Genomic DNA, 57,671 nt, shown 5'->3' with positions numbered 1-57,671 from the left:
CAACTAGAATGTTGCAATTTTGTGGCTTAAAAAGTAATTATGGATTTCAAGAAATATAAAATACTCTTGTATTTATTCGTTATTTCGGCCTTTTGTTTTGTTATTCACTTTGGAATTTTATTTTCTTTAGCTATTCCAACAGCCAATTTTCATCATTCTCTAATAAAAATATACGTATTGTATTATGTTATTTCAGTTGTTTTTTATACCGCTTTATTGTTTTTAGCCGACTTTAATTTTAGTTATGTGGGCGTTACATTTTTATCCGCAATTACATTAGAATTTTTTATAAGTTACCTCTTGCTAAGGCCAATTTTAGAAAATAAAGCAGCAATTGCAAGTACAGAAAAAGTAAGTTTTATCGTTGTCTTTTTTCTTTTTTTGATTTTTCAAACAATTCTAACTGCAAGATTATTAAATGAAAAGCATTAAAATCATCTTTCTTTAAATCGATACGGCAAAATAATTTTTTATATCCTTTTCCATATTAATAAAAAATGTACCTTTGCACCAAAATTTTAAGGACAGCAAAATCAATTATTTTAATAAGGTATGGTAATTTCAAAGAAACCTATCGGATTACTTGCAGTAATGCTTTTAGGGATGTTTACTTCTGTTACGATGGCGAATACAGTGACAGATACAACGCACACTACAAATGAAACCACTACTCCCGTAGAACATGTTGTGCAGGAAACTGAGGAAACTCATGCTGTAGCACACGTAGAAGAAGGGCATGAGGCATTATCTCCTAAAGAGAAAATCACCGAACATATTCAGCATCACTTATTAGACTCTTACGATTTTACTTTATTTTCTGATGAAGAAACGGGTCATAGTGTTGGTTTTTCATTGCCTGTCATTTTAATTGATAATGGCTTAAAAGTTTTTTCAGCATCAAAGTTTGAGCACGGAAAAGCTGTAGCTAATGTTGATGGTAACTATTATAAAGTATATCATAATAAAATTTATAAAACGGATGCTGCAGGAACTTTAGAAATGCATGAGGGTCATCCTATAAACGAAAAACCTTTGGATTTTTCGATTACTAAAAACGTGTTTTCATTATTGTTGACTGCGTTAATCTTAATTTTATTGTTTTCTTCTTTGGCTAAAACCTATAAAAAAGGTCCGAATGCTTTGCCAACAGGTTTTTCAAGAGTGTTAGAACCTTTGGTTATTTTTGTTCGTGACGAAATTGCCCGCCCAAATATTGGTGAGAAAAAATATAAAAAGTTTATGCCTTATTTATTAACCGTTTTCTTTTTAATCTGGTTGCTCAATTTAATTGGATTAACTCCATTAGGAATTAACGTTACTGGAAATATTGCGGTTACTTTTTGTTTGGCAATCTGTACCTTGATTATTACTAATTTTAGTGCAAATAAAGATTATTGGGGTCATATATTTTGGATGCCAGGTGTTCCGGTTCCAATGAAATTGGTTTTAGCTCCAATTGAAATTTTAGGAATTTTCACAAAACCATTCTCTTTAATGATTCGTTTGTTTGCAAACATCACCGCAGGTCACTCTGTTGTAATGGGATTAATTGCTATTATCTTCTTGTTCAAACAAACCTTGACAACAGGTGGAAGTATCGGAGTGTCAATGTTGTTGACTACCTTTATTTCGGTTATCGAATTGTTAGTTGCCTTCTTACAAGCATTTATTTTTACAATGTTATCGTCATTGTTTATAGGTATGGCAGTACAAGATCATCATCATGATGAGGATCATACCAAAGACGGGTTAGGAGAGCATGACAATGCTATAGTTTAAAAAAAATTTTGTTTAATTATATAAATCAATTATTATGACAATTCCAAATTTAGTGGGAGCTGGTTTAATCGTGATCGGTGCTGGTTTAGGTTTAGGTAAAATCGGTGGTTCTGCAATGGACGCTATTGCTCGTCAACCAGAAGCTGCAGGAAAAATCCAAACAGCAATGATTATTATCGGAGCTCTTTTGGAAGGTTTAGCATTCGGTGCATTAATCTTAGGAGCTTAATAAGCTTTATACAATCTGCAACGGTTGGTTGCAGATTGTATTTTATTTAAACAAATTTTTATAAAAATATAAATTTCATATAATGGAAAAGTTACTTGATCAATTTTCATACGGACTGTTTTTTTGGCAGTTAATCATTTTAGTAGTTTTAATTGTTTTGCTTGCTAAATTTGCGTGGAAACCAATTTTAAGTGCTTTAGAGGCTAGAGAAGATGGTATTAGAGATGCTATTGCTTCGGCAGAAAATGCTCGTAAAGAAATGCAAGCTTTACAGGCTGATAATCAAAGAATTTTGCAAGAAGCCAGATCAGAGCGTGATGCCATGTTAAAAGAAGCTCGTGAAATGAAAGAAAAAATGATTGCTGATGCAAAAAATGAAGCGCAAGCAGAAGGATTAAAAATGATTAATCAAGCAAAAGCAGCAATTGAAAACGAGAAAAATGTAGCTATGGCTGAGTTAAAATCTCATGTATCAAGCTTATCATTATCTATTGCTGAGAAATTATTGAAAGAAGAATTGGCTAACAAAGATTCTCAAACTAAATTAGTTGAGAAAATGTTAGGAGAAGTTAAGTTAAACTAATCAAGTTATGGCAGGAACAAGAACAGCATTACGTTATGCCAAAGCAATTTTAGATTTGGCTAATTCAAAAGGAGAAGCTGAAGTGGTAAACAACGATATGAAATTAATCGCATCCACTATTAAATCTAATTCAGAACTTAACGCGTTTATATTAAGTCCAACAGTTACTGTTGATGTAAAAGAAAATGTATTATTGGAAGTTTTTGCTCAAGTTTCTAATGTAAGCAAAGGCTTGTTTAAGCTATTAAGTGAGAATAAACGTTTTGAAATAGTTTTAAATATTGCTGAAGAATATTCAAAATTATTTGATGAAAACAATGGAGTTGAAACAGCTGTGGTTACGACTGCATTTCCTATGGATGCAGCTTTAGAAACTAAAGTTTTGGCAAAAGTGGCTACTTTATCAGATAAAAAAGTAAGCATTGTAAATAAAATAGATCCGTCTATTATAGGTGGCTTTATTTTAAGAATTGGCGACAAGCAATATAATGCTTCTGTTAGCAATGGATTACAAGTATTAAAGAGAGAATTGAGTAATTAATTAGTTTTATCACACAGTAAGTGTCTAAATTATAAAGTAAGATGGCGGAAATTAAACCTGCTGAAATTTCAGCAATATTAAGAAAGCAAGTAGAAGGTTTTGAATCTGGTGCTACACTAGAGGAAGTAGGAACTGTACTTCAAGTTGGAGACGGTATTGCTCGTATTTACGGGCTGTCGAATGTTCAATATGGTGAGTTAGTTGAATTTGAAAATGGACTTGAAGCAATTGTACTTAACCTTGAAGAAGATAATGTTGGGGTGGTACTTTTAGGACCTTCAACAGGTATCAAAGAAGGATCAACTGCAAAAAGAACGCAACGTATCGCTTCTCTTAAAGTAGGAGAACAAATGGTAGGACGTGTAGTAAACACACTTGGTTTTCCAATTGATGGAAAAGGACCAATTGGTGGTGACTTATACGAAATGCCATTAGAAAGAAAAGCTCCTGGAGTTATCTTCCGTCAACCGGTAACAGAACCATTGCAAACGGGTATTAAAGCTGTAGATGCTATGATTCCTGTAGGTCGTGGTCAACGTGAGTTGGTTATTGGTGACCGTCAAACAGGTAAATCTTCTGTTTGTATTGATACCATCTTAAATCAGAAAGAATTTTACGATGCTGGAAAACCAGTATTTTGTATCTATGTTGCTATCGGACAAAAAGCGTCAACAGTAGCAGGTATTGCTAAAATGTTAGAAGAAAAAGGGGCGATGGCCTATACTGTGATTGTAGCAGCTAATGCTTCTGATCCAGCTCCAATGCAAGTATATGCTCCTATGGCAGGTGCTGCAATTGGAGAATACTTCAGAGATTCAGGTCGTCCAGCTTTAATTGTATATGATGATTTATCTAAACAAGCTGTTGCTTACCGTGAGGTTTCTCTTTTGTTAAGAAGACCACCAGGACGTGAAGCATATCCTGGAGACGTTTTCTACTTACACTCTCGTTTATTAGAGCGTGCTTGTAAAGTAATTGCCGATGATGGTATTGCTAAAAACATGAACGATTTGCCAGATTCTATTAAACCTATCGTAAAAGGTGGTGGTTCTTTAACTGCTTTACCAATTATCGAAACTCAGGCTGGAGACGTTTCTGCCTATATCCCAACAAACGTAATTTCGATTACAGATGGTCAGATTTTCCTTGATGGAGATTTGTTTAACTCGGGGGTTCGTCCTGCAATCAACGTAGGTATTTCTGTATCTCGTGTTGGAGGTAATGCTCAAATTAAATCAATGAAAAAAGTGTCTGGAACTTTAAAATTGGATCAAGCGCAATTCCGTGAATTGGAAGCGTTTGCTAAATTCGGTTCTGATTTAGATGCTGTTACTTTAAACGTTATTGAAAAAGGAAAAAGAAACGTTGAAATCTTAAAACAAGGTTTAAATGATCCTTATCCTGTAGAAAACCAAGTAGCGATTATCTACGCAGGTTCTAAAAACTTGTTGAAAAATGTTCCTGTTAACAAAGTAAAAGAATTTGAAGCCGATTTCATTTCTTACTTAAATAACAAACATAAAGATACTTTGAACGCTTTAAAAGCTGGAAAATTAGATGATACCATCACTGATGTTCTTGAAAAAGCGGCAAAAGAAGTATCTGCAAAATATAACTAAAATCAGTCAAAGGTCTTAAAGCGAAAAGTCTAAAGTCAGCAGTTTGACTAGAGACTTTTGGCTTGATGACATTATGACTTTAGACTATTATAAAAATGGCAAATTTAAAGGAAATCCGTAATCGAATTACTTCCGTTTCATCTACGATGCAAATTACATCGGCGATGAAAATGGTTTCTGCTGCAAAGCTTAAAAAAGCGCAAGATGCAATTACTGCAATGCGTCCTTATGCTGAAAAGTTAACCGAATTGTTGCAAAGCCTTTCTGCTACTTTAGATGGATCAGTTGGAAGTGAGTATACTACACAACGTGAGGTTAAAAAAGTCTTAGTGGTTGCCATTACTTCTAACAGAGGGTTATGTGGTGCATTTAATTCTAATGTTATTAAAGAGGTTAAAAACCGTGTTGATTTTTACGCAGGAAAACAGGTAGATGTTTTTGCTATTGGTAAAAAAGGAAACGATGTTTTGTGTAAAACAAGTACGATTTATGCTAATTACAGTAGTGTTTTTGATGATTTAACTTTTGATAATGTTGCTGCAATAGCTGAAACATTAACGGATTTATTTTTATCGGGCACTTACGATAAAATAGAATTGATTTACAATCAATTTAAAAATGCGGCTACTCAAGTAGTTCAAACAGAGCAGTTTTTACCATTAGCTCCTATTAAAACAGAAGATCCTGTAGCGGCTGCAGATTATATTTTTGAACCTTCAAAAGAGGAAATTGTTTTGACTTTGATTCCTAAATCATTAAAAACACAATTATACAAAGGTATTCGCGATTCATTTGCTTCTGAGCATGGCGCGCGTATGACAGCGATGCACAAAGCAACTGATAATGCGACTGCATTGCGTAATCAATTAAAATTGACTTATAATAAAGCGCGTCAAGCTGCAATTACAAGTGAAATTTTAGAAATTGTTGGTGGAGCTGAAGCTTTAAACGGATAATTTACTACCCAGATAAAAAAAGAAAAGAGCCAAATTTTGGCTCTTTTTTTGTGCTTTGTTTTTAAGGGAACAAACTAGCTTTAAAATCCCTGTTGCTTTGTTTTTAAGGGAACAAATAGCTTTATAGTCCCTATGCTCTGTTTTTTAATGGGCTCTTAGCTTTACCCAAAGGCTTTGTTTTTTTACGGGAACAACTAGCTTTATAATCCCAATGCTCTGTTTTTTTAATGGGATTTTCTTAGCTTTACCCATTGCTTTGTTTTTAAGGGAACAATTAGCTTCATAATCCCTGTGCTCTTTTTTGTAAGGGTGTCGGTAGCTTTATCACCCTATGCTTGTTTTTTTTTGGGAACAACTAGCTTTATAACCCAATATTTCCCTTTTTGTTTAAACAAATTTCTATTATTTTGAACAGTTTCACAATACCCAGATTTAGTGATTTTTGATTTTATTAAGTTTTTTTTATGTTAACTTTATGTTTTTCAAAATCTTACATTATAGGCTTTGTTTTAAATTAAGGTAAACCCACAGTTAATCGTCTGTTTTTATGTGTTAAAAAGACACTTAATCGCATAACATGCGTTTTTATAATTCGAATTTAATTCCTTGGGCTAAAGGAAGTGTAGTAGCATAATTAATCGTATTGGTTTGTCTTCGCATATAAATTTTCCAAGCATCCGATCCTGATTCCCTTCCTCCACCTGTTTCTTTTTCTCCACCAAATGCGCCTCCAATTTCGGCACCTGAAGTGCCAATATTTACATTTGCAATTCCACAGTCGGATCCATTAGTAGATAAAAACAATTCGGCTTCTCTTAAATTCGAAGTCATAATGGAAGATGACAATCCTTGTGGCACATTATTTTGAATGGCAATTGCATTGGTAACATCGCCAGAATATTTAATTAAATATAAAATAGGAGCAAAGGTTTCTTGCTGTACGGTTTCAAAAGTATTTTCCGCTATTACAATCGCCGGCTTTACATAACAATTACTTTCGTAACCTGATCCGGTTAAAATGCCTCCTTCTACCACTATACGACCTCCTTCAAGAACTATTTTTGAAAGAGCCTTTGCGTAGTTAGCCACCGCATCTTGATCAATTAAAGGGCCTACATGATTGTTTTCATCCAGCGGATTGCCAATTCGAAGTTGTTGATAGGCTTTTTGTAAGGCATCTTTAACTTGATCGAAAATCGATTCATGAATAATTAAACGACGCGTAGAGGTGCAACGTTGACCTGCCGTACCAACAGCTCCAAATACGGCTCCCATAATGGTCATTTTTAAGTCGGCATTTGGGGTAACAATAATGGCGTTATTTCCTCCAAGTTCTAATAATGATTTTCCTAATCGTGCGGCTACTTTTTGAGCTATTATTTTTCCCATTTTGGTAGAACCTGTAGCCGAAATTAAGGGTATAGCGGTATCGTTTGTTAAGTATTCTCCCAATTGGTAATCGCCATTAATTAAAGAAGAAATGCCTTCCGGAAGGTTATTTTCTTTAATAACTTCAGCCATGATATTTTGACAAGCAATAGCGCATAAGGGTGTTTTTTCAGAAGGTTTCCAAACGCAAACATTACCACAAATCCAAGCTAAAGCGGCATTCCAAGACCAAACGGCCACAGGAAAATTAAAGGCCGAAATAATGCCGATAATTCCCAATGGATGGTATTGCTCGTACATGCGATGGTTTGGTCGTTCGGAATGCATGGTTAATCCGTGTAATTGTCTTGAAAGTCCCACGGCAAAATCGCAAATATCAATCATTTCTTGCACCTCTCCGTAGCCTTCTTGTAACGATTTGCCCATTTCATAGGAAACTAACTTGCCTAAAGCTTCTTTTTTGTTCCTTAATTTATCTGCAAATTGGCGTACGATTTCACCTCGTTTAGGAGCGGGAATTTGTTTAAACTCGTTAAAAGCTTTTTTAGCTGTTTCGATTACTTTTTGATAATCTGCTTCGGTAGAAGCTACTACAGAAGCAATAAGTTGACCATCAACCGGTGAGAAACTTTGAATAATTTCGCCCGAAGAAAAGCTTTGAATTCCGGTCGAACTTCCTTCGTTCATGGCTTGAATATGGAGTTCTTCTAAAATTTCTTTTATTTTGAATTTTTCGGCTATTGTTGTCATGGTAACGTTATTTAGATGAATTGTTGTATTTTCGAATGATAAAGATACAATTCTTAACGGAGTTAATTTTAACTACCATTTCTGGCTGTATTCAACTGTTTAAACCATTTTTTAAATGAAAAGGAGTTCTATTTTTGCATTTTTGTTATTGGTAAGTTCAGGGTTTATTTTGGCTCAAAAAGACCAGCCGGCTTTTCAACTGATTCCGTTAGGGGTTATGGGTGGTATTGATGAAGCTAATCTTTCTTCGTATTTGTTAGCACCTATAAACAATGCTGATTTTATTTGTTTGGATGCTGGTACGGTGTATGCCGGAATTGAAAAAGCGGTAGCACATCAATCATTTGACGAAGTACCACTTACGGTTTTACAAAATAGAATAAAAGGGTATTTGATTTCGCATGCCCATCTGGATCATGTTTCGGGACTGATAATTGGTTCGCCCGCTGATGTTTCAAAAACGATTTATGCTTCGGGTTCCACGATGAAGATGATGCAAGATCATTATTTTAATGGAGAAACTTGGGCTAATTTTGGAGACGAAGGCCCGGGCTTTCAAATAAAAAAATATCATTTTCAAACTTTAGCTTTTCAAACAGAAGTACATTTGAAAGATACTCAAATGGAAGTAACGGCTTTTCCGTTGAGTCATGTTAATCCTTTTGAAAGTACGGCTTTTTTAATTCGTACCAACCAAGATTATGTGTTGTATTTAGGCGATACAGGGCCAGATAAAATTGAAAAAAGCAGTGCATTAAGTCAATTATGGAAAACTATCGCTCCTTTAGTTATAAGTCAAAAATTGCGGGCTATTTGTATTGAAACTTCTTTTCCGAACGAGCAACCCGATTCGTTTTTATTCGGCCATTTAACACCAAAATGGTTGATGGAAGAATTAAGTGCTTTAAAAAATGTAACTAATTTAGCAGCTTTACAAAAAGTAAAAATAGTGATTACGCACGTAAAACCACCAGTAGAAAAAATAGCGTTGTTAAAAAAGGAATTGATCGAATCCAATACGATGGGATTGCAGCTTGTTTTTCCCGAACAAGGGAAACGAATTGAATTGTAGGTGGAAATGAAAAACTATTTATAGCCTTTTTTTGATAGTATTTTATTGTAATCAAAAAATAAACAAAGATTTCTTTCGCACTTGTTACTATGACATTTTGGATATTTTTCAAAAAAAATCTTTGGTAGTCAAAGAGGTGCAAGGTTAGATACTGGATTAGGATGGCATATTATTCTAACCAAAATTTTGGTGTTAAATAAAAAACGTTTTGGGGCTTTGCGTTCGGGCGGGCTTTCAAAGCCGAAACGTTCAGCTAATATACAAATTTTAATAGAAGTACAAAATTTGAATTTTGTACTTCAGCCCGCCTGACGCAAAACCCTTGTTAGCAGAAGGTTTTTTATTCAATTCCCATCTTGTTTTGTGTACAATCGAAGTACAATGTATTATTCAAAAATATTTTGTTGCCCAACATTCCTGTCATCCCTGAAAATTTCATCATTGCATATTGTACTTGTGAAAATCCTTCAACATAAGTTACCTTGTTTAAAGTTATTTCTTGATTTTGAAATTGAATTTTTTGGTTACAATTTGTTGTATATGTGGTTAAAACTTTATCCCAAGATTGCGATTTTTCAATATCTATTTTTGAATTTGGTAGTTTTAAGTCTGTCCAAACTTCTTTGTTGGTCAACAATTCATAAGCACTTGTACCTGAATCAAATAAAAAACTTTCTTCTTTGTCTTTTAATAAACCTTTAAAGATGATTTTTCTTTTTTTGAATTTGAAATCAAATAGTTTTGTTTGAAATTGAGAAGGTGTTTTTGCTAAATTTAAAGCAATATAATTTTCTTTAAAATTGATAATGGTTTTTCTGTTTTCCAAAATGTCTGCACCAATTGTTCCAATTATTTTTAACGAAAGGTCATCCTTGTTATTTCCTTGATTGTAAATTTTGAATTTATCGGAAATGACTTTTGTTTTTCCGATATAGAAAGAAGTTTTTGCAATTTTTTCATTTACGGATATTTGAGAGATATTTTTAATTGATTCTGAATAAAAAACTGTGTAAGGCGAACCTGTATCAAATTGCAAATAATAGTTTGTTGAGTCTCCCTCAAAATATATGGGAAGTAACAGAACATTTTTCTCTTTACCCAACCATGTTAATGGAATAAATCCGCTTTCATTTTCTATAGCCAAATAATTTTCATCGGGCGTAAATTTTCGGTCAAAATAAATGTAGCCACCAAGTGCCGTCAAAACCAAAACGACCAAAAAGGTCAATACAATTTTCTTTAAAATTTTCATTTGATTATTTTTTTTGCAAATGTCAATTTTAGAAAACTTTTTCTGAACAAAAGTAATACGCCAATTTTACGTCAATTTGCTGACAAGTATTATAAATAGTTGATTTTTAAATTTTTATGTAAATCATTTTTATTGTTTAAACTAATGCCATTGAAAATGACTATCAATAATTTTAGGCAAAAAATGAGTAATAATGGTACTAAAAAAAGAGGAAAATGTAGCGATAATAATTTTTGAATGAATGGACTTGCGATTTGAGAAACAGCCAGTGCAACAGTTAAAATAATTTGAACACTTACAATGCTTTTTCCTAATTCTTTGTTTTTAGAATCTTTTGTTTTATATGTTAATATCAATGGAAAAAGAACTCCACCAAAAGGTATTAAAAGTCCAATTAAACTAGATAAATTAATTAATTTTGCTCTATCAAGTTTTACAATTTCTTTAGAAGGAATTAGCTTTTCGGGTTCCGTTTCAAAGATATTCGCTAAAGTTTTCAAAGTAAATCCTTTTGGAATTTTACCCGCCTCAATTCTTTGAATTGTCCTTAATGAAAGTCCACTTTTTTCGGCAAGTTCGCTTTGTGTTAAGTTTTTTTCTTCTCTTAATTGTTGTACTATTGATTTCATTGTCGTTATGTTTGCGGTCTGATAAACTTTCTGCTAACGTATCTATAAAATATAAAACATCATTGCGAGTTAGTACATTTTCGTCGTGTAAGTCTTATAGAATTATACCTAATTCGCCGTTGTAATAATCATTATTTCGATTGTTTTCAAATCCGTTTAAAGTTAAAAAACTTTTCACTTTAGATAAGTCTGTATTAGAGGTAATTAAAACATAGTTTTGTTTAACTATTGCATATAAAATTCCTTCGTTTTTTGTAAAACCAACTAAATCATAAGCGGTATCAGAGAAGAAAAAATTATGGAGTAATAAATTGTAAAAGTAGTCTTTCCAAGAGCTGTAATAAATGGCATCATTAAGTTTTATAACGTGCTCACTGTCTTTTAAGTAAACTTTTTGTTCAGCACCTTCACTCACATACTGAGAAAAGTCGACATTATTTACCCACAGTTTGTTTTCAGAAATAAATTTTTCTAATCTCTCTTTTTCTTGTTCTTTGAAATACTTTTCGTTTTCAATTGTTGCGCTTGTTTTTTCGCCATTTTTAAGGTAACCGGCGATTGTTTGGATAATTGTTCCAAACCTAATTTCGTTCTTTCCTGAAAGGATATCGCGTAGTTCATTTTTTAATGATTTATTCATTGACAAAGATAACAAAGATTTCTTAACTGTACTTTTAACTGTAATTACTCAAAATTGTAATCAAGTTATTTCTTCGCCACAAATCTCGAATCACTTTCCATAACAGTGCCACAATTAGCACAAGTTCGTAATTCCTTAGAATTGTAAAAATGCTCAAAATGTGGTAAAAAATCTTTTTCTATATCATTTAGTTCAAAATACACTTCGTAGAGTTTATGGTTGCAATTGTCGCAATGCCAAAGCAAACCATCAGTATATCCTTTTCCTGCTCTTTTCCTTTCTATTACTAAGCCAATTGAACCTTCGGAACGTACGGGAGAATGAGGTATTTTGGCAGGATGCAAATACATGTCGCCCGCATTGAGTTCCATTTCTTTGCGTTGACCGTCTTCTTGAATGACTACTTTTATAGTACCTTCAAGTTGGTAAAATAATTCTTCGGTTTCGTTGTAATGATAATCTTTTCGGGCATTAGGACCTGCCACAACCATTACAATATAATCTCCCGACTCGGTGTAAAGATTTTTATTCCCTACTGGCGGTTTTAGTAAATGACGGTTTTCGTCGAGCCATTGGGTAAGGTTGAAGGGTTTTGCAATTGCCATTAAAATACGATTTTATGATGAACAGCTAATTTACAAAAAACCTGGACAGATTAACCCAATACTTTTAACACTTCAGCAATGTTTTTTTGACTGTTTCCGATGTAAATTTTGCCATCAATGATAAAAACCGGGCGACTTAAAAAAGTATAATGTTCGAGAATGTATTTTTTATAATCACTTTCGGTCAAGTTTTTGTTTTTCAAATCCATCGATTTGTACAATTGTGCTTTTCGGCTAAATAGTGCTTCGTAGCTGCCTGCCAACTGTTGCATTTGATCTAATTCAGCTTCGGTGATGGGATTTTGTTTGATATCGTGGTACTCCAATTGACTGTCTTCAGGAAGACTTTTGATGATTTTCCGACAGGTATCGCACGAGGCTAAATAGTATATTTTATTCATGGTTTTGTTTTTGTAAAATTTCCATATAAAATTTTAAGAATATCAACATCGAATTTAATCCTCAATAATTTCAATCGTCACCGTCATGATTCCAGCTCCATTTCGTTTGACAATATCCATAAAGGCACGTTTCGAAAGGTCGATATCACGTGTTTTTACAAAAGGACCACGATCAGTAATTTCTACAATCACGGATTTTCCGTTAAGTTCGTTGGTTACTTTTACTTTAGTTCCAAAAGGTAGTTTTTTATGGGCAGCTGTGTATTTGTTGTTATCAAATTTGGTTCCGCTGGCGGTACGTTTTCCGTTAAATCGGTCGGCATAATAGGAGGCATGAGCCGATTTTTGATAGAGTTTTAATTTTAGTGGTTTTTCAAGAATGATGGTCGTGTCTTTATCAAAAATAGCGGTCTTTATTTTAGACATTTTTACGCTATCTTGTTTGATGGGTTGTGCAGTAGGTTTTGCTTGGCAATACAAATAAGTAATGCTAAATACCAATAATAAAAGACTGATGAGCCATTGAAAAAGGTTTTTTTTGTGCTTCATAATTTTTATTTTGTTCAGACTTGGGGAGTATGTTCAAATAATATGCCGAGATAAAAAAAGCCCTGTAAAAAGGGCTTTTAAAATATTAAAACCATAATTTCCATGGTATTCTGCTCAAGATTAAAAGTAAACCTAAACCATAAAAAATTGCAAATGATTTAAATTTTGCCGTGCTATCAGATGTTTTTTTATGTTTTGACCAACCAATAGTAATTAGGGCAATGGCAATAATATTAATTAGTGGATGCTCTAAAGAAGTTAATCGTAAAGCGGCATCGCTCATTTGTCCTAAAGCGGCTTTTCCAAAAGGCGAAACAAAATAAACTACAAAACCAATTACCAATTGAAGGTGTGTAGCAATAAGGGCAAACAAACCAATTTTGCGGTCTTTGTCTGTAAATTGTTTTTTTGAGGATAAACCCATTATAGCATTTATGATGGCTATAATTAACAAAAGGAGCACCAGATAGGCCCAGCCTGAGTGCATTTTTTGAATAAAATGGTACATAAATTAAAGATTGTTTTTAACAAATATAAATAAAAAACGCATAAAAAAAACGGCAAAATGCGATTCGCACTTGCCGTTTTGATATTTATTTAGATTCTAAATATTAGAAGTTGAAACGAACACTAAAGTTCCATGTTCTTCCTAATCCGAAGAAACCTCTGTTCGAAACATTAATACCTTTGTAAGTTTCATCTGTTGGTCCAGCTGCTGTTGAAGAAGTTAATTCAGAAAGATAAACTTCATCAAATACATTGTTAACATTTAAACGGAATGAGATAGAATCGAAACTATTACTTCCGGTTAAAAGTTTATAAGAGATACCCGCATCAACTAAATCGTAGTTAGGTAATTCTAAGTTATTTTTAACAGCACCAACATTAGAGTATAGTTTAGCATAATTTCTCCAATCTGCATCGACAGAAAATCTTGTAAAAATTTCATATTTGAATCCTAAGCCTAAAGTACTTTGAGCTGCGTCACCAACTTTACCACCGTCAACATCAACACTTTTTACTTCTAAAGTGTTAAAACTATCATCTCTGTATGTAGAAACTACTGAGTTTTGATATTCCCAATTTCCGAAAGAAGCAAAACCTGTAAGGTCTAATTTAGGCATTAATTTAGCAACAAAATCCAATTCGATACCGGTATGTAATTGCTCTAAACCTTGATCTGTTTTGTGAATTAAATCACCTACTGCTAAACTAGGATATTTTGTAACATCTGCTGCTGAAGCGGTTGTGGTAGATGTTGTTACTCTATCTTTCCATGATGTTCTGTAAGCATTTACACTAGCAGTAAATATTTTTGAAGAAAAAGTATATCCAGCTTCTAAACCTAATATTTTTTCATTTTCTGTAAAAGGATTAAGTTCATTAGTAAAATTTAAATAAATATTATCATGATATGGTTGACGATCATAATATCCTGCATTTGCATAGACAGTATGTTGGTTTGCTATTTTGTAACTAGTTCCTGCTTTTACATTAAAACCAACATTGTTAACTTTTTCTGATTCTTGTGCTTCAGAAATGTAATTATATGGGTCTGTACGTACGTGAGATTGGTTAGATACAGATCCTTGAAAGAAAGCTGAAAAATCATTTTTAGCATATTCTAATTGACCAAAAAGACCTCCGTAAGAAATGGTTTCACTATAATCGTAATTGATTTTTTGATTGTCCGCAACTTTTTGAAAAGTTGATTTCCATCTTTCTATTGAATATTCTTTATTTACAAAATGTACAGCAGATGTTCCACTTGATTGATGGTTTCCGTTTAGCAAAGCCTTAGTATCAGTCCAACTCGATAAACCTACAAAGTCAGAAACATATCTGTAGTGATCACCTGTGTAAGTTCTTAAATCAATACCAACATTCAGTGATAAATTTTCAGTTAATTGGTTTTTTAAGTTTGATACTAAACCATACCAAGCGTGATTGTTAGCAGATGATCGAATCAAATAAGCTCCGTTAGTACTTCTTCCGTCACTATTTCCAGTTCCGTTACCAATTGTTTGGTTCTTGTTGTACATTCCGTCAAAATTTATTTGACCATCTACTGCGGGTAATTTACTTCCGTAGCTACCTGTTCCTCCACCTCTTCCCCAAGAAGCGTAAGCTACTGTAGAAAGTTGTGTTTTCTCATTAATATCAAAATCCCAGTTTAAGTTCATTACTGGTTTGTGGTAGTAATTGGTTCTTTCAGATTTGTATTCTCCGTTTTGAGTTCCCCAGTTATTATTGTATTTTCTACCATATTTTTGGTAGTCACTAATTGCTTTCGTGAAGTTTTGATCGTGTTCTTGAGGAGCTCCAGTCAATAAAAAGTTAAAACTGTGTCTATCATTTGCTTTATATCCCACAGAAATAAAGTAAGTTTCACCTCTTCCGTAAGTACCATCATTATATCCGTCACCTTGCCAGTGAGAAAGCATAACACTTGTTCCCCAACCGCTTTTGCTCATTCCAGTACTGTAAGCAGCTGTTGTTTTAAAGTAATTGTCATTTGCAACACCTACAGAAGCAAAACCACCTTGTTTTTTGTCTGTCGCTTTTGTGATAAAGTTAACTGTACCACCTACTGACGAGATAGCTAATTTTGAAGATCCTAGACCTCTTTGAATTTGAACAGCATTAGCAATATCAGACATTCCAGACCAGTTTGACCAGTACATTTTACCGTCTTCCATTCCATTGATTGGTTGTCCGTTTAATAAAAAGGCTGTGTTATCTTGAGCAAAACCACGAACACTAATTCTAGAATCACCATATCCTCCTGCTTGACCTGCAACATACACTGATGGCGTATTAACCATAGTTTGTGTAATATCAGAAGTACCTACTTTGGCTTGAATGTCTGCTGCTTTAATTGTTGAAACCGCAATAGGAGTTTTACGATCTTTTGCTAAATCGATGATTCCTTTACCCATTACAACAATTTCATCAAGTTGATTAGAGTCGGAAGTAAGAACAATCGTTCCTAAATCTACACTTGAGCCGTTAGAAAAATTAAATTTTACAGTTGTATTCTCAAATCCTAAAAATGAGATAATCAACTCGCCAGAATTCATTTGCGTACTGAGAGTGAATTTTCCATCAAAATCAGTAGTAGTTGCTTGTGAAGTTCCTTTAATAGCCACATTAGCTCCTGGTAAAGAACTCATACCGTCACTTATGGATCCGGTAATTTTACCTTGGGCAAATCCAGCTGAAATAATCATGAATAATAGTCCTGTGAGTAACCAGTTTTTCATTGTTTTCATTTGAAGTTTTCTTTATTTGTTTTTGGCAAAATTATAACAAAAATATCAGATAGTGTTAGCAAAACGTTAACAAAGAACGCTTTTGCATTATTCATTGCGAATTAAAATGAATTTTTTAGTTAGATATAAATTTAATCTTGCTTTGTTGAATTTTTTGCTGTTTTTTTTGTTAAATCCTTAAAATTCAGACGGGTTTTTAAGTGCTATATTTTGATTAAAAGTATGTGTTTCGATGTTTTTAATGAAAAAAATGCATTGATTTAGAAATAATCAATGCATTTTTTGAATAGAATGGCGTAAAAAAACGTTAGCTGTTTTTTATAAAGTAGTTTAGTAAGAGTTCAGTAGAACTGTCGTGGTTTTTCACTACGCCCGATTCAATTTCTTCTAAAATAGAATTTGCCAATTGTTTTCCAAGTTCTACTCCCCATTGGTCGTAACTAAAAATGTTCCAAATAATACCTTGAACAAAAATTTTGTGTTCGTACATGGCAATTAAAGCACCCAACGTTTTAGGTGATAATTTTTGAATTAAAATGGTATTGGTTGGTTTGTTTCCGGTAAAAACTTTAAAGGGTAACAAAAAGGCCGCTTTTTTGGCTGAAAGCTCTTGTTTTTTAAATTCCGCTAAAACTTGATTTTCAGTTTTTCCATTTAAAAGCGCTTCGGTTTGAGCAAAGAAATTCGACATTAATTTGTCATGATGGTCTTTGTTTCCGTATAAAGAGTGCACAAAACCTATAAAATCGGTCGGAATTAGTTTGGTTCCTTGATGTATCAACTGAAAAAAGGCATGTTGTGAGTTGGTTCCAGGTTCTCCCCAGATAATAGTTCCGGTTTGGTAATCGACTGGTTTGCCATCGCGTCCCACACTTTTACCATTACTTTCCATAGTGGCTTGTTGCAAATAGGGAGCTAATTTTTTAAGATATTGGGTGTATGGAATCAAGGCTTCGCTTTCGGCGCCATAAAAGTTATTATACCAAATACTTAATAAAGCTAAAATAACCGGGATGTTTTGATCAAAAGCAGCTGATTTGAAATGTTCGTCCATTTCCTGTGCTCCCTTTAATAAGTTATTGTAATGTTCAAATCCTACGGCTAAACTGATACTCAATCCTACGGCGCTCCACAACGAAAATCGACCGCCAACCCAATCCCACATCGGAAAAATATTTTCTGGATCTATTCCGTAAGCTGTTACTTTTTCGATATTGGTTGAAACAGCTACAAAGTGTTTGGCAATGTCTTCGGGTTGTGCCGATTTTAAAAACCAATCTTTTATGGTAATCGCATTGGTTAAGGTTTCTTGAGTGGTAAACGTTTTAGAAACAATTACAAAAAGAGTAGTTTCGGGATTTAACTTTTTAATGACTTCGTTTACATGGTCGCCATCTACATTCGAAACAAAGTGTGTGGTTAAATGATTTTTGTAAAATTGCAACGCTTCTACAGCCATATCTGGGCCTAAGTCGGAACCTCCAATTCCGATATTCACCACATCGGTAAAAGGTAGACCCGAATATCCTTTTCGGATTCCGGACACAACTTCATGGGTAAATTGTTTGATTTTGTTTTTAACCGCAATTACTTCGGGCATCACATTTTTGCCATCGGCCATAATTACGGCGTTATCTTCAGCACGTAAAGCAGTGTGTAAAACGGCTCTATTTTCGGTTTTATTGATTAAGGCTCCACCAAAATAAGCAGCAATTGCCGATTTTAAATCGACTTCGTTCGCTAAATCAAGCAACAAATCAAGTGTTTCTTTGGTGATTTTATTTTTAGAAAAATCGACTAAAAAATCATTCCACTGGATGTTGAATTTTTCGGCTCTTGTACTGTCTGCCGCAAATAATTCTTGCAAAGTAGTTTGATGAGTGGCTTCAAAATGAGCTTGTAATTTTTTCCAGGCCTTTAGAGTGGATGGGTTTTCGGTATTTAAATTCATTTGGTTCCGTTTTTTGATGAGTTTTCCTCAAAAATAATTAATTCTAACCAATCGAACTAAAACTTTGCTTTTAAAAGTGCCTTTGTTTTATAAATTTCCGATGCTGTCCAATTCTCTTTTCAAAGGTTCAATTTCTTGTAAAAAACGGCTTTTGTATTTGGCCGAAAGCGATTCGCCTGTTGGTAAATTTAAGCGTAAAGGGTCTACTTGAACGCCATTTTTCCAAAAACGATAACACACATGTGGACCTGTGGCAAGTCCAGTACTTCCTACTAAACCAATTGTTTGGCCTTGGGCAACATGTTGTCCGCGGCGGACAAGAATTTTTGACATGTGTAAATATTGTGTAGCATACGTACCGTTGTGTTTTACTTTAACATAATTTCCGTTTCCAGCAGTATACCCCGTTCTTTCAACCACTCCAGCTGCCGTTGTAGAAATAGGAGTGCCTCTAGGAGCGGCATAATCGGTACCTTTGTGCGCTTTCCATCTTTTTTGAACAGGGTGAAAACGGTTACCCGAAAAGCGAGAGGTAATTCGGCTAAATTTGATAGGTGTTTTTAAGAATAAGTTTTTAAGCGTTTTTCCGTTTTCGTCGTAATAGGTTTTTTTACCAGTTGTTGTATCTTGTACAAAAGGAAAAGCGTATACTATTTTGCCTTTGTATTCAAAAAAAGCCGCTTCCAGTTCCTCGACACCATCGTAAATAGAATCGTTAATAAATCTTTCGTTGAAAATTAAGGCATAGCGGTCGCCTCTTTTCAATTTAAAGAAATCGACAGACCAAGCGAAGACTTTTGTTATCTGATTGGCCAAGGCCACATCTACTCGGTGGTTTCCTAAGGTTTCGGATAAAGAACCTTTTAGCACCCCACCAATTACTTTTCGTTTAAATGTTACAGGTTTGGTTTTTTTATAAGCCACCGGGATACTGTCTCGTAAATCGAGTACATAATACGTCAGCGCATCGGGTTGGTAAACAAATAATTGTAATTGGTTGGTTTTGTCTTTAGAGCGAAACAAAGTATAGGCTTTGTTATAACGCATGGTTCGCACATTAAATGAATCTCTTACGGTATTGACAATATCATACACACGTTTGTTTCCGATATTTTGGCTTTGAATGATGGTTCCGAAGGTATCTCCTTTTTTAATGGTATCGTGAATAACATTATAATCGGCGTAATTAATCCCAAACTCTACTTTTGCAGCTTTTTTGGGTTTTATAATTTTAGTTTCAGGTTTATCGGCCTCTTTTTGACACGATATAATTGAAAATAACACTATTATAATTACTCCTATTTTTCTCAAACCTTATTTTTTTTGTATTAGTATTTATTTTTCGCTACCCCAATTGGCTAATTCTTCGGCGCTCCATAATTCCGGGAAAAAGATTCTACGCTGAAATTTTGGGTGCATGTATTTTTGCCAATCGCTTCCGCCAGTTGCCTCGCCATTTCCTTGTCCGCTTTCTAAAATATATTTGATAGCTGTATTCAAATGTTGCATAACCCACGTAATGTTTACCGTATAATCAAAATGGCGCATTGCAGCAATAAGTTGTGGATTTTTTTGATCTTCGGCAGGCAGTTGTTTGAATTTTTGCCAAATATTTTTGGTTTTATACGTTTCCATTCGGACTAAAAATTCGGCTTTGTATTTTTTTTCGAATTGTTGTAACAAATACGACTTTTCACCGGTTTTGTAATCTTTTCCTGCTGCTTGCCAGTAGAGGTATTCAAATTGTTCGGCAACAGTCGTTTCGTTATTGATTTTTGATTTGAATCGATGGTCGGTTAGGTTGATGGTATCCGTTGCCGAGAATTCGATTAAACGGTATTGTGCACTTTGAAAACCACTTGCAGGAGTCAAAGTATTTCTAAATTTCATGTATTGGTCTACTTCCATGCCTTTTTCCATAACTTCAAAAGAGTTGGTGAGCATGTCAAAATAGCGTGTAATACGATCCAATCGTTCACTAAAAAATACCGTATCGATGTTTTCTTTTTCGGCAATTTGCTCCATCTCCCACAAAATCATTTTAAAAAGCAATTCGTTGACTTGATGGTACATGATAAAAACCATTTCGTCGGGTAGGGTAGAACGTTGAATTTGAAGATTTAACAATGCATCAGTTTGAATATAATCCCAATACGTAATGGGCTTAGACCATAAAAGACCTTCTAGTTGTACTTCTGTCTTTTGATTGATAGTCTGATATTTTGAGTCAATTTCTTTTAAAATTGATTCAGACTGTGCACTGATGTTCATTTATTGTTTTATTTTTAATGGACTTTGTAAATTTTTGTAGCCGTCAATATCGGCTTTTAAAGATCCAACGGCAAGATCCGCTTGAATACGAACAGGCAATTTGTTCTTGTCGTCTGTTATCCAAAGGGTTAAACTTTCCTTTTCTTTAAATACACGTCCGGCTTGTACTAAAGGTTTGAAAATCATGGTTGAAACGGTTCCAAATTTAGTTTTAATATCTTCACGACCAACAAATTTTAACTTAAATTTTGTGATTTCGTTATCAAAAAACATGTCGATTGCAATGGATTCTCCGGGTTTCATTTGATCGATTTCAGGATGATTTCGCAAGTAATAAAACGAAGATACAATATCTTGCACGTTTTCGGTTACGGCCAAACTTTTTTCGGATTTGTTTTTATAATCCTTTACCAAAACTTTGTTTTGTTCTTGATTAAAAAAGCCTTCTTGATTTTTTGTATAACCTCCTTCGTCTATTTTTCGAACATAGCGATAGGGTTTACCCGTGTTTTTATCAAAATAACTTTCGTACAAATCTTCGACTTTAAAGAAAAAACGCGACATACCGGTGGTATATCCTTTTCCAACGGCGTGGTATACTTTTTTATGATTAACAACAGCCTCTTTTACCGTTACTGTTGCGTAACCAGCGTTTACAATACCATAATGAATGCGAAGCTTGAACCATTCGCCAGTATCAAAGGCGGTGTCTACTTTGGGTTGAAAGCCGAATAAAGGAACTAAAAGAAGTAACAGTATAATATGTATTTTTTTCATAATTTCAATTTTGTGATTTACAAGGATATAAATTACAAATTTTATTCCAAAAATACCAAAACAAAAAAACTCAGCCTAACGACTGAGTTTTTATGCTATTAACTAACCAAAAAACTATAAATTATGAAATTTATATCAAAATCGGAAGGAAACCACCCCTTCCTGTTTTGCGAGTGCAAAGATAGATACAAAGCCAAGAAAAAATTCAATAAAAATTGAGTTTAACAAAACATTTGCACGGAATAAGGTGTTTTTTGGTTAATTTTTTGATAAAATGAAAAAATAGTGCCAATTTACAATGTTCCTCTCAACATTTGTTCTCTTTCAATCGATTCAAAAAGCGCTTTAAAGTTACCTGCACCAAAACCTTTTGCCCCCATTCTTTGGATAATTTCAAAAAATAAAGTCGGACGATCTTCTACAGGCTTGGTGAAAATTTGCAACAAATACCCTTCTTCATCGGCATCAATCATGATACCTAATTTTTGTAGTTCCTGAATGTCTTCTTTAAAACGGTGCATGTGGTTTTTTAATCGTTCCGGAATAGCATCGTAATAGGCTTGGGGTGGTGTACTTAAAAATTCGACGCCACGTTCACGCATTTGGGCAACAGTAGTGGTAATGTCATCGGTTGCAACAGCAATGTGTTGAATGCCGGGACTTTCATAGAAATCGAGATATTCTTCAATTTGTGAGCGTTTTTTCCCTTCGGCTGGTTCGTTTATTGGAAATTTAATTCTGCCATTGCCATTACTCATTACTTTTGACATTAAAGCCGAATATTCGGTAGTAATTTGTTTGTCATCAAAAGATAAAAAGTTTACAAATCCCATTACGTCTTCGTACCATTTTACCCAGGTATTCATTTCGTTCCAACCTACATTTCCTACCATGTGATCTACGTATTTTAGGCCCACAGTGGTTGGGTTATAATCCGAATTCCATTCTTTGTATCCCGGTAAAAAAGTGCCTTTGTAGTTTTTGCGTTCCACAAATAAATGCACCGTTTCGCCGTAGGTATAAATTCCGGAACGAACTACTTCGCCCATTTCATCAAATTCTACGGTAGGTTCTAGATAGGGTTTGGCACCTCTTTTGGTGGTTTCTTCAAAAGCCGATCGGGCATCATCGACCCATAATGCTACAATTTTAACTCCATCGCCGTGTTTTTTTACATGTTCGCCAATGTTAGATTGGCTGTTTAAAGCGGTAGTAAGCACTAATGTAATTTTGTCTTGTTTAAGGACGTACGAGGATTTGTCTTTGAGGCCAGTTTCTAATCCGGCGTAAGCATAGGATTGAAAACCAAATGCCGTTTTATAAAAATGAGCAGCTTGCTTGGCATTTCCTACATAAAATTCGATATAATCGGTTCCTAAAAGAGGAAGAAAATCTTGGGCGCCTTCAAATATTTTTTCGAGACCGTAGTCTACTGGTTTTAAGTCTTTATTCATAATGTTGCAATTTTAAAAGAAACAATTCAGCTGTGTGGGTCAAAATGACAGTTTTTTGTTATTCGCACCAGGATTTGTAATAGTTTCCATCGTCAATTTTTAAAGCTTCTTCGGTTACTTGTAGCGGTTTAAAAGTGTCTACCATTACCGCTAGTTCGGCCGTTTCGGTTTGACCTATGCTTCGCTCCATTGCTCCGGGAGCTGGACCATGCGGAATTCCTTTTGGATGTAAGGTTATATGTCCTTTTTCGATGTTGTTCCTACTCATAAAATCGCCGTCAACATAATACAAAACTTCATCGCTATCAATATTACTGTGATTATAAGGAGCCGGAATCGCTTTGGGATGATAATCATATAATCGAGGGCAAAAAGAACAAACTACAAAATGAGCCGTTTCGAAAGTTTGGTGTACCGGTGGCGGTTGGTGCACGCGTCCGGTTATGGGTTCAAAATTATGAATAGAGAAAGCATACGGAAAATTATAACCGTCCCAACCGACCACATCAAAAGGATGCGATGCATACACCAATTCGTGCAGCATGCCTTCTTTTTTTATTTTAATTACAAAATCGCCTTTTTCGTCGTGGGTTTCCAATTCGGTAGGTAATTTAAAATCGCGTTCGCAAAACGGTGCGTGTTCTAAGAGTTGTCCCGACTCATTTTTGTAGCGTTTGGGGGTATAAATCGGCGCTGACGATTCTACAAAAAGCAACCGATTATCGGCAGTTTCAAATTCAATTTGGTAAATAATTCCCCTAGGAATGATGATGTAATCGCCGTATTCAAAAGGAATATTTCCCATAAAAGTCCGCAATTTGCCTTTCCCTTTATGAATAAAAAGGAGTTCATCGGCATCGGCGTTTTTATAAAAATAAGAGTTTAGGGATTCTTGCGGAGCGGCCAGTCCAATACCGCAATCGCTATTGGTTAACAGTATCTTACGACTTTCTAAAAAATCTTTTTCGGGCGCGATTTCAAATCCTTTTAGCAGTAGCGATTTAATGTTTTTTGCAATGGCAATTTTAGGTTCTACCGAATAAGAGGATCGAATTTCTTTGACTTGCGTTGGGCGATGCGTATGATATAATAACGAGGAATGTCCGTGAAAACCTTCGGTTCCAAAGAGTTGCTCGTAGTACCATCCGCCAGTTGGTTTTTCAAATTGGGTGTGTCTTTTAGGAGGAATAGCTCCTAAGGTATGGTATAATGGCATGACGTTTTAATTAGATAATTAAACAATGAGATTACTAGAAAATGCGACGGAATGATTCGTGCATTTCCTATTCACAAATCATTCAATTATTCTGGATTTCTTTTGATAAGAAATTGCAGATGTGCTAATAAACCACTCCATTTTGTTTTCATTCTAACAAATATCGTAATTTTAATTATTGAAATTTACAAAATTTAAAATTCATATCCAATTTTAAACCAAGTGTATCCTTTACTAAGTTCTGGAGACCAAGTGTATTTTATTTCAATAGGCCCAATTCGGCTTTCTAATCCGTAACCTACTGCATAACCAGAGTAATCGGGAAGGGAAATCCATTCTACCGAATCAAATAAATTGTCTTTAATATTAGCATAATTAGCCGAAAAATTCACGTGGTTTTTTCGAAGGAATTCATAATCTAAAGTGATTACCGATTTGATATAACTGTCGGCGGCAAGGCTAATAAAATCATAGCCATAAAAATAATTAAAATTGTTGGTAGGTGCGTAGCCATATCCGCCCAAAGCAAAATTAAAAAAAGGTACGCTTTGTTTACCGATGGCAAATCCGGCTTCCGATTCTATATGCAAGGAAAGTTTCTTAAAAAAGGTAAAAGCACCCCCAATTTTTCCTTTAGCAATTGAAAATGGATTGAATTGTCCCGTATAATTAGACGAAGCCAAATAGGTTTGAAAGTCGCCCGAAAAAAACCAGCCTTTGCTCGGAAAATTCTTTTTGTTGTAAGAATCAAAAACGGCATAACCAAAAAGACTAAAGTAGTTGCTTTTATCAATGTTTGAATCGACTGAATTGATAGTTTGCGAACTGATGTTTAAATATTGAAATTCGGCACCACCACCAATTAAAATTTTATTTAAAAACAACGATTGAAAGTAAGCTCGATTGGTTACATCTAGATAATCGGTATTGATTAAATTATCGTCGTTATCATAATTGAGAACACTACTAATATTGGGTGTAATGTTGCGGTTAAATCGGCTGAGTTTGGATTGAAAACCCCAACTAATGTTAAATCCGTTTTCGATATAATAATCAAAAGTGTACCTGAAATTATCACCTAATACCACATCAAACGAAAGATTGTCGTTTTTTAAAAATGTTTTTTTGCGGGTAATATTTAATAACAAACCACTTTTGTAAAGTCCATCGTAATGCAAACCAAATTTCAAAAAAGTTTGCGTTGGGTTTTCGACTAAAGTTAAATTGAGATCGTCTTTTTCTTCATTTTTAGATAACGAATACGAAATTACACTAAAGTTATCGGTAGCATTTAAATTGTTAATTCCGGTTTGTAAGTCCAAATAACTAATAGTGGAGTTGGCTTTAAACCGTAGTTTTCCGGTAATGTATTCTTTAGTATATCCTTCAATTTTTGAATAATTGATGTCTTTAATTTCGAGCGTATCACTAGCTACCTTTAAAGGTGGTTTGGTATAAAAATCATCGGGTTTTACCAAGGCTTTTAATTTTTCGTACACTACAAAAGAGGCTTCTTCGCCTTTACGAATAATTTCTTCGCCTTTATCAAAAGAAACCACACCATAGTCACGAATATCGGGTTTGATGTATATATCGGTATCTCCAATTTTACGTTTCATTTTTTCAATAGATTGCAAATTGGTAATTTGAACCAGAATTTTTGTGGCGTCTTTAAGGTTTTTACGTTTGAGTAAATCGTCTTGAACATCGACTCCAATAATGATATCAGCACCTAATTTTTTAATTTCATCAATCGGGTAATTGTTAACCACGCCGCCATCAACCAACAATTGGCCGTCGATTTCTACAGGCGAAAACAAGGAAGGAAACGAGCTACTAGCCATTATGGCTTGCGCTAAATTCCCTTTGTTAAGTAATACTTGCTTCCCGGTTTCGATATCGGTACCAATACACAAAAACGGCGTTGGCAAATTGTTGAAATCTTGAATGTGTCGTACATTCCGAGTCAAACTACTTAACAAATTGTAATTGTAAATTCCTTTGGATAAGGCCTGCGGAATTCCGATTCGCATTTGGCTAAAAGGTAAGGTAATAGCATATAAGGCATCGTTTCTTTTTTCGTAGAAATTTTTTGAAGCTCTCGGAATATAATCGTTTATTAAATCATCAAAATTGGTTTTTTGAAAGATTGAATCAATTTGTGCGGCATTATAACCCGATGCATACAGACCTCCAATTACCGCGCCCATGCTCGTCCCACCAATATAATCGACTTTAATTCCAGCTTCTTCAATAACTTTTAAAACACCAATATGCGCAAAACCTTTGGCGCCACCGCCACTTAAAACCAAACCAATTTTAGGTTTTTTATCGGTTGATGGAATTTTGGTTTGACTATAGAGTAAACTACAACATGAAAATAGTGCAAACAGCAAAAAAATGTTCAATCTCGCTCCAAAGCAGTTATTCAGAAGGGAAATACGAAAAGGAGAAATTGAAAATTGCTGTTTATGAGTCATAAATTAGTTGTTAGTCTGGTAAAATTCGGTAATTTTTTTTGCTTTTGAAACTCCAATTACAGTAGAAATTTCGTTTTCTGTTGCTAATTTTAACCTTTTAACACTTTTAAAATGTTTGATGAGGGTTTGCATCGTTTTTTCGCCTATACCCGGAATACTTTCGATAGAAGAATTCAAAGCTGCTTTACTGCGTTTGTCTCGGTGAAAGGTAATACCAAATCGGTGGGCTTCGTTACGTAACTGCTGAATAATTTTTAAAGTTTCGGATTTTTTATCCAAATACAAGGGGATCGAATCACCGGGATAAAACAATTCTTCTAGCCTTTTGGCTATTCCGATGATCGCAATTTTACCTCGCAACCCTAAATCGTCTAAACTTTTTAATGCCGATGACAATTGACCTTTTCCTCCATCGATAATAATGAGCTGTGGCAAGGGTTGGTTTTCTTCTAACAAACGTTTGTATCTTCGGTATACGACTTCTTCCATCGAAGCAAAATCATTTGGGCCTTCCACCGTTTTAATGTTAAAATGGCGGTAGTCTTTTTTACTCGGTTTGCCATCTTTAAAAACCACACAAGCGGCCACGGGATTGGTTCCCTGAATATTCGAATTATCAAAACATTCTATGTGTCTCGGTTCAACAGGCAATCGCAAATCTTTTTGCATTTGTGCCATAATGCGGTTGGTATGACGGTCGGGGTCTACAATTTGCAGTTGTTTGAGTTGCTCTATTCGGTAAAATTTAGCATTTCGAATAGATAAGTCCAATATTTGCTTTTTATCGCCCAATTGCGGAACGGTAATTTTAATATGATCTCCCAAATTTATTTCAAAAGGTACAATAATTTCTTTTGAAAGTAACTGAAAGCGTTCGCGAAGTTCGATAATAGCCAATTCCAGCAATTCTTCGTCGGTTTCTTCAAGCTTTTTTTTCATCTCTAACGTATGCGATCGAATAATGGCACCATGCGATATTTGCAAAAAATTGACATACGCCGCACTTTCGTCCGATACAATCGAAAATACATCGATATTGGTAATTTTCGGGTTTACAATTGTAGAGCGCGATTGGTAATTTTCTAAAACTTCTATTTTTTCTTTGATTTTTTGCGCTTCTTCAAACCGTAAATCTTGCGCCAACGTGGTCATCATTTTTTTAAAATCCTTCAAACTTTCCTTGAAATTTCCTTTCAAAATTTCGCGAATTTTATTCACGTGATTTTGATAATTTTCTAGGGTTTCCATGCCTTCACAAGGTCCTTTGCAATTGCCAATATGGTATTCTAAACAGACTTTAAATTTCCCGCTTTCGATGTTGTTTTGATTCAAATCATAATTGCAAGTTCGCAGCGGATACAATTCTTTAATTAAATCTAAAATGGTATGCACCGTTTTAAAATTGGTGTAGGGGCCAAAATATTCCGAACCATCTTTGATCATTCTGCGGGTTGAAAAAATACGCGAAAAAGGTTCGTTTTTGATGCAAATCCAAGGATAACTTTTGTCGTCTCGCAACAAAACATTGTACCGTGGTTGCAAGGTTTTAATTAAATTATTTTCCAGCAACAACGCATCGGTTTCGGTAGGCACCACAATGTGTTTGATAGTCACAATTTTACGGACTAATACATTGGTTTTGGCGGTATCGTGAATTTTATTGAAATAAGATGAAACTCTTTTTTTAAGATTTTTGGCTTTTCCTACATACAAAATTTTCCCCTCTTTGTCATAATATTGATAGACTCCAGGATTGTCCGGAAGGGTTTGAATTTGTAAGTCAAGCGCTGTTTTTTGCATGGAATAAAGTTCTGAAAAGTGGTATTTTAAACGAAATAAAGGTACAAAACGATGTTTTTTTCTTAATCTTGTATTGTTATCAAATTTACAAAATACAGCTTATAATTTTTACATTTAAGGTTTATTTAAGTTATGAAAGAACTCTTACCCATGATCATTTTCGGCGAAACGGTTTTACCTGGCGAAAACAGAACCATTAATGTTGAGATTGCGCGTTTGCATACCACCACCAAACTTAATATTCCGGTTATCATTCGGCGTTCTAAAATTGCGGGACCTACGGTGTTGTTTTCTGCCGGAATTCACGGTGACGAAATTAATGGTGTTGAAATTGTGCGTCAAATTATCAGCAAAAAAATTAACCGTCCGGCAAGAGGAACCATCATTTGTATTCCCATTATCAACATGTATGGGTTTGTGAATAAAAGCCGCGAATTTCCCGATGGACGCGATTTGAATCGGGTTTTTCCGGGAAGTAAAAAAGGTTCGTTAGCCAGTCGGTTTGCCTTTCATTTGGTTAAAGAAGTACTTCCTTTAATTGATTATGCAGTCGATTTTCATGCTGGTGGTGCAAGTCGATTCAATGCTGCTCAAATTCGATTAACCGAAAATAACCCCGATCTGAAAGCGTTAGCCGATGTTTTTAATGCGCCCTTTACCCTTTATTCCAAAAATATTGCAGGTTCTTTTCGAAGTGCATCCGAGAAATTAAAAGTCAAAATGTTGCTTTTTGAAGGTGGAAAATCACTTGATATTAACGAAGATGTGGCCAATGAAGGCGTTAGAGGTGTAAAACGATTGTTGCGTTATTTGAATATTTTAGATGAAAAACAAGTAGAAGAACCCGCACTTTATCCGAGTATTTACATTAAAAATTCGGTTTGGATGCGCGCCAAATGTTCGGGTTTGTTGCACGATTTTAATACTGTGGGGAGTTTTGTAACCAAAGGCACTATTTTGGCTACCATTACCGACCCATTCGGTAAATTTGAACGAAAAGTAAAAGCGCCTCATGATGGGTATGTAATTAATGCCAATCATTCGCCCATCGTGTACCAAGGGGATGCTATTTACCACATTTCGAAAACTGTAGTTAGCACTAAAGAAAATGGATTATACTAAAAAAGCACTTCGCATTGCCTATAAAAACAAGAGGCAACAACTTTCAGAAGCGGATATAGAAACAAGTAGTATCGCGATTGCCAATCAATTGCTGCGATTGCCTATTTGGGAAAAAAAGTATTTTCATATTTTTTTATCGATAGTCAATCACAAAGAAGTAGATACCGAATTTATTTTGCATTTATTAGCCGGAAAGGACAAAGATATAATCATTTCAAAATCGGATTTTGCTACCCGAAAAATGACTCATTTTTTATTAACCGATACGACCAAAATCAAAACAAACGAATTCAATATCCCCGAACCGGTTGATGGTATTGAAGTGCCCAGCTCTAAAATCGAAGTAGTTTTGGTGCCACTTTTAGCATTTGACACTCTAGGTCATCGCGTAGGATACGGCAAAGGATTTTACGATCAATTTTTATCCGAATGCAAACCCGAAACCATTAAAATAGGCCTTTCTTTTTTTGAAGCCGTACCGAAAATTGAGGGAATTTTTGAAACCGATATTCAATTGGGTTACTGTGTAACTCCCCAAAAAATTTATACGTTTTAAGGCTTTTTTACTTCTTTAATATCGGCTGAATTGATCCAACCTTCGCTTCCATCTGTAAGTTCAATTTTTTTCCATTTGTCTACCGTTTCTTTCACGTACACTTTTGTTCCTTCGTGCAGCACAAATATAGCCGAGGCAGCTTTTTGCGGTTCACTGTGCACCTCGGTCATTTCTGCAAAAACAATGGCAGGACGGTCGTTTTCGTATCTGGTTTTTTCAGAAATTCCAGCAAAGAGAGCCAATACCATCAAAAAAAGCATAACAAACATCGTGATGAAATACCATCTTTTGGCCAACGTTGTTTCGGAAAAATAATAGCCAACAAAGCAGAGTAAAAAAGCAAAAGCAAAGCCTACTGCCACCCAAGCCCAAGTATTGTAAGTAAAAATGCCAGTAAAATTCTCCAGTAATTTTGCAAAACCTACTTTAGGAACTTCTTTAATTTCATCGATGGTTAGTTTTTTGGCAAACTTCAAATTGTTTAAAATCGTGGGGTCGTTTGGACGTAAAACCAATGCTTTTTCATAATTATAAATAGCAGGTGCTACTTTGTTCAAACGATAATTGCAATTGGCAATATTAAAATACAAGTCGGCCGACTCAACTTTTTCGTTTTTCAAAACACTTTCGTATGCCGTTAATGCCTCTTGGTATTTTCCGTTTTTGTATAAATTGTTCCCGTTTTCAAAGCCTGATTGAGCAAAGAAAACTTGAGTTATCAATAAAAAGAGAAACCGTATATTTTTCATAATGATAATTTAAAAACCAAATGTATTTCCATTTTATCGGGCCAATTGTTTTTCTAATTCCGAAATAATCACCACTGCTTTATCAAAATCATCCTGAATAGTAGCGCTCGAAGCAGGCGCATAACGTGCAAATTCGCAATTTTCGGTTAAGTTGATAAACTTTTGTACCGATTCCGGATTGGCATTTTTATTCAATAACAATTCTCGGATATTGTCTTTGCTCATTTCGGAAGTTTCAATATGCAGTTTGGCTTTCAAGAAATTATGCATGGCTTTTTCGAGAGCAATGTAAAAGGCTTCTTTATTGGCCAATTGTTTTTTGGCTTCGGATAAATATTTTTTAGCCAATTTGTTGTTTCGTCGAATGCGATTTCCGGTTACATCACTATCTATTGCTTCTTTTTTCTTTTTAGCCAAAATGATGATTGGCAAGCAGATAAAAGGTAATAATAACAAGCCATAAAACAACGTAGAGCCATAAAAATCGGGACTATTAATAGGCGTTAAGTTGGTTTTTAGATTGATGTATTGAAATTGCTCTCCTTTCGAAATTTGATTTTTTGGAGTTCCGCTGTTGGAAGCCAGGTTCGGATCTGTGGCAGTTGGGCCATCCATTACATTAATCATAATCTCGGATGAGGTTATGGTTTTGTAGGTTTTGGAATTGGTATCGAAATACGAAAAGGTCATCGGTTTGATGGCATAATTTCCTTTGTATTGCGGAATTATGGTATAACTATCCGAAATTTTACCGTTCATTCCCGATAAATTGGTGGTTACCTTTTCGTCGTGTACCGGATCGTACATTTCGAGGGCATTTGGCACCACTGGTTTAGGTAACGTAAACAATTTTAAGTTTCCGCTTCCTGAAGCCGAAATAACTAAGTCTAAACTTTCGCCATTTTTCAAAGTCGTTTTGGATGGAATTACTTTAAAATCAAATTTTCCAACTGCTCCAGTAAAATTGGCTGGTTTATTGGCTTCTGGTAAAGGTTTTACGTTGATGGTTTTTGCACCAGCCGAAACACGTTTGTTTCCTTCTGTAATTTGCACCCTTCCAAACATATCTCTTCTGTTGGTCGGCAGTTGCAAATCAATATCCATCGAAAGGGGTTCAATTTCTAATTTACCCGATTTTTGTGGATATAAAACGGTTTTACGCAATACCACGTATCGAAATTTTTCGCCTTTGAACATGCCTTCTTCAGCAACCAATTGTTTGATATCGATATTTTGACTCCAAAAATCATTGTATTTTGGCTTGTCTAATTCACGCCAATTTGTAATACCGATGTTGTAACTAAAGTACAATTTATACACTACCGTAATGGGTTCATTTACATACGGATTGGTTTTTGAGATGTCGGCCACCAAATACAAATTGTCATCTGCCGAAATAGCCTGAGGCGCGTTTGGATCTCGTTCTTGCGCAACAGCATTTGTTACATTAATTTTTAAGGGCGATGTTTTATAAACCTGTCCGTTGTATTCGATAGCGGCTTGTTTGATAACTAGCGTTCCTTTTTGATTGGGCATCAAAAAATAAGAGTAAATTTTCTCGAATGAACTACGACCATTTACCCATGATTGACTGACTTGTTGGCTTGGTCCAGCAATGACTCTAAAACCATCAAATGACGGGGGCACAAAATTGTCCCCATCTACATTCATTACAAAATCAATACGTAATCTTTCGTTCAAGCCGAGCGTAGTTTTGCTCACTTTCGCCTCAAATTGCACTTGGGACCAAATGGCTTGAAAACTTAATAATAGTATAAAAAGATATTTTTTCATTTTGATTTTCAACAATAGAAAATGTTATTTTAAATTTTTCTAAAAAACAATTACCAGTCTTTTTCGGTTTTTACTGGTGCGCCTTTTACTTTTTGAGCGTTTACTTTATCTTGTATTTTCTTCTCTTCGTTATTAACCGCATCTAATAAATTTTGCATACGATCTTGCGAAATTCCGCCGGGCATTGGTTTTGGTTGCCCTTTTTGATCCTGCGGATTGTTTTTTTTAGGATCTTTATTTTTATCGCCTTCGTCCTTTTTATCTTTATCTCCTTGACCGTCTTTTTTGTCTTGATCCTTATTTTTATCTTTATTCTGATCTTTATTTTTATCCTTGTTTTGGTCTTTTTTGTCTTTGTTTTTATCCTTATTCTGATCGTTTTTCGGAGGATTTTCTTTTAAAAGTTTTTTAGCCAATGCATAGTTATAACGAGTTTCATCGTCGGTTGGGTCGTTTCGCAATGCATTTTTGTATGCCTCTACTGCTTGGGTGTAATCTTTCTCTTTCATGAACGTATTGCCCAAGTTGTGAAAAGCTTTGTGTTTTTGTGCTTTGGTTTTGGCATTTTTTAAAGCTGTAGCATAAGCATATTTGGCTTCGCCAGCTTGATTTTGTTTGTAAATGGTATTACCTAAATTGTAAGCAGCAGCACTTCGGTTAGGAAATTTAGATTGCGAAATTCGGTAATTAGCTTCGGCATCCGTATAATTTTTTTGCGCATATTCTTCGTTGGCTACAGGCAAAGTTTTGTCTTTTTCCTGAGCCGAAAGGTAGGCTGAAATACAGAGTAAAAAAGTTAAAATAAGATGTCTCATATTGTTTTTTATTCCTTATAAAACGGTTTTATAAGTTATTTTTTTTCATTAAATAAATTCAGGTCAATAATCCAGCTGGTTTTTCTTTCTAATAAAAACACATCTAAAAGCAGTAAAAAGAAAGCAAACCCTAGGAACCATTGAAATTGCGACTGAAATTCGGCCATTTGAGTAGCTTCGAATTCGGTTTTTTGAATGTTATCTAACGCATTTTTTACATAATCAAGTACTTCTTTAGTGCTGTTTCCGTATACATAACCGCCTTTTGTAGCTTTTGCAATTGCTTTTAATCCGTCTTGATTGAGTTTAGTAATCACCACTTCATTGTTGTTATCACGCTGAAAACTTTTGACCACTCCATTTTCTTTTAAAGGAATAGTACCACCTTTTTCGGTTCCAAGTCCGATGGTAATGATTTTCATGCCAATTTTGTTGGCTTCTTCGGCTGCGATTTCGGCGCCTTCCGAATGGTCTTCTCCATCCGATAATAAAATCAATAATTTGCTGGTTTTGCTTTTTTCATCAAAATAGGTAGCCGATAATTTGATAGCTTCATCCAAAGAAGTTCCCTGCGAAGAAACAATACCTGGATTCATATTTTGAAGAAACATTTTGGCTACACTATAATCACTAGTGATGGGTAAAACCGGAAAGGCACTACCGGCATAAGCTACAATTCCGATGCGGTCACTTCCCAATTGGTTGATAATTTGCGAAACAATTTGTTTGCTTTTTTCCAAACGGTTGGGTGCTACATCTTCGGCAAGCATACTTTTAGAAACGTCCATAGCAAACACAATGTCAATTCCTTCGCGTTTCACCGTTTCCATTTTAGTTCCTATTTTCGGATTGACCAAACCGATAATTAAACAAGTGAGTCCCAAAAGTACCACCACTAGTTTAAGAACAGGCTTAAAACTAGAACGATTTGGAGCTAGTTGTTGCACTAAATCCAAATCACCAAATTCGCGTTGTTTTTTTCTTTTCCAATACAAGTTGTAAAAGTAAATCAACACCAAAATGGGGATGATAATAAAGAGGTATAAATATTTTTTTTCGTCTAATTCCATATTCTTATAAATTCCAAAACGATAAAGTCTGGTTTGAAAATAGTTTTAAATAAAACTGCGATACACGGTATTTCGTAAACCAATTTCGATTAAAACTAAAAGACCAGCCAATAAAACAAAAGGACGGTATTTTTCGTCGTAATCATAAAATTTTAATTCTTCGATTTCGGTAGTTTCGAGTTTGTTGATTTCTTTATAGATTTCGGCTAATTTGCTGTTGCTTGTTGCTCTAAAATAAGTTCCATCGGTTTTACGTGCAATGCTTTTCATCAATTGTTCGTCAATTTCTACTTTCATATTTCTAAATAAAAACTGGCCGTTTGGTGCAACCGCATACGGAAATTGTGCCATTCCGTTGGTTCCAATTCCAATAGTATACACTTTAATGCCGTATTGTTTGGCAATATCCGAAGCCGTTTCGGGCTCAATAAAACCAGCATTGTTTACACCGTCTGTCAATAAAATAATGACTTTACTTTTGGCTTTACTGTCTTTTAGTCGGTTAACTGCCGTGGCAAGTCCCATTCCAATTCCGGTTCCGTCTTGTAAAACATTGTCGTATTTGATGCTTTTAATGGCTTCTAAAATCACGGCTTTATCACTTGTAACAGGCGTTTTGGTATAGGCTTCGGCTGCATACAAAACCAATCCGATTCGGTCGTTTGGACGTTCCATGACGAAATCAGAAGCTACACGTTTTAAAGCTTCCATTCGATTTGGTTTTAAATCTTTCGCCAACATACTTCCCGAAACGTCTACCGCCATGACAATATCAATTCCTTTGGTGGTTTTGGTTTGGTTGCTAATATCAACAGTTCGCGGTCGAGCCAGCGCTATTATCAAAGAACACAATGCTAAAATACGCAACACACTTAAATACGGTTTAAGTTTTGCAGCAAGTGATTCGGCACCCGAAAAACCTTGTAACGAACTTATTTTTAAAGTAGCCGTTTGTTGGTTTTTTTTCCAAAACAACCAAATTATAGCAAGTGGAACCAGCAAAAACAACCAAAAGAATTCCGGATTTAAAAACGTTATTTCTCCCATTAGTTTTGTGCTTTTTGAAGTTCTACTGAGGCTAATATACGTTCCGACATTTGGTTGGCATACATGTCGCCTTCTTCATGATACAAGGCAATTTGTTGTAAGCCACCGTCTTGACTAAACATCAAGATTTCGTAATACATTTTGGTGCTTGTTTTGGTGTTTTCATTCAAAAAAGTAAAAGTTCCGTAACCTTTTATACCCTGAATGCCTTCTTTGGTTTGAAAATCTTCTTGTTTTACAATCATATTTTTAGCGCCTTGTGCTTCGGTATATTTTAGCGAAACCTCAAGGGCTTTATTCAAATCAATATTAGGTTGCTCTTCTTCTCCGTTGGCATTAGGGGTACTTTTATATTTGGCGGTAGAAACCATCAAATAAAAATTATCAAACAAACTACCGTAGGCAAAATTTTGCATTTCTTTAATGAGTGCCAAACCTTCTTTTGGAAGTACTTTACTAATATCAACGCGTTTTAAAACTTTGGGCGTTTCAATTTGAACAGCGGGATTACCATAGGCACTTTTTACCCATTCGCCTTCTAATAATTCTTTAGAAGGATGCCCTAAAACATTGTCTTTTACATAAGCAAATCCTTTGGTAACAATAAAAAAACCAGTGGTTACAAATAGCAAGGCAACCACACTCACTATGGTAATTAGAATGCGCTGTTTTTGCTTTTTCTTTAATTGAGCCTGAATTTGTTTTTGCCTTTGCGCTTCGTTTAATATATCTTCTTCTTCGTTAACAACATCTTGCGGAATGGCTTTATCTAAAGTTAAAATGGCTTTCTGAATTTTGTTTCGATCTTCGGTAATTTCAAAATCTAAAGGTTTTGATTTGGCAAATTTCACCAAATCAGCCTGACGTAAAACACGTTCTAAATTGGAAACAGTTTCGGGGGTAAGGGTCATTTTCTTTTTAACCGAAGCAGCTTGTAAGGCCACAATCAATTCTGAAGTAGTGCTTTCCATCGCCGGAACTTCAATCGCTTCTTCAATATAATTTCGGGCAATATCGGTTAATTCACTGTAATATTCTTTGATTTCGCCTTTTTGCCAAAGTTCTTTTTTCTCCAAATTGTTTAATAAACTTGTGGCTTTTTCTATCGGTGTTTTGTAAACTTCTTCTTCAATGTGTTTCTTTTGTCTTTTTTTGATGAAGAAATAAATTCCCAAACCAACTAGCGCTATAATGACCAAGCCCAAAAGGTATTTCCACCAGTTACCCCAACCTTCTTTAACGGGGATAATGTCTTTGATGTCGTACATTTTTTGTTGTAACGTGTCCACTTTTACCGCTGCAACTTCTATCGAAATCGAATCGGTTAAGAACGGTTTTTTGTCGATTAAAATTTTGATACTCGGAACGGTGTATTTTCCAGAATCAAACTGAGTTAAACCGTATTTTTTTATCAATTCGTATTGATCTTCTTTTTTGATGGTATCAATAGGATAAGATTCGATTACTTCTAACGGACCAATATTTTTAAGTTTCGGAAAAACTACCGATTGTGTGGGTTTTACAACTGCTTTTACGCTTAGTTTAAACTCAGATCCAAGTGGTTTTTTGAGGGTGTCAATACTGGTGGTGATTTGCTTTTGCTGAGCAAAGACAAATACCGGAAGTAAAAATAAAAATATGTAAAATTTTAATTTCATAAAAAGTAACGGTTGTAGTAGTTTGATTTCCTTTTTGGAGTTAATCAAAATCTTAAATTCTTATCTCGATTTAAAATAACCTAATAGTTTTGTAACATAACTTTCATCTACTCGTGTGTTAACCACACCGGCACCCGATTTGCTAAACGTTTCTTTGAAATAAGAAACATTGTTCACGTAGTTTTTTTCGTAATTGAGGCGAATGGATTTGGATCCGGTATTGATGGTTTTGGTTTTTCCCGATTCGGCATCGAGCATGTCTACCATTCCAATATCGGGCATTTTTTCTTCGCGAATGTCGTAAACCCGAATGCCTGTAATATCGTGTTTTTTTGCTGCGATTTTTAGTGTTTGTTCGTAATCGCCCGCCATAAAGTCCGAAATCACAAAAACAATGGCTTTCTTTTTTTGTGTACCCGATAAAAAACGAAGTGCTTGTGCAAGATCGGTTTTTTGACTTTTGGGTTCAAATTCGATTAATTCGCGGATGATTCGTAGCACATGCGAACGTCCTTTTTTGGGCGGAATGTACAATTCGATTGTATCCGAAAACAGAATCAATCCAATTTTATCATTATTGGTGGTAGCCGAAAAAGCCATAGTGGCGGCAATTTCGGTAATGATGTCTTTTTTAAATTGATTTTTTGATCCAAAACTGGCCGAACCCGAAATATCAATCATTAACATCATGGTTAATTCGCGCTCTTCTTCAAAAACTTTTACATAAGGTTCGTTGTAGCGTGCGGTAACATTCCAATCGATGGAGCGTATATCGTCGCCAAATTGATACTGACGTACTTCGCTAAAAGTCATACCTCGCCCTTTAAACGAAGTGTGGTATTCGCCCGAAAAAATATGATCACTCAGTCTTCGGGTTTTTATTTCAATTTTACGAACTTTTTTGAGTAGGTCTTTTGTTTCCATTTCATTTGGTTGTTGGTTGTTGGTTGTTGGTTGTTGGAAAAATCCATCAACTAGTAACCAAAAACTATCAACTTTTTAAGGTACTTCAATCTCATTTACGATTTTGTTGATGATGTCAACCGAAGTCACATTTTCGGCTTCCGCTTCGTAGGTAACTCCAATTCGATGGCGCAACACATCGTGTACTACGGCACGAACGTCTTCTGGAATTACATAACCACGACGTTTGATAAAAGCGTAACATTTGGCGGCAGTGGCCAAGTTGATACTTCCACGTGGCGAAGCACCAAAACTAATTAAAGGTTTTAAATCGGCTAGTTTGTATTTTTCTGGGTAACGTGTGGCAAAGATGATATCTAGAATGTATTTTTCGATTTTTTCATCCATATACACCTCACGAACGGCTTGTTGTGCACGCAAAATTTGCTCTACCGAAACCACTTGGTTTACTTTTTCGTAACTGCCTTTTAAATTCTGACGGATAACAAAACGTTCTTCGTCTAATTTTGGGTAGTCAATTACGGTTTTAAGCATAAAACGGTCTACTTGTGCTTCGGGTAATTGGTAGGTACCTTCTTGTTCAACAGGGTTTTGTGTAGCTAATACCAAGAACGGGCGGTCTAATTTAAAAGAAGTTTCGCCAATTGTTACTTGTTTTTCTTGCATCGCTTCTAACAAGGCCGATTGCACTTTGGCAGGGGCACGATTAATCTCATCGGCTAACACGAAATTGGCAAAAATAGGTCCTTTTTTTATCGAAAATTCGTTGTCTTTAATGTTGTAAATCATTGTTCCGACAACATCGGCAGGAAGCAAATCGGGCGTAAATTGAATTCGGCTAAAAGAACCATGAACGGCTTGGGATAAGGTATTTATAGCTAAAGTTTTAGCAAGACCTGGAACACCTTCCAACAAAATATGCCCTTGACCTAATAAACCGATTAACAATCGCTCGACCATGTGCTTTTGGCCTACAATAACTTTGTTCATTTCCATGGTGAGAAGGTCGATAAAGGCACTTTCTCTTTCAATTTTTTCATTAATCGCTCTAATGTCTAAAGTCGTTGTGTTTTCTTCCATATAAAGTTTTTTATAATCGTGTGTTTAAGCCTAAGATTTGAGAGTGCAAATTGATTATTTTTTAAGAAGTAAGATGTTAAAGAATGGTTAAAACTTCGACCAATTCTCTAATTTTAAGGACGAATTGTGATTCTATTTTTATATTTTTAAGAACTTTAAAAGACTTATTTTAATCTGGGTAAAATATCTTTGTAAAAAACCGAAAAAAGTCATGAAAAAAGCTGTCTTATCGCCCATAATTGCTGGCACAATGAATTGGGGAACTTGGGATAAAAACCTTACATTTAAAGAAATGGAAAACCTAATTCAGGTTTGTTTCGAAAATAAAATTACCACTTTTGATCATGCCGATATTTACGGTTCGTATACCACCGAAGCCGAATTTGGTAAAGGGTTAAGCATAAGCAAAATTAATCGCGAAAAAATACAATTGATTTCGAAATGTGGTATACAAATGCCAGCACATGATAAACCCACCAAAGTAAAACATTACGATTATTCTAAACAACACATCATCCAATCGGTAGAACAATCTTTGCAAAATTTAAAAACCGATTATTTGGATGTTTTTTTATTGCACAGACCGAGTCCGTTGATGCAAGCAGATGAAATTGCCGAGGCAGTACAAAAACTGCAAACCGAAGGGAAAATAATCGATTTTGGTTTGTTTAACTTTAGTAATTCACAAACCGAATTAATTCGACAAAAAATTCCAGTACAGTACAATCAGATACAATTTTCGGCAACTAATTATGAACCGATGGTCGATGGCAGTTTGGATTATATGCAGCTTAACGGAATTAGACCGATGTCGTGGAATCCGCTTGGGATTGTTTTTAGAGAAGATAAAAAGAAAACACGCCGATTAAAAATTTTATTGGGAAATTTGGTCGCAAAATATGGCTTGGGAGCCGATACAATTTTACTAAGTTGGGTGTTGCAACATCCAGCCAAAGTAATTCCAATAGCAGGAACAGTCAACATTGCCCGAATACAATCCTTGCAAAAAGCGGTTAATTTAAAATTAGATACCGAAGATTGGTTTGCCATTTGGACCGAAAGTATGGGCGAAGATGTGGCTTAAAAAGAATTAAAAATCAGTATGAAAAAAACAGTTTTAATAACCGGTGCTACCAGCGGAATAGGCAAGGCAACTGCCGAATTACTCGCGCGACATAATTTCAATTTAATTTTATGCGGTCGACGCAAAGAACGACTGCAAAAACTCCAACAAGAACTTTTATCATTTACCGATGTGCATATTTTGTCATTTGATGTTAGCGATAAAAAAGCCGTTTTTGAAGCACTCAATTCCTTACCGCCAACTTTTGCTTCGGTTGAAGTTTTGATAAACAATGCTGGTAATGCTCATGGTTTAGATCCTATTCAAACAGGCGATATAGGCGATTGGGATGCCATGATTGATAGCAATGTAAAAGGATTGTTATACGTTTCGAAAGCAATTATTCCGATGATGATGGAACGGCAGTCCGGACACATCATCAATATCGGTTCTACTGCGGCAAAAGAAGTGTATCCAAACGGTAATGTTTATTGCGGAACTAAACATGCGGTGGATGCCATAACCAAAGGAATGCGTATCGATTTGAATCCGTATGGTATTCGAGTTGGCGCGATTCATCCGGGAATGGTCGAAACCGAATTCAGCGAAGTGCGTTTCAAAGGCAATACCGATCAAGCTTCCAAGGTTTATAAAGGATTCGACGCATTACAAGCCCAAGATATAGCCGATATTATTCATTTTGTAATTACCCGACCGTATCATGTTAATATAGCCGATTTAATGGTAATGTGTACGGCCCAAGCTTCTTCAACCATCGTTCATAAAACCAGTTAAACTATGATTAATAAGCGCCTTTTAATTAAAAATTTGCTCGCTCATAACGATGAAAGTAGTTTTTACGATAAAAAGCGCCAATTGAATTTGCATTCGCGCGAGGGTAAGGCCAAATTTTTAAAACACATTTGTGCCTTATCCAATTCCAATCCCGCAAATAATTCCTATATCGTGGTGGGAGTAGAAGATCAAGACAACGAAATTGTAGGCGATGACTTTTTTGATGACAGTCGCATTCAGAATTTGGTCAATGCCTTTTTAGAAAATCCGCCCAAAATTCAATATGAAAATGTGCCATTTCCGAATTTACCCAAAGACAAAGTAGTAGGCTTGGTTACCATAAAACCCAACAGTCAAACGTCGTATTTTAAAAAGGGAATTCACACCATTTTGGCCAATAGCTCTTTTGTTCGTCGGGGTAGCAATTCGACACCACTTGAGGGTGAATTGGAGAAAAATTATCAAAATACCGAAACAGTAATTGGTATCGAAAATAATTCTCGAAACAGCATTCAGCATACTTTGGATGGGGTTATCGATTTTATGAATTTCCGTCATAAAGACATGTCGCCGAAGTACAAGGTTTTTAAAGAACTTTTTGTGATTTGTTGGGCAGGTGTTTCGCATAAACACCGCGATACAACCTATTTGTCTCGAGTTGATATCGAGTTGATTAACGAACAAATAAAGCTTTTTTATTCGGCTCAAGATGTGGTGACCATTACCTATAACGAAGACAGTTTTACCATTTTAGAATACGTGCCACTTGGATTAAATGACAAAACGAGTTTTTATCCGTTAGAAGAACAAACAATTCGGTTTTTTGATAATGGGTACTATAAAATTGATCGAAAAATGTTGTTTCAGCCTCCCGAATTTAATCGAGCCATGTTGCATCATATTTACAATTCCAATTTGGCTTTGTTAGATAAATTAGAAAAAGGAAGGGTTTTATCCGAAAGGGAACGACTTGATTTAGAAAATCTGCCTTCTACATTTATGATTTGTTATCTCAATGGTTTTGATGATGCCAAACAAAAACTCATTGATGCTAAGTTGCTATTAAAACCGTTTTCTCAAGTTTATTCTTCGTTTAAAGAATCTTTGCGAATTTTGCGTAAAATGAAATACGACGTGCAGTAATTTACAAGTATTTTAAATAGTTTTTGACGCTTTCGTACGGAAAGACAATTTCTTTTGGCCCATCGGCATACGACGCCACTTCATACGAGTTGTAATATAACAGCAATCCTTGTTGCGTATAAAACAAATTAAGGGGTAATTGAAATTGTTCTTTTTCAAACATTAAGCCAGTACTGTTGATGTTTTGATTTGCTGGAATTTTGTATTTTTTTCGGAAGGCGGTTTCGGCAAATTTTAAAAATGCATTTTTATCGGTAAATAAGTCTTCCATTTTGATGGATTTTCCCGTATTGGCATCAAATAATAACGAGCGAAATCCGTGATAACCGTGTGCGCCGCCGGTATACGTTTCGTGCTCCACTTTGATATTGATGATTTGATCCGATTGGTGTTCAATATCGGCCTTAATGTGCGCAAACCAGCCAAGTGTTTCATCGGGATAGGTTTTTTTCATTTCATCATAAGACCCTATAAAAGCTTTGGTTAATCCGTTATAATCGGAAACATTGTATGGTTTTTCGCCAAAATAGACAATTTCTTTGATGGTATTTAGGGTTTTAGTATTAATGCTATCTGCCATAACATCAGGCCCTTTTGCTACCGGAATGGTGATTTTAATTTCGGGACAATCGTCGGTACAGGGTAAGGATGATTTTGCGGTAAAAGTTTGTGTTTCAAAAGAAAGTTCTTTGGAGCAACTCACAAAAAGAAGCAGTAATGAGGTATAATAGAAATATTTTTTCATCTTAAAAATGTTGGTTTTACACAAAGATAACGAAATAGGTTGGGCAGTTGAAATATTAGCACTTCAAAATAGCACTTCAAAAAAGTAATATAAATTGTTTAAAATCATCTAATTGCGATTTTGTTTTCTTTTATTAAGATAATTTTAGCATCTGTTTGGCACTAAAAACGATTACCGAAATGTTTACTAAATAAACCAAAGTTTTGGTTATTTTTGTTTTATCAAATTTTACGACTTCAATTATTTTGGGATTATATAAAAATCTTTTTAAACAAACCGCTATTTATGGTTTAGCCACAGTGCTGCCACGAATGCTTAGTTTTTTATTAGTGCGCTTGTACACCGGAATTTTGCCCACTGCAGAATATGGCGAAGTTTCGATTGTCTTGTCTTGGATGGTGTTTTTTAATGTGGTGCTTTCGTATGGAATGGAAACTGCCTTTTTTAGATTTTACAGTGCCGAAGAAGATAAAGAAAATGTAGTGGCAACCTCTACTATTTCGGTATTTTGGTCTTCCATTATTTTTTTGTTTGTGGCTTTGATTTTTAGGACTACACTGGCATCTTGGGCAGAAGTTGAGGTGCAATATGTCACTTATTCAATCTGGATTTTGGTTTTGGATGCTCTAGTGGTTATTCCGTTTTCTAAACTAAGAGCCAACCAAAGACCGATGGTGTATGCGGCTATAAAAATTGGAAATGTAGCGGTAAATTTAGGTCTTAATATCTTCTTTTTGATTTTTTTACCCTCGTTGGCGCAGCAGCATCCAAACTCATTTTGGGATAATATTTATTTTGAAAACTTTGAAATTGCCTACATTTTCATTGCCAATTTACTAGCGAGTTTGCTCACCTTTATAGTGCTTTCGCCCAATTATTTATCGCTTAAAAAAGGTTTTGACGCCAAGCTTTGGAAAAAAATGATGCAATACGGTTTACCTATTTTAGTTGCCGGAATTGCCTTTGCGGTAAACGAACATTTTGATAAAATTTTGCTCGGCTATTTATTGCCCGAAAATATTGCCAAAGCCGAAGTGGGAGCCTATTCGGCTTGCTACAAATTGGGCTTGTTCATGGTTTTGTACGCCACCGCTTTTCGATTGGGTATTGAACCTTTCTTTTTTAGCCACGCCAAAAACGCCAATGCTCCCCAAACCTATGCGGTAATTACCAAATATTTTGTGATTTTAGGGTCGCTTATATTGTTAGGGGTTATAGTTTTTGCTGATATTTTTAAAATGCTATTACTCGACAACAAATCGTATTGGGAGGCCATGAAAGTCGTTCCGCTGATTATTTTAGCCAATTTCTTTTTGGGTATTTACAACAATTTATCCGTTTGGTATAAGTTAACCGATAAAACCAAAATTGGTGCTTATATTTCTATAGTTGGTGCTATCATTACCTTGGTTTTAAACTATTATTTAATTCCGAAATACAGTTACTACGGTTCGGCTATTGCAACGATTTCGGCATACGGAAGCATGATGTTGATTTCGTATGTTTTGGGTAATAAATACTATCCGATTCCGTATGATATGAAAAAAATAGGTTCCTATTTAGGTGTTTCAATCGGGTTTTCGGTGATTTACTTTTACGGATTTAGAGAGAATTATTTTATCGGAATTCCGATGCTTTTAGGTTTCATGTATTTTATTTACTACAACGAAAAAGAGACCATTTTAGGCATTCTCAACAAACGTTAATTTTTACGCTTTTAATTTTAGATTATGAAAATCAATATTATAAATAAGTCGCAACACGCTTTGCCTAGTTATGAAACACTAGCTTCGGCCGGAATGGATTTACGAGCCAATTTAGAAGAATCGATAGAGTTAGCTCCTATGGCAAGAGTTATTGTTAAAACCGGACTTTTTATCGAATTACCAATTGGTATCGAAGCGCAAGTACGTCCGCGCAGTGGCTTGGCGGCCAAACACGGCATTACGGTGCTGAATGCGCCGGGAACTATCGATGCCGATTATCGTGGTGAAATAGGTGTAATTCTAATCAATTTATCCCAGGAACCATTTGTAATCGCAAATGGAGAGCGCATTGCTCAATTGGTCATTGCCAAGCACGAAAGAGCCGAGTGGAATGAAGTTGAAATTCTTTCGGAAACGGAAAGAGGAGCAGGCGGTTTTGGAAGCACAGGTGTTAAATAAGATTGTAATAGATCTCCAAATAAAAATAAACAGATAACTAAAATAACCAAATCAAATGAAAATAATTGTACCAATGGCAGGAAGAGGCTCGCGTTTGCGTCCGCATACATTAACGGTTCCAAAACCACTAATTCCTGTAGCTGGAAAACCAATCGTAAATCGGTTAGTGGAAGACATTGCTAAAATTTTAAAAGAACCTATCGAAGAAGTGGCCTTTATTTTAGGCGATGAAGCTTTTTTTGGTGCCGATGTGGTGGCCAATCTTGAAGCTTTAGCACAAAGTTTGGGAGCCAAAGCCTCTATTTACAGACAAGACCAACCCTTAGGAACTGGTCATGCCATTATGTGTGCAAAAGATTCGCTTTCGGGACCAGCAGTTGTGGCCTATGCCGATACGTTAATCCGTGCCGATTTTGAGTTAGATCCTGAAGCCGATGCGGTTATTTGGGTAAAACAAGTAGATGCACCCGAGGCTTATGGCGTGGTTCAGTTAAACGAAAAAAACGAAATTATAGAGTTGGTTGAAAAACCGAAAGCATTTGTAAGCGATTTAGCCGTAATCGGGATTTATTATTTTAAAGATATTGCCGTTTTGAAAGGGGAACTTCAAAATGTGTTGGATAATAACATTCAGAATGGTGGCGAATATCAAATTAATGATGGTATTAAAGCCATGATGGCAAACGGTAAGGTTTTTAAAACAGGAAGTGTAGATGAATGGATGGATTGCGGAAACAAAAATGTAACCGTTGAAACCAATTCGAAAATGTTAGGTTTTTTACAAAATGATGGCGAAAGTTTAGTAGATGCTAGTGTTATTTTAGATAATGCGACCATTATTCCGCCTTGTTTTATAGGCAAAAATGTAACGTTAAAAAACAGTACCATCGGTCCGAATGTTTCGTTGGGAGATAATGCCAAAATCCAAGATAGTGCGTTAAAAAATAGTTTGATACAGTCAAATGTCGAAATAAAAAACGCTAACTTAGACAATGCAATGATAGGAAATCATGTAAGTTACGACGGTAACTTTACCAGCATTAGTATCGGTGATTATTCGGTTTTTGAATAAGTTACACTAAACCAACAAAAATGAGAAAAAGAATTTTGATAGCAGTTGCAGTTTTGGGTTATGTGCCAGGCGTTTTGGCGCAGACAGAACCCGAAGATGTTGCTATGGCAACCGATGCGTATCAAGATTCTTTTTATGAATCGCTATTGCAAAAAGGAATAGAAAACTACGATAAAGCCATTGTTTCTTTAGAAAAATGCCTTCAAATTAAACCCAATGACGACGTAAGTTATTTTGAATTGGGCAAAAATTATTTGGCTTTAAAAGATTATTCCAATGCCAAACGGAATTTTGAGCAAGCAATTAAAATTAATCCTTCTAATAAATGGTATTGGCTAGGGGTTTACGATGTGAGTTTTCAAACCAAAGACTATCCATTAGCGATAAACACCATTCAAAAAATTATTCCGTTTGACGAAGAGTACAAAGACGATTTAATTTCGCTTTACATGATTACCGAGCAGCCCGATAAGGCGTTAGCATTAATAAAAGAAATGGATGATAAATACGGAAAATCACCCGAACGGTCGGTTTATAAAAGCCGTATTTTGTCACAAGGCAATTTTCAAGATGAAGAGATTGACACTTTAATAAGCAACATCAATCAAAATCCGAAAGAAGAATCCAATTATATCGCTTTAATTGCTATTTATGGCAACCGAAATGAACTCGATAAAGTCATTGCCTTAGCAAAACAATTGGAAAAAGAAATTCCCAACTCAGAGTGGGCACAGGTGAGTTTGTATAAAAGTTATTTGGATCAAAACAGACCCGATAAAGCGCTTCCGGCTTTGTATACCGTTTTAGGAAGTTCTACTGTGGATATGAAAATCAAACACCGCGCATTTAATGAATTTTTAATTTTTGTATCCAAAAACCCGCAGTACGAATCCGAATTGGATAAAGCCATTTTGTATTTCAAAGATGATACTACCGTGGATGTTTCGAAAGAAGTGGGAAAGTTTTTTCAAAATAAAAAACAATTTGATAAAGCAGCACATTTTTATGAACAGGCTGAAAAAACGCAGAAAATACCGGATGTAGAGACTAATTTACTGTTGATGCAAACCTATACTGAGACCAAACAATTTGCCGAAATGGAAAAACAATCGCAAGAAATGATTGCAACTTTTCCATCACAACCCGAGTTTTATTTTTACAATGGCTTAGCTAATAACCAATTAAAACAATTTAAAAAGGCAAAAGACGTTTTAGAAATAGGCATAGATTATGTAGTAGATGACCCAACTGCCGAAGTAAATTTTAATGTGCAATTAGGAGAGGCGTATAACGGCTTGGGCGATGTAAAAAAGAAACAACTGTATTTTGACAAAGCTAATTTGTTGTTACAAAAAAACTGAATCGTATGAAAAAATATATTTTATTTATAGGGGTTTTACTCTTAAGCTTAACTGCCTGTAAAACCAAACAAGCAACCACATCAGAGGCCGTGACAGTTGAAGATTTGGCCACCAAAAAAATAATCGACAAACACTACGAAAATCCGCTCGATTTTAAAACGTTATACATTAAAGCAAGTGCAAAATATATCGACCAGAAGCAAAATCAAAATGTTACGGCCGAGATTAAAATCGAAAAAGACAAGCAAATTTTAGTAAGTGTTCGTTTTTTAGGTATTACCATGGCAAAAGCATTGATTACGCCTACTTCGGTGAGTTATTACGAAAAAATTAAAGGCAGTTATTACGAAGGTGATTTTACGAGTTTGAGTAAATGGTTGGGAACCGAGCTTAATTTTGAAAAAGTGCAAAATTTGCTTATTGGAGAAGCTTTGGATAATTTGAAAAACGGAAAATACAAACAAATAGATGCTGCACCTTTATATCGTTTAGACGATCAAAAAGAGTCGGCATTAAAACAATCGTATTATTTTGATTCGGAACAATTTTTATTGCAAAAGGAGCAAATTACACAAACGGCAGAAAATATCATGATTCAGGTTGCGTATGGCAATCATAAAAAATTTGAACAAGGGAATTTGCCTACTAGTGTTACCATCAATACCATTCAGCCAAAAGGCAAAACGGATATTAATTTAGATTATAATTCCGTTTCTTTTAACGAAGAACTTTCTTTTCCATATAGTATTCCAGATGGTTATAAAAAGGTTATAATTAAGTAAATTTGCAAAAATATATTTTTAAGATGCCAAAATTTTTCCTTAGCGCCGTATTAGTATTGATCTCTTCTTTGATGTGGGCACAAGATTCCCAACAAGAAAAATTAGAGCAACGCAAAGCTCAAATACAACAAGAAATCAAAGCCAATGAAAAGATGTTACAATCGGTTAAAAAGAAAGAGAAATCGGCTTTGAACGAATACTACATTCAGACCAATAAAATCAAATTAAAGCAAAAATTAATTAGTACAACCGAAAGACAAACTAAATTGTTGAGTAACGATATGTACCTGAATCAATTGAAAATAAATCAATTGAAACGCGATTTAAAAGTATTGAAAGAAGATTATGCTAAGATGATTTTAAAATCATACAAAAGCCGATCCGAACAAAGTCGCGCTATGTTTATTTTGTCTTCCGAAAGCTTTTTGCAAGCTTACAAACGCGTTCAGTACATGAAGCAATATACTAATTTCAGGAAAAGTCAAGGCGAAGAAATCGGAGCCAAAACCAAGGAATTGGAAAGTATAAATGCACAATTGAATGGCCAACGTGAGACCAAAAAGAAATTCATTGCCGAAAATGTTAAGGAACGTCAGAATTTAGAAAACGAAAAGAAGGAACAACAAAAGTTGGTCAATTCGCTTAAAAAAGATAAAAACAGTATTACCAAGGATATAAAATCAAAACAAGCGTTGGCTAAAAATATCGACCGTCAAATTGATCGTTTGATTCGTGAAGCCATTGCTGAAGCCAATAGAAAAGCCGCTGCCGAAAGAGCTAAAGCCGAAGGAACCAAAGCCCCATCTGCCGCTTCGGCATCTAGTACTAAAATTGAATTAACGCCCGAAGCAAAAATTTTGGCTGCTGATTTTAGAGCCAATCGTGGTAAATTGCCTTGGCCAGTTGAAAGAGGATTTATCTCGCAAGGTTATGGTGATCAGCCGCATCCTATATATCCAACTTTAACTGTACACAATAGTGGTGTGGAGATTACTACCGAGCAAGGTGCTTCCGCTCGTGCCGTTTTTGCGGGTGAAGTAACGAGTGTGATTGTTTTATCGCCAGTTAATAAAGCGGTGATGATTCAACACGGAAATTATTTTACCGTATATCAAAACCTAAGTTCGGTTTTTGTAAACAAAGGAGATAAAGTAACCTACAAACAAGAGATAGGAAAAATAAGAACCAGTGGTGATACCGGTAAAACAACCATTAAATTCTCGGTTTTACAAAACACGACTTATAATAACCCCGAAGGGTGGTTAATTAATAAATAATAAAAAACGGAGCAATTAGCTCCGTTTTTTATTGCTGTTGTTGTTTCAATTGATCTAAAACTTCCAATTGTTGTTTGACATCCGATGAAATTTCTTTTAAGGTTACATCGTTAATTTCTTCAATTTGACGTCCATCTTCGTAGCCCACCGAAACACAAACCGAAAGTGTTTGTACGGCAATTCCTTTAAACGTACCTTTTATTGGAGTACAATCGGCAAAATTTCGACCTACGGCCAAACGAACATGGTTGTCATTGGTCCAAATGTTGTTGGTAGGATCAATACCCAACCAACCTTCATTAGGTAAATAAACTTCCACCCAAGCGTGGGTTGCACCTTCGCCTCTAAGGCCGTTTTCGTTCGGACAAATGTAACCGCTAACATAACGAGCCGGTATGCCAGCAGTGCGCAGAAGTTGCAATAACAAATGAGCAAAATCTTGGCAAACCCCTTTTTTATGATCTAAAATTTCATCAATCGTGGTTTCTACATTGGTTATGCCTTTTGTATACGTAAAATGCTCATAAATATAAGTACTGCAAAGTGTGGCAATTTCTAAGATGGTTTTATCTTTTAGTCCAATTTCGTTTAAAATATTCTTAATTTGATCTTGTTTTTGAATGCCCTCGGGATACGAAAGTCGCAATAAGAAAATACTATTGTTTTTTTCTTTTTCTACATCTTTTACATAAACAGGCGTTAAAGCGGGTAAGCTTACAGATGGATTAACGCGTACCAACATACGGGATTCAATTGTCATTTCGGTGTGGGGTTGCAAAATATTGAAATTGCCCATCCGATTGCCATAAAAATCTTGTGCAATGACCACTTCGGGATTGTGCGTAATTAAAAGTTCGTATTGTAAAACTTCTTGATTTTCAAAATTATACGGAAACAAACGAATTTCGTTAATGCTCTCTTTGATAGGATAATTGTATTGGTATTTGGTAATGTGAATAATTTTGAAAACAGCCATAAATTTTAGGTATAGGAAAAAAACAATTTCGAAAAATCGATTGAAAACTGAATCAATTGTTTTTTAGTTTGAAATAAAAAATCCTCTAATTGTGCATTGGTCAAGTGATGGTAATCGGTAAAATCGACATAACTTTTTAGGCGCCCAAATTGATTCAGCAAACTTCGGGTTTCACTTTGGTTGCTGTTTTTAAACAAACAATTCAAATAGGTGTTTATGAAATCTAAGGTATACACCACCGAATGCGCAAAATCTTCGTTAAAAACAACATGCTGTACCACTTTGCGGTTGTGCGAAATGGTACTGTAGCTTTTTAAATACAATTCGTAACCGCATAACGAGAGCAATAACCTGCGCCAATACAACAAATCTTCTTCGCCATCTAGATTATACTGAATCGGTTCATAATAGGCTTGTGTCATGGTAATGGTTTGCAAACAACGCTCAATATGTTTTCCGATGTTCGAAAAACACCAACCCAAACCGCGGGGCATGGTAACTTGCAAGATTCCGTTGTATAAAAGCAAATCTTTACTCATTTTTTTAACGACATTCAAAGCATCTGAGGTTTCTAATTTTTTGGGTAAATCGGGCGCATTCATAAAATGATACATCGAATTAATATGCTCCCACAATTCGATGGTAATTTTGTCTTGAGAGCCACGGGCATTTTCACGCGCTTTGAAAATTAAATTTTTAACCGAATTATCATTACGGTCATCGCAAATAATGTATTTCAAAACATAATCAGTATCAAATTGTTTCTGCGAAATTTCCTCGACACTTAAATTGGTATAATACTCTAATAAAGGTTTGTAGCCATAATAATCGTTAATTTCTTTATCAAATGATAAGAGGTAACCCGTATTTAAGGTTAACAACATACCATCTGTTCGTTCCATATAACGATTGAGCCAAAACATTCCGTCGGCAACTCTGCTTAACATAGCCTATAAGTTTAATTAGTACTGATTTTTTTGAAGTATTTTTATTTTAAAATCCAAGTGTCTTTACTGCCGCCCCCTTGTGATGAATTTACGACCAAAGAACCTTCTTTTAAAGCAACTCGAGTTAATCCACCGGGCACAATTTCTACCCCTTTTGGGCCACAAAGTGCGTAAGGTCGTAAATCAACATGGCGTAATTTTAATTTTCCGTCAATCAAACAGGGCACGGTGCTAAGCTGAATAATGGGTTGGGCAATAAAATTTCTCGGATTATTCACAATGGCAATTTTGGCTTCTTCCAACTCTTCTTCGGTAGCTTTGTTTCCCATAATCATTCCGTACCCGCCACTTTGGTTGGTTTCTTTAATAACCATCTGATCCATGTTTTTAAAAACCAATTCTCTTTCGTCTGCATTTTCCATTCTGTACGTAGGCACATTATTCAGGATGGGTTCTTCGTTTAGATAATATTTAATCATATCGGGCACATAGGCATACACGGCTTTGTCATCGGCAACCCCATTTCCAACGGCATTTACCAAAGCAACATTTCCTTGGCGGTAGGCGCTCATAAGTCCCGGAATTCCTAAAGTGCTATCGGGTTTAAAAACCAAAGGGTCTAAGTATTCATCATCCAAGCGGCGGTAAATAACGTCTACTTGTTTTAGGCCCGAAGTGGTTTTCATGTATACTTTGTTGTTATTTACTACCAAATCACGCCCTTCAACTAACGGGATTCCCATTTTTCGAGCCAAATACGTATGTTCATAATAAGCAGAATTGTACACGCCTGGAGTTAGCAAAACCACATTGGGATTGGAAATATTTCGGGGAGAAAGTGACACTAAAATATTGTGAAAAAGCATCGGATAACTGCTCACCATACTTACTTGGCTGGCGGCAAACATATCCGGAAAAATACGTTTGGTAATTTCTCGGTTTTCGAGCATATAACTCACGCCACTGGGACATCGTAAATTATCTTCTAACACATAAAACTCGCCTTTTGCTCCTCGAATCAAATCGATACCGGCAATGTGAACATGAATGTCATACGGTAACTTAATGCCTTGTACTTCTTGAATGTAATGCGGACACGAAGCGATTAATCCCGCCGGAATAATTCCGTCTTTGATAATGTTTTGTTGGTTGTAAACATCTTCTAAAAAAAGATTTAGCGCCGTTAAACGTTGCTTGATGCCGTTTTCGACAATTTGCCAATCTTCTTGGGTAATAATTCGGGGGATAATGTCAAAAGGAAAAATGCGTTCAATTCCTTTTTCATCATCGCTATACACCGTAAAGGTGATGCCTTGATTCATAAACATGTCCGAGGCTTGTTTTTGTTTGGTGCTCAGACTTTTGTTCGAAAAGCTTTTTAATTTTTCAAAAACAGGGCGATACGAGGCTCTAATGCCTTCTTGGCTAAACATTTCATCCCAGCCATACGCATTTAGTTCGGGTGTAAATTTTGTCATGGCTATTTATTGAATAATTAGTAAATGGATTATTATGTTTTTAAATAATCAATGTTTTGACTAAAATTACGATATTTTTAAGCTAAATTTATCTTTATAGTAAAAATTATTCAATTTTTGAGATTGTCGTTTTTTTGGCAAATAGTTTTTGCGAATCAGCCGAAATAAAGAATATTTTTTTTGCTTGTTCGCAATGATTTTGGTGATTAAATTTGTTTTTGAAAGATTTCGATTAGGCAACTCTTCTGTTAATAGTAGCATAAAAGCACAAAAAAGGGACATAAAATCAATAGCTTCTTATTTTCAGAATAGCGGATGACTTAAAAAATAGTATTTTTGCAGTATGGAAACAAACAGACAAAAAAAAATAGGCGGTGTCATCCAGAAAGATTTGGTTGATATTTTGCAAGGTGAAGTGCGAAAAAATGGAATTACCAATTTGATAATTTCCGTTTCGAAAGTGAGTGTAACGACTGATTTATCTGTGGCCTCTGTTTACTTGAGCATTTTTCCGCAAGAAAAAGCCAAAGATACTTTGGCAGCTATTAAAACCAATAGTACTTTAATTAAACACGATTTATCGCAACGCGTGCGTTTGCAATTAAGACGTGTGCCAAATCTTAATTTTTTTATAGACGATTCTTTGGATTATATCGAAAAAATAGACAATGCCTTATCAGGAAAAGAAAACCCTATCGAAAATCCAGATTTGTTAGAAAAACGAAGAAAATCGTAATTTGAAATTCCCCTTATACATAGCCAAACGCTATATTTTTAGCAAAAGTTCTAACAATGCTATCACCATTATCAATCGCATTGCTAGTTTGGGTATCATTGTGGGTACAATGGCTTTGTTTGTGGTTTTATCTGTTTTTAGCGGACTTAAAGAGTTTAGTTTGTCGTTTACCAACGAAATTGATCCCGATTTAAAAATAGAAAGCGCTAAGGGAAAATCATTCGAATTTACTGCTGAAAATTTACGCCAAATCAAGGGCATTGAAGGAATTGAATCGTATACAAAAGTAATCGAAGAACGTGTTTTGTTCGTTTTTAAAAATAAACAACAAGTAACCTACCTAAAAGGAGTCGACGAAAATTACCAAAAAGTCAGTAATATCCAAACCCGATTGTTTAGCGGAACTTGGTTAAAACCCGAAACGTTTCAGGTGGTAGTAGGTTTCGGAATTTGTCGCAATTTTTCGATGGGTATTTTAGACTTTGAAAATCCGTTGCAAATTTTTGCACCCAAACCAGGCAAAGGAACCATCGATTCGCCGGAAGAAGCTTTTAATAAAACCGAAGTTTTACCCGTAGGTATTTATTCCATTTCCGAAGATTTGGACTCCAAATACGTTTTTGCCGATTTGCAGCATACGCAAGAATTATTGCAGTATAAACCCAATCAGATTTCGGCAATTGAATTTGATTTGAAACCCGATGCTAACGAAAAGCAAATAAGCCAACAATTAGCCCAGATATTTAAGCAAAAAATAGTCGTAAAAAACAGAGCGCAACTTAATGCTTCGTTGTACAAAATGCTCAATACCGAAAATATTGCCGTTTATTTGATTTTTACCCTAGTGATTATTGTGGCGCTTTTTAATTTAATTGGAGCCTTGATTATGATGATTTTAGATAAAAAACAAAATTTAAAAACGCTTTTTAATCTCGGAACAGAAATCCGTGGTTTACGTCAAATATTTTTATTGCAAGGAACCTTACTCAGTTTTTTTGGTGGTCTAATTGGATTGGTTTTGGGGATTATTTTAGTGCTATTGCAGCAACATTTTGAACTCGTCATGATTACGCCAACCTTGGCATATCCCGTTGTTTTTTCTTTTGAAAATGTTATTATTGTCATGATTACCATTTTGATTTTAGGCTTTTTAGCTTCGTTAATTGCAAGCAGTAGAGTTAGCAATAAGCTGTTGCATTAAGATTTCAGTCTTACAAAACTTCCTTATATTTACTGTCTTAAAATTCACTGTATATGATTGTTTCTGCCTAATCCTATTTTATTTTTTTAGAATAATTAGGATACTTACGTTTTTCTTCTTTTTCAGTTCAGATAAATGAAATCTGGGCAACTTTTATTTTTATCCTAAAGTATCATGACAGAAACAGTTATAAAGAAAAGTTTATTTTCTAAAATTTTCACCACATTAAAACAAGCGCTGAAAGGCGACGAATCATTTGATTACACAGCCGGAAGCATTAAAAAAGCCGTTATCTTATTAGCTATTCCGATGGTTTTAGAAATGATGATGGAATCGGTTTTTGCTTTAGTCGATTTGTATTTCGTCGGACATTTGGAACACAGCAGTTTTGCGATTCAGACCGTTGGTTTAACCGAATCCGTTTTGACCGTTATTTATTCTTTGGCAATTGGAATGAGTATGGCAGCAACAGCAGTTGTGGCTCGTAGAATTGGAGAGAAAGATCCCATTGCAGCTGCAAAAGCCGGAATGCAGGCTATCATAATTGCATTAATCGTTAACAGTATAATGAGTATTTTCGGAATAGTTTATGCGAAAGACATTCTGATTCTGATGGGATCCTCTGTTGAATCTGCCGAACACGGTTACCGATTTACCCAAATCATGATTGGATCGAGTTTGTGCATTATGCTTTTGTTTTTGATAAATGGCATTTTTCGTGGCGCCGGAAATGCGGCAATTGCCATGAAAAGTCTTTGGATCGCTAACATTTGTAATATTATTTTTTGCCCGATTTTGATTAACGGTTTAGGTCCCGTTCCGGCTTTTGGGTTGATGGGAGCTGCTTTGGCAACCACTTTCGGAAGAAGTATTGGTGTTTTGTATCAGGTGTATCATTTGTTTTTTGGAAGTGGTGTTTTAAAAATTAAAATCGCCTATTTTGTTCCCGATTTTAAACAGATAAAAGCGTTGGTTAAAATCGCAGCTCCCGGAATTTTACAGTTTGTAATAGCTTCCTGCAGCTGGATTTTCTTAGCACAGCTAGTGGCCAAAACGGGAGGTGATCAGGGTTCTGCAGGTTATCAGACGGCTTTGCGAATTATGATGTTTTTTATACTTCCGGCTTGGGGTTTAAGCAATGCAGCAGCTACTTTGGTTGGGCAAAATTTAGGAGCCAAACAAATCGAACGTGCCGAAAAATCAGTTTTCACTACGGCTAAATATAACGTGATTTTTATGGCTTCGATTATGATAATTACATTGTGTTTTGGAAATTATATTATTTCTTTTTTCACCAATGATGAAGGAGTAAAAACGATTGCAACTGAAGCTTTACATATTATGTGTATCGGCTTTATTTTCTACGGGATTGGAATGGTTTTAATCAATACCTTCAACGGGGCAGGAGACACCTGGACACCAACCGGAATTAATTTCTTCGGTTTTTGGCTGTTTCAAATTCCGCTGGCTTATGTATTGGCAAAACATTTTAATCTGGGACCAAAAGGTGTTTTTATTGCAATTCCGGTTGCAGAAACCGCGATAACTTTAGCGGGGATTGTTCTTTACAAAAGGGGAAGATGGAAACGCACTTTGGTGTAAAATTTAATTACAGATTGATCGGTTCTGTAAACAATAATGGGCTTTTTTTTCTTTGTGCGTACTGAAATAATTTCCATGCTGTCGAAAATTAGTTAGTTATAAAATGATATTAAAATTTATAGAAACTTTAAAAAATTAATTTATGAAAAGGCTTATTATTATTATTATTATATCTGTAATTTCGTGTAATAATAAGGAGCCATTGAAATTAATATCTGACAATAATTCAGCAACTTATTTTCGAGAAAAGTTATTTAATAAAAAACTTATGGACAGCCTAAACTATCTTGTATTGAGTAAAGGTGATACTTTGGCTTATAATGAATTAAAAGGAATTCACTACATAGGAGAACAAAAATTTACCGGGTTTCTATATTATGCATTAATAATGTCCAATAAATATAATTACAAAGTAGCTTCATTCGACGTTTATGATATTTTAACAACTGAGAAGAAATTTTTAGATATAAAGACCAAAAAAATGGCTAATGAATATTTATTAAAAAGTAAATAATATGATAAGTAGCCTCGGTTAGTTTTAGAATGAGCCGAATAGATTTAAAAAGTAAAAAGACCTTCAAATTTTCAAATAAAGGTCTTTTATATTTTAAACAAATTCATATCCTGCATAAACCCGTTCAATTTCTTGCATAATAGCGAATAAATCTTCTGGAGCATCAGTAGTTACTAATTTTTGTTTGTATTCTTTAAACGAATGAATTCCTTTGAAATAATTGGTATAATGGCGACGCATTTCTACAATTCCCAAACGTTCTCCTTTCCATTCCATTGACCATTTTAAATGATTTCTGGCAGCTTCAACACGATCACCAACGGTTGGAGCAGGCAAGTGCTCACCAGTTTTAAAGAAATGTTTGATTTCGTTAAAAATCCACGGATAACCAATCGCGGCACGACCAATCATAATACCGTCAATTCCGTATTCATTTTTATATTTTAATGCTTTTTCCGGACTGTCGATGTCTCCGTTTCCGAAAATAGACATTGTAATTCTCGGATTGTTTTTTACACGTGCAATATGCGACCAGTCAGAATGCCCTTTGTACATCTGCGCTCGGGTTCTGGCATGAATGGTTAAAGCTTGAACACCAATATCCTGAAGCCTTTCGGCAACTTCATCAATATTGATGGAGTTATCATCCCAGCCCAAACGGGTTTTTACCGTAACAGGCAAATCAGTTCCTTTTATAACTGCTTTGGTCAAACGAACCATCAAATCCACATCTTTCAAAACGCCGGCACCAGCTCCTTTGCACACAACTTTTTTTACCGGACAG

General features: G+C 35.2%; 52 protein-coding genes (1 of these 52 cut by a window edge). 22 read left to right on the top strand and 30 right to left on the bottom strand.

Annotated elements, in window-relative coordinates; genetic code table 11:
- The first annotated feature begins 552 nt into the window (after positions 1 to 552).
- From atpB to atpG, 6 genes are all read left to right on the top strand, one after another.
- A complete protein-coding gene (gene atpB, locus I5M07_RS07060; RefSeq protein ID WP_200105517.1) occupies positions 553 to 1,779 on the top strand; it encodes a F0F1 ATP synthase subunit A in 1,227 nt (408 codons plus the stop codon).
- 34 nt (positions 1,780 to 1,813) lie between these two features.
- A complete protein-coding gene (locus I5M07_RS07055; protein WP_014165720.1) occupies positions 1,814 to 2,008 on the top strand; it encodes an ATP synthase F0 subunit C in 195 nt (64 codons plus the stop codon).
- A gap of 82 nt (positions 2,009 to 2,090) precedes the next feature.
- Positions 2,091 to 2,591, top strand: a complete 501-nt coding sequence (locus I5M07_RS07050) for a F0F1 ATP synthase subunit B (protein WP_200105516.1) — start codon at positions 2,091 to 2,093, stop codon at positions 2,589 to 2,591.
- A gap of 7 nt (positions 2,592 to 2,598) precedes the next feature.
- A complete protein-coding gene (gene atpH, locus I5M07_RS07045; RefSeq protein WP_200105515.1) occupies positions 2,599 to 3,132 on the top strand; it encodes an ATP synthase F1 subunit delta in 534 nt (177 codons plus the stop codon).
- 41 nt (positions 3,133 to 3,173) lie between these two features.
- On the top strand, positions 3,174 to 4,751 hold the full coding sequence (gene atpA, locus I5M07_RS07040) for a F0F1 ATP synthase subunit alpha (protein WP_200105514.1): 1,578 nt from the start codon (positions 3,174 to 3,176) through the stop codon (positions 4,749 to 4,751).
- Between the two features lie 95 nt (positions 4,752 to 4,846).
- Positions 4,847 to 5,707, top strand: coding sequence for an ATP synthase F1 subunit gamma (gene atpG, locus I5M07_RS07035; RefSeq protein WP_200105513.1), 861 nt, complete (start codon positions 4,847 to 4,849; stop codon positions 5,705 to 5,707).
- 585 nt (positions 5,708 to 6,292) lie between these two features.
- Here the strand turns inward: atpG and amaB are convergent.
- Positions 6,293 to 7,846, bottom strand: a complete 1,554-nt coding sequence (gene amaB / locus I5M07_RS07030) for an L-piperidine-6-carboxylate dehydrogenase (protein ID WP_200105512.1) — start codon at positions 7,844 to 7,846, stop codon at positions 6,293 to 6,295.
- 115 nt (positions 7,847 to 7,961) lie between these two features.
- Between amaB and I5M07_RS07025 the strand changes: the two genes are divergently transcribed.
- Positions 7,962 to 8,918: an MBL fold metallo-hydrolase gene (locus tag I5M07_RS07025; protein WP_200105511.1), complete on the top strand. Its 957-nt coding sequence runs from the start codon at positions 7,962 to 7,964 to the stop codon at positions 8,916 to 8,918.
- Between the two features lie 340 nt (positions 8,919 to 9,258).
- On the opposite strand, the gene I5M07_RS07020 is transcribed toward I5M07_RS07025, so the two are convergent.
- The 16 genes from I5M07_RS07020 to uvrC all read right to left on the bottom strand — a co-directional run bounded on the left by I5M07_RS07020 (position 9,259) and on the right by uvrC (position 28,215).
- Positions 9,259 to 10,170 carry a hypothetical protein gene (locus tag I5M07_RS07020; RefSeq protein WP_200105510.1) on the bottom strand — a complete coding sequence of 304 codons (912 nt, stop codon included), beginning with the start codon at positions 10,168 to 10,170 and terminating at the stop codon, positions 9,259 to 9,261.
- A gap of 89 nt (positions 10,171 to 10,259) precedes the next feature.
- The gene (locus I5M07_RS07015) at positions 10,260 to 10,799 is read right to left on the bottom strand and encodes a helix-turn-helix domain-containing protein (protein ID WP_200105509.1); all 540 of its coding nucleotides are present in this window, start codon (positions 10,797 to 10,799) and stop codon (positions 10,260 to 10,262) included.
- Positions 10,800 to 10,893: 94 nt separating this feature from the next.
- On the bottom strand, positions 10,894 to 11,439 hold the full coding sequence (locus I5M07_RS07010; protein ID WP_233621977.1) for a putative polyvalent protein kinase domain-containing protein: 546 nt from the start codon (positions 11,437 to 11,439) through the stop codon (positions 10,894 to 10,896).
- A gap of 65 nt (positions 11,440 to 11,504) precedes the next feature.
- On the bottom strand, positions 11,505 to 12,044 hold the full coding sequence (locus I5M07_RS07005) for a 3-hydroxyanthranilate 3,4-dioxygenase (RefSeq protein ID WP_200105508.1): 540 nt from the start codon (positions 12,042 to 12,044) through the stop codon (positions 11,505 to 11,507).
- A 50-nt stretch (positions 12,045 to 12,094) separates the two neighbouring features.
- Positions 12,095 to 12,445: an arsenate reductase family protein gene (locus I5M07_RS07000; protein WP_200105507.1), complete on the bottom strand. Its 351-nt coding sequence runs from the start codon at positions 12,443 to 12,445 to the stop codon at positions 12,095 to 12,097.
- A 54-nt stretch (positions 12,446 to 12,499) separates the two neighbouring features.
- Positions 12,500 to 12,994, bottom strand: a complete 495-nt coding sequence (locus tag I5M07_RS06995) for a septal ring lytic transglycosylase RlpA family protein (RefSeq protein WP_200105506.1) — start codon at positions 12,992 to 12,994, stop codon at positions 12,500 to 12,502.
- 85 nt (positions 12,995 to 13,079) lie between these two features.
- Positions 13,080 to 13,502 (bottom strand): hypothetical protein, encoded by a 423-nt coding sequence (locus I5M07_RS06990; protein WP_200105505.1) that lies wholly within the window; start codon positions 13,500 to 13,502, stop codon positions 13,080 to 13,082.
- Between the two features lie 103 nt (positions 13,503 to 13,605).
- Positions 13,606 to 16,266, bottom strand: a complete 2,661-nt coding sequence (locus tag I5M07_RS06985; RefSeq protein ID WP_200105504.1) for a TonB-dependent receptor — start codon at positions 16,264 to 16,266, stop codon at positions 13,606 to 13,608.
- A gap of 307 nt (positions 16,267 to 16,573) precedes the next feature.
- Positions 16,574 to 18,217 carry a glucose-6-phosphate isomerase gene (pgi, locus tag I5M07_RS06980; RefSeq protein WP_200105503.1) on the bottom strand — a complete coding sequence of 548 codons (1,644 nt, stop codon included), beginning with the start codon at positions 18,215 to 18,217 and terminating at the stop codon, positions 16,574 to 16,576.
- 87 nt (positions 18,218 to 18,304) lie between these two features.
- Positions 18,305 to 19,528, bottom strand: coding sequence for a M23 family metallopeptidase (locus tag I5M07_RS06975; RefSeq protein ID WP_200105502.1), 1,224 nt, complete (start codon positions 19,526 to 19,528; stop codon positions 18,305 to 18,307).
- Between the two features lie 24 nt (positions 19,529 to 19,552).
- Entirely contained in the window at positions 19,553 to 20,488 is a 936-nt protein-coding gene (locus I5M07_RS06970) for a tryptophan 2,3-dioxygenase family protein (RefSeq protein ID WP_200105501.1), read from the bottom strand.
- Positions 20,489 to 21,265 carry a DUF3108 domain-containing protein gene (locus I5M07_RS06965; protein ID WP_200105500.1) on the bottom strand — a complete coding sequence of 259 codons (777 nt, stop codon included), beginning with the start codon at positions 21,263 to 21,265 and terminating at the stop codon, positions 20,489 to 20,491. It lies immediately after the preceding gene.
- A gap of 293 nt (positions 21,266 to 21,558) precedes the next feature.
- A complete protein-coding gene (gene hppD, locus I5M07_RS06960) occupies positions 21,559 to 22,719 on the bottom strand; it encodes a 4-hydroxyphenylpyruvate dioxygenase (RefSeq protein ID WP_200105499.1) in 1,161 nt (386 codons plus the stop codon).
- Between the two features lie 58 nt (positions 22,720 to 22,777).
- Positions 22,778 to 23,935: a homogentisate 1,2-dioxygenase gene (locus I5M07_RS06955; RefSeq protein WP_200105498.1), complete on the bottom strand. Its 1,158-nt coding sequence runs from the start codon at positions 23,933 to 23,935 to the stop codon at positions 22,778 to 22,780.
- 194 nt (positions 23,936 to 24,129) lie between these two features.
- Positions 24,130 to 26,415, bottom strand: a complete 2,286-nt coding sequence (locus I5M07_RS06950) for a patatin-like phospholipase family protein (RefSeq protein WP_200105497.1) — start codon at positions 26,413 to 26,415, stop codon at positions 24,130 to 24,132.
- A gap of 3 nt (positions 26,416 to 26,418) precedes the next feature.
- A complete protein-coding gene (gene uvrC / locus I5M07_RS06945; protein WP_200105496.1) occupies positions 26,419 to 28,215 on the bottom strand; it encodes an excinuclease ABC subunit UvrC in 1,797 nt (598 codons plus the stop codon).
- A 132-nt stretch (positions 28,216 to 28,347) separates the two neighbouring features.
- On the opposite strand from uvrC, the gene I5M07_RS06940 reads away from it, so the two are divergent.
- Both I5M07_RS06940 and I5M07_RS06935 read left to right on the top strand, forming a co-directional pair.
- Positions 28,348 to 29,337, top strand: coding sequence for a succinylglutamate desuccinylase/aspartoacylase family protein (locus tag I5M07_RS06940; RefSeq protein WP_200105495.1), 990 nt, complete (start codon positions 28,348 to 28,350; stop codon positions 29,335 to 29,337).
- Positions 29,324 to 29,893 (top strand): 5-formyltetrahydrofolate cyclo-ligase, encoded by a 570-nt coding sequence (locus I5M07_RS06935; RefSeq protein WP_200105494.1) that lies wholly within the window; start codon positions 29,324 to 29,326, stop codon positions 29,891 to 29,893. Before I5M07_RS06940 ends, I5M07_RS06935 begins: the two co-directional genes overlap by 14 nt.
- Here I5M07_RS06935 and I5M07_RS06930 read toward each other — a convergent pair.
- The 8 genes from I5M07_RS06930 to I5M07_RS06895 all read right to left on the bottom strand — a co-directional run bounded on the left by I5M07_RS06930 (position 29,890) and on the right by I5M07_RS06895 (position 39,030).
- Positions 29,890 to 30,642: a tetratricopeptide repeat protein gene (locus I5M07_RS06930; protein WP_200105493.1), complete on the bottom strand. Its 753-nt coding sequence runs from the start codon at positions 30,640 to 30,642 to the stop codon at positions 29,890 to 29,892. The genes I5M07_RS06935 and I5M07_RS06930 overlap by 4 nt on opposite strands.
- Before the next feature lie 33 nt (positions 30,643 to 30,675).
- Positions 30,676 to 32,436, bottom strand: coding sequence for a BatD family protein (locus I5M07_RS06925; RefSeq protein WP_200105492.1), 1,761 nt, complete (start codon positions 32,434 to 32,436; stop codon positions 30,676 to 30,678).
- Between the two features lie 50 nt (positions 32,437 to 32,486).
- Positions 32,487 to 33,251 carry a tetratricopeptide repeat protein gene (locus I5M07_RS06920; protein WP_200105491.1) on the bottom strand — a complete coding sequence of 255 codons (765 nt, stop codon included), beginning with the start codon at positions 33,249 to 33,251 and terminating at the stop codon, positions 32,487 to 32,489.
- A 35-nt stretch (positions 33,252 to 33,286) separates the two neighbouring features.
- Positions 33,287 to 34,321: a VWA domain-containing protein gene (locus I5M07_RS06915; RefSeq protein ID WP_200105490.1), complete on the bottom strand. Its 1,035-nt coding sequence runs from the start codon at positions 34,319 to 34,321 to the stop codon at positions 33,287 to 33,289.
- A gap of 45 nt (positions 34,322 to 34,366) precedes the next feature.
- On the bottom strand, positions 34,367 to 35,368 hold the full coding sequence (locus tag I5M07_RS06910) for a vWA domain-containing protein (RefSeq protein ID WP_200105489.1): 1,002 nt from the start codon (positions 35,366 to 35,368) through the stop codon (positions 34,367 to 34,369).
- Positions 35,368 to 37,026 carry a hypothetical protein gene (locus I5M07_RS06905; protein ID WP_200105488.1) on the bottom strand — a complete coding sequence of 553 codons (1,659 nt, stop codon included), beginning with the start codon at positions 37,024 to 37,026 and terminating at the stop codon, positions 35,368 to 35,370. The genes I5M07_RS06910 and I5M07_RS06905 overlap by 1 nt, the downstream gene beginning before the upstream one ends.
- Before the next feature lie 60 nt (positions 37,027 to 37,086).
- Positions 37,087 to 37,950 (bottom strand): DUF58 domain-containing protein, encoded by an 864-nt coding sequence (locus I5M07_RS06900; RefSeq protein ID WP_200105487.1) that lies wholly within the window; start codon positions 37,948 to 37,950, stop codon positions 37,087 to 37,089.
- 75 nt (positions 37,951 to 38,025) lie between these two features.
- Entirely contained in the window at positions 38,026 to 39,030 is a 1,005-nt protein-coding gene (locus I5M07_RS06895; RefSeq protein WP_200105486.1) for an AAA family ATPase, read from the bottom strand.
- Positions 39,031 to 39,241: 211 nt separating this feature from the next.
- Between I5M07_RS06895 and I5M07_RS06890 the strand changes: the two genes are divergently transcribed.
- From I5M07_RS06890 to I5M07_RS06880, 3 genes are read left to right on the top strand one after another with little or no spacing between them, the layout of a single operon-like run.
- Positions 39,242 to 40,114 (top strand): aldo/keto reductase, encoded by an 873-nt coding sequence (locus tag I5M07_RS06890; RefSeq protein WP_200105485.1) that lies wholly within the window; start codon positions 39,242 to 39,244, stop codon positions 40,112 to 40,114.
- A gap of 18 nt (positions 40,115 to 40,132) precedes the next feature.
- Positions 40,133 to 40,888, top strand: coding sequence for an SDR family NAD(P)-dependent oxidoreductase (locus I5M07_RS06885; protein ID WP_200105484.1), 756 nt, complete (start codon positions 40,133 to 40,135; stop codon positions 40,886 to 40,888).
- Positions 40,889 to 40,891: 3 nt separating this feature from the next.
- Positions 40,892 to 42,031, top strand: coding sequence for an ATP-binding protein (locus I5M07_RS06880; protein WP_200105483.1), 1,140 nt, complete (start codon positions 40,892 to 40,894; stop codon positions 42,029 to 42,031).
- 1 nt (position 42,032) lies between these two features.
- On the opposite strand, the gene I5M07_RS06875 is transcribed toward I5M07_RS06880, so the two are convergent.
- Entirely contained in the window at positions 42,033 to 42,776 is a 744-nt protein-coding gene (locus I5M07_RS06875; RefSeq protein ID WP_200105482.1) for a DUF3298 and DUF4163 domain-containing protein, read from the bottom strand.
- Positions 42,777 to 43,021: 245 nt separating this feature from the next.
- On the opposite strand from I5M07_RS06875, the gene I5M07_RS06870 reads away from it, so the two are divergent.
- The 6 genes from I5M07_RS06870 to I5M07_RS06845 are packed head-to-tail and all read left to right on the top strand — an operon-like array spanning position 43,022 to position 49,433.
- The gene (locus I5M07_RS06870; protein WP_200105481.1) at positions 43,022 to 44,482 is read left to right on the top strand and encodes a lipopolysaccharide biosynthesis protein; all 1,461 of its coding nucleotides are present in this window, start codon (positions 43,022 to 43,024) and stop codon (positions 44,480 to 44,482) included.
- Between the two features lie 24 nt (positions 44,483 to 44,506).
- Positions 44,507 to 44,941, top strand: coding sequence for a dUTP diphosphatase (gene dut, locus I5M07_RS06865; protein ID WP_200105480.1), 435 nt, complete (start codon positions 44,507 to 44,509; stop codon positions 44,939 to 44,941).
- Positions 44,942 to 44,996: 55 nt separating this feature from the next.
- Complete coding sequence (locus I5M07_RS06860; protein ID WP_200105479.1) at positions 44,997 to 46,013, top strand: sugar phosphate nucleotidyltransferase; 1,017 nt, start codon at positions 44,997 to 44,999, stop codon at positions 46,011 to 46,013.
- A gap of 20 nt (positions 46,014 to 46,033) precedes the next feature.
- Complete coding sequence (locus I5M07_RS06855) at positions 46,034 to 47,374, top strand: tetratricopeptide repeat protein (RefSeq protein ID WP_200105478.1); 1,341 nt, start codon at positions 46,034 to 46,036, stop codon at positions 47,372 to 47,374.
- Between the two features lie 5 nt (positions 47,375 to 47,379).
- A complete protein-coding gene (locus tag I5M07_RS06850) occupies positions 47,380 to 48,156 on the top strand; it encodes a DUF4292 domain-containing protein (protein WP_200105477.1) in 777 nt (258 codons plus the stop codon).
- Between the two features lie 23 nt (positions 48,157 to 48,179).
- Positions 48,180 to 49,433, top strand: a complete 1,254-nt coding sequence (locus I5M07_RS06845; protein WP_200105476.1) for a murein hydrolase activator EnvC family protein — start codon at positions 48,180 to 48,182, stop codon at positions 49,431 to 49,433.
- A 28-nt stretch (positions 49,434 to 49,461) separates the two neighbouring features.
- On the opposite strand, the gene I5M07_RS06840 is transcribed toward I5M07_RS06845, so the two are convergent.
- From I5M07_RS06840 to I5M07_RS06830, 3 genes are read right to left on the bottom strand one after another with little or no spacing between them, the layout of a single operon-like run.
- A complete protein-coding gene (locus tag I5M07_RS06840) occupies positions 49,462 to 50,409 on the bottom strand; it encodes a transglutaminase family protein (RefSeq protein WP_200105475.1) in 948 nt (315 codons plus the stop codon).
- A gap of 5 nt (positions 50,410 to 50,414) precedes the next feature.
- Positions 50,415 to 51,356, bottom strand: coding sequence for an alpha-E domain-containing protein (locus I5M07_RS06835; RefSeq protein ID WP_200105474.1), 942 nt, complete (start codon positions 51,354 to 51,356; stop codon positions 50,415 to 50,417).
- Between the two features lie 41 nt (positions 51,357 to 51,397).
- Positions 51,398 to 52,834, bottom strand: coding sequence for a circularly permuted type 2 ATP-grasp protein (locus I5M07_RS06830; protein WP_200105473.1), 1,437 nt, complete (start codon positions 52,832 to 52,834; stop codon positions 51,398 to 51,400).
- Between the two features lie 343 nt (positions 52,835 to 53,177).
- Between I5M07_RS06830 and rbfA the strand changes: the two genes are divergently transcribed.
- The 4 genes from rbfA (at position 53,178) to I5M07_RS06810 (ending at position 56,887) form a co-directional block, all read left to right on the top strand.
- On the top strand, positions 53,178 to 53,570 hold the full coding sequence (gene rbfA, locus I5M07_RS06825; RefSeq protein WP_200105472.1) for a 30S ribosome-binding factor RbfA: 393 nt from the start codon (positions 53,178 to 53,180) through the stop codon (positions 53,568 to 53,570).
- A 1-nt stretch (position 53,571) separates the two neighbouring features.
- Positions 53,572 to 54,771, top strand: coding sequence for an FtsX-like permease family protein (locus I5M07_RS06820; RefSeq protein ID WP_200105471.1), 1,200 nt, complete (start codon positions 53,572 to 53,574; stop codon positions 54,769 to 54,771).
- 174 nt (positions 54,772 to 54,945) lie between these two features.
- Positions 54,946 to 56,373 carry an MATE family efflux transporter gene (locus I5M07_RS06815; protein WP_200105470.1) on the top strand — a complete coding sequence of 476 codons (1,428 nt, stop codon included), beginning with the start codon at positions 54,946 to 54,948 and terminating at the stop codon, positions 56,371 to 56,373.
- Positions 56,374 to 56,515: 142 nt separating this feature from the next.
- Positions 56,516 to 56,887: a hypothetical protein gene (locus tag I5M07_RS06810; RefSeq protein WP_200105469.1), complete on the top strand. Its 372-nt coding sequence runs from the start codon at positions 56,516 to 56,518 to the stop codon at positions 56,885 to 56,887.
- A 93-nt stretch (positions 56,888 to 56,980) separates the two neighbouring features.
- On the opposite strand, the gene dusB is transcribed toward I5M07_RS06810, so the two are convergent.
- Positions 56,981 to 57,671: the 3' portion of a tRNA dihydrouridine synthase DusB gene (gene dusB / locus I5M07_RS06805; RefSeq protein WP_200105468.1), read on the bottom strand. Its footprint extends 302 nt past the window's final position; 691 of the gene's 993 nt are visible here — the last part of the coding sequence; its start codon lies off the right edge, out of view — the gene reads right to left on this strand; its stop codon occupies positions 56,981 to 56,983.

The organism is Flavobacterium agrisoli (genome assembly GCF_016522065.1).
In the GTDB taxonomy this organism is placed as follows: domain Bacteria; phylum Bacteroidota; class Bacteroidia; order Flavobacteriales; family Flavobacteriaceae; genus Flavobacterium; species Flavobacterium agrisoli.
Note: the sequence above shows the minus strand (reverse complement) of the source record. Positions and strands in the feature narration are given on the sequence as shown.

Bases quoted from the DNA above. Each gene is read 5' to 3' on its own strand.
- atpB (WP_200105517.1), top strand. From the start codon at position 553: ATGGTAATTTCAAAGAAACCTATCGGATTACTTGCAGTAATGCTTTTA.
- I5M07_RS07055 (WP_014165720.1), top strand. From the start codon at position 1,814: ATGACAATTCCAAATTTAGTGGGAGCTGGTTTAATCGTGATCGGTGCT.
- I5M07_RS07050 (WP_200105516.1), top strand. From the start codon at position 2,091: ATGGAAAAGTTACTTGATCAATTTTCATACGGACTGTTTTTTTGGCAG.
- atpH (WP_200105515.1), top strand. From the start codon at position 2,599: ATGGCAGGAACAAGAACAGCATTACGTTATGCCAAAGCAATTTTAGAT.
- atpA (WP_200105514.1), top strand. From the start codon at position 3,174: ATGGCGGAAATTAAACCTGCTGAAATTTCAGCAATATTAAGAAAGCAA.
- atpG (WP_200105513.1), top strand. From the start codon at position 4,847: ATGGCAAATTTAAAGGAAATCCGTAATCGAATTACTTCCGTTTCATCT.
- amaB (WP_200105512.1), bottom strand. From the start codon at position 7,846: ATGACAACAATAGCCGAAAAATTCAAAATAAAAGAAATTTTAGAAGAA.
- I5M07_RS07025 (WP_200105511.1), top strand. From the start codon at position 7,962: ATGAAAAGGAGTTCTATTTTTGCATTTTTGTTATTGGTAAGTTCAGGG.
- I5M07_RS07020 (WP_200105510.1), bottom strand. From the start codon at position 10,170: ATGAAAATTTTAAAGAAAATTGTATTGACCTTTTTGGTCGTTTTGGTT.
- I5M07_RS07015 (WP_200105509.1), bottom strand. From the start codon at position 10,799: ATGAAATCAATAGTACAACAATTAAGAGAAGAAAAAAACTTAACACAA.
- I5M07_RS07010 (WP_233621977.1), bottom strand. From the start codon at position 11,439: ATGAATAAATCATTAAAAAATGAACTACGCGATATCCTTTCAGGAAAG.
- I5M07_RS07005 (WP_200105508.1), bottom strand. From the start codon at position 12,044: ATGGCAATTGCAAAACCCTTCAACCTTACCCAATGGCTCGACGAAAAC.
- I5M07_RS07000 (WP_200105507.1), bottom strand. From the start codon at position 12,445: ATGAATAAAATATACTATTTAGCCTCGTGCGATACCTGTCGGAAAATC.
- I5M07_RS06995 (WP_200105506.1), bottom strand. From the start codon at position 12,994: ATGAAGCACAAAAAAAACCTTTTTCAATGGCTCATCAGTCTTTTATTA.
- I5M07_RS06990 (WP_200105505.1), bottom strand. From the start codon at position 13,502: ATGTACCATTTTATTCAAAAAATGCACTCAGGCTGGGCCTATCTGGTG.
- I5M07_RS06985 (WP_200105504.1), bottom strand. From the start codon at position 16,266: ATGAAAACAATGAAAAACTGGTTACTCACAGGACTATTATTCATGATT.
- pgi (WP_200105503.1), bottom strand. From the start codon at position 18,217: ATGAATTTAAATACCGAAAACCCATCCACTCTAAAGGCCTGGAAAAAA.
- I5M07_RS06970 (WP_200105501.1), bottom strand. From the start codon at position 20,488: ATGAACATCAGTGCACAGTCTGAATCAATTTTAAAAGAAATTGACTCA.
- I5M07_RS06965 (WP_200105500.1), bottom strand. From the start codon at position 21,265: ATGAAAAAAATACATATTATACTGTTACTTCTTTTAGTTCCTTTATTC.
- hppD (WP_200105499.1), bottom strand. From the start codon at position 22,719: ATGAATAAAGACTTAAAACCAGTAGACTACGGTCTCGAAAAAATATTT.
- I5M07_RS06955 (WP_200105498.1), bottom strand. From the start codon at position 23,935: ATGCCATTATACCATACCTTAGGAGCTATTCCTCCTAAAAGACACACC.
- I5M07_RS06950 (WP_200105497.1), bottom strand. From the start codon at position 26,415: ATGACTCATAAACAGCAATTTTCAATTTCTCCTTTTCGTATTTCCCTT.
- uvrC (WP_200105496.1), bottom strand. From the start codon at position 28,215: ATGCAAAAAACAGCGCTTGACTTACAAATTCAAACCCTTCCGGACAAT.
- I5M07_RS06940 (WP_200105495.1), top strand. From the start codon at position 28,348: ATGAAAGAACTCTTACCCATGATCATTTTCGGCGAAACGGTTTTACCT.
- I5M07_RS06935 (WP_200105494.1), top strand. From the start codon at position 29,324: ATGGATTATACTAAAAAAGCACTTCGCATTGCCTATAAAAACAAGAGG.
- I5M07_RS06930 (WP_200105493.1), bottom strand. From the start codon at position 30,642: ATGAAAAATATACGGTTTCTCTTTTTATTGATAACTCAAGTTTTCTTT.
- I5M07_RS06925 (WP_200105492.1), bottom strand. From the start codon at position 32,436: ATGAAAAAATATCTTTTTATACTATTATTAAGTTTTCAAGCCATTTGG.
- I5M07_RS06920 (WP_200105491.1), bottom strand. From the start codon at position 33,251: ATGAGACATCTTATTTTAACTTTTTTACTCTGTATTTCAGCCTACCTT.
- I5M07_RS06915 (WP_200105490.1), bottom strand. From the start codon at position 34,321: ATGGAATTAGACGAAAAAAAATATTTATACCTCTTTATTATCATCCCC.
- I5M07_RS06910 (WP_200105489.1), bottom strand. From the start codon at position 35,368: ATGGGAGAAATAACGTTTTTAAATCCGGAATTCTTTTGGTTGTTTTTG.
- I5M07_RS06905 (WP_200105488.1), bottom strand. From the start codon at position 37,026: ATGAAATTAAAATTTTACATATTTTTATTTTTACTTCCGGTATTTGTC.
- I5M07_RS06900 (WP_200105487.1), bottom strand. From the start codon at position 37,950: ATGGAAACAAAAGACCTACTCAAAAAAGTTCGTAAAATTGAAATAAAA.
- I5M07_RS06895 (WP_200105486.1), bottom strand. From the start codon at position 39,030: ATGGAAGAAAACACAACGACTTTAGACATTAGAGCGATTAATGAAAAA.
- I5M07_RS06890 (WP_200105485.1), top strand. From the start codon at position 39,242: ATGAAAAAAGCTGTCTTATCGCCCATAATTGCTGGCACAATGAATTGG.
- I5M07_RS06885 (WP_200105484.1), top strand. From the start codon at position 40,133: ATGAAAAAAACAGTTTTAATAACCGGTGCTACCAGCGGAATAGGCAAG.
- I5M07_RS06880 (WP_200105483.1), top strand. From the start codon at position 40,892: ATGATTAATAAGCGCCTTTTAATTAAAAATTTGCTCGCTCATAACGAT.
- I5M07_RS06875 (WP_200105482.1), bottom strand. From the start codon at position 42,776: ATGAAAAAATATTTCTATTATACCTCATTACTGCTTCTTTTTGTGAGT.
- dut (WP_200105480.1), top strand. From the start codon at position 44,507: ATGAAAATCAATATTATAAATAAGTCGCAACACGCTTTGCCTAGTTAT.
- I5M07_RS06860 (WP_200105479.1), top strand. From the start codon at position 44,997: ATGAAAATAATTGTACCAATGGCAGGAAGAGGCTCGCGTTTGCGTCCG.
- I5M07_RS06855 (WP_200105478.1), top strand. From the start codon at position 46,034: ATGAGAAAAAGAATTTTGATAGCAGTTGCAGTTTTGGGTTATGTGCCA.
- I5M07_RS06850 (WP_200105477.1), top strand. From the start codon at position 47,380: ATGAAAAAATATATTTTATTTATAGGGGTTTTACTCTTAAGCTTAACT.
- I5M07_RS06845 (WP_200105476.1), top strand. From the start codon at position 48,180: ATGCCAAAATTTTTCCTTAGCGCCGTATTAGTATTGATCTCTTCTTTG.
- I5M07_RS06840 (WP_200105475.1), bottom strand. From the start codon at position 50,409: ATGGCTGTTTTCAAAATTATTCACATTACCAAATACCAATACAATTAT.
- I5M07_RS06835 (WP_200105474.1), bottom strand. From the start codon at position 51,356: ATGTTAAGCAGAGTTGCCGACGGAATGTTTTGGCTCAATCGTTATATG.
- I5M07_RS06830 (WP_200105473.1), bottom strand. From the start codon at position 52,834: ATGACAAAATTTACACCCGAACTAAATGCGTATGGCTGGGATGAAATG.
- rbfA (WP_200105472.1), top strand. From the start codon at position 53,178: ATGGAAACAAACAGACAAAAAAAAATAGGCGGTGTCATCCAGAAAGAT.
- I5M07_RS06815 (WP_200105470.1), top strand. From the start codon at position 54,946: ATGACAGAAACAGTTATAAAGAAAAGTTTATTTTCTAAAATTTTCACC.
- I5M07_RS06810 (WP_200105469.1), top strand. From the start codon at position 56,516: ATGAAAAGGCTTATTATTATTATTATTATATCTGTAATTTCGTGTAAT.